This window comes from Microbulbifer sp. (assembly GCF_051659245.1).
Taxonomy (GTDB): domain Bacteria; phylum Pseudomonadota; class Gammaproteobacteria; order Pseudomonadales; family Cellvibrionaceae; genus Microbulbifer.
The window spans coordinates 57,672-115,342 of sequence record NZ_JBOFOC010000113.1; the positions used below are offsets into that span (position 1 = coordinate 57,672).

General features: G+C 60.8%; 47 protein-coding genes and 1 riboswitch (2 of these 48 cut by a window edge). Of the genes, 24 read left to right on the forward strand and 23 right to left on the reverse strand.

The window, feature by feature from the left end:
• The 6 genes from ACRC0P_RS11910 to ACRC0P_RS11935 form a co-directional block, all read right to left on the reverse strand.
• Positions 1-840, reverse strand: the 5' portion of a protein-coding gene (locus ACRC0P_RS11910) for a tryptophan halogenase family protein (RefSeq protein WP_438631143.1). It extends 663 nt beyond the left edge of the window; only the first 840 of its 1,503 coding nucleotides appear in the window; its start codon is at positions 838-840; the stop codon falls past the left edge of the window.
• 188 nt (positions 841-1,028) lie between these two features.
• The gene (locus ACRC0P_RS11915) at positions 1,029-3,944 is read right to left on the reverse strand and encodes a TIM-barrel domain-containing protein (protein WP_438631145.1); all 2,916 of its coding nucleotides are present in this window, start codon (positions 3,942-3,944) and stop codon (positions 1,029-1,031) included.
• A gap of 120 nt (positions 3,945-4,064) precedes the next feature.
• Positions 4,065-5,744, reverse strand: a complete 1,680-nt coding sequence (locus ACRC0P_RS11920; protein ID WP_438631147.1) for a DUF5597 domain-containing protein — start codon at positions 5,742-5,744, stop codon at positions 4,065-4,067.
• Between the two features lie 2 nt (positions 5,745-5,746).
• Complete coding sequence (locus tag ACRC0P_RS11925; RefSeq protein ID WP_438631149.1) at positions 5,747-7,276, reverse strand: tryptophan halogenase family protein; 1,530 nt, start codon at positions 7,274-7,276, stop codon at positions 5,747-5,749.
• A gap of 70 nt (positions 7,277-7,346) precedes the next feature.
• A complete protein-coding gene (locus ACRC0P_RS11930; protein WP_438631151.1) occupies positions 7,347-10,295 on the reverse strand; it encodes a TonB-dependent receptor in 2,949 nt (982 codons plus the stop codon).
• Positions 10,296-10,360: 65 nt separating this feature from the next.
• Positions 10,361-12,811 carry a glycoside hydrolase family 95 protein gene (locus tag ACRC0P_RS11935; protein ID WP_438631153.1) on the reverse strand — a complete coding sequence of 817 codons (2,451 nt, stop codon included), beginning with the start codon at positions 12,809-12,811 and terminating at the stop codon, positions 10,361-10,363.
• Between the two features lie 862 nt (positions 12,812-13,673).
• On the opposite strand from ACRC0P_RS11935, the gene ACRC0P_RS11940 reads away from it, so the two are divergent.
• Entirely contained in the window at positions 13,674-15,086 is a 1,413-nt protein-coding gene (locus ACRC0P_RS11940) for an alanine/glycine:cation symporter family protein (RefSeq protein WP_438631155.1), read from the forward strand.
• 234 nt (positions 15,087-15,320) lie between these two features.
• Here ACRC0P_RS11940 and ACRC0P_RS11945 read toward each other — a convergent pair whose 3' ends face one another.
• Positions 15,321-15,953 (reverse strand): L,D-transpeptidase family protein, encoded by a 633-nt coding sequence (locus tag ACRC0P_RS11945; RefSeq protein ID WP_438631157.1) that lies wholly within the window; start codon positions 15,951-15,953, stop codon positions 15,321-15,323.
• Between the two features lie 304 nt (positions 15,954-16,257).
• Here ACRC0P_RS11945 and ACRC0P_RS11950 point away from each other — a divergent pair, with 304 nt between their 5' ends.
• The 3 genes from ACRC0P_RS11950 (at position 16,258) to ACRC0P_RS11960 (ending at position 18,420) form a co-directional block, all read left to right on the forward strand.
• Positions 16,258-16,989: a helix-turn-helix domain-containing protein gene (locus ACRC0P_RS11950; protein ID WP_438631159.1), complete on the forward strand. Its 732-nt coding sequence runs from the start codon at positions 16,258-16,260 to the stop codon at positions 16,987-16,989.
• 85 nt (positions 16,990-17,074) lie between these two features.
• The gene (gene yddG, locus ACRC0P_RS11955) at positions 17,075-18,007 is read left to right on the forward strand and encodes an aromatic amino acid exporter YddG (RefSeq protein ID WP_438631161.1); all 933 of its coding nucleotides are present in this window, start codon (positions 17,075-17,077) and stop codon (positions 18,005-18,007) included.
• Positions 18,008-18,078: 71 nt separating this feature from the next.
• Complete coding sequence (locus ACRC0P_RS11960) at positions 18,079-18,420, forward strand: zinc ribbon domain-containing protein YjdM (RefSeq protein ID WP_438631163.1); 342 nt, start codon at positions 18,079-18,081, stop codon at positions 18,418-18,420.
• On the opposite strand, the gene ACRC0P_RS11965 is transcribed toward ACRC0P_RS11960, so the two are convergent.
• The gene (locus tag ACRC0P_RS11965; RefSeq protein WP_438631250.1) at positions 18,348-18,863 is read right to left on the reverse strand and encodes a DUF885 family protein; all 516 of its coding nucleotides are present in this window, start codon (positions 18,861-18,863) and stop codon (positions 18,348-18,350) included. The two genes, ACRC0P_RS11960 and ACRC0P_RS11965, sit on opposite strands and share 73 nt — an antisense overlap.
• A gap of 85 nt (positions 18,864-18,948) precedes the next feature.
• Here ACRC0P_RS11965 and ACRC0P_RS11970 point away from each other — a divergent pair, with 85 nt between their 5' ends.
• Positions 18,949-19,365: a VOC family protein gene (locus ACRC0P_RS11970; RefSeq protein ID WP_438631165.1), complete on the forward strand. Its 417-nt coding sequence runs from the start codon at positions 18,949-18,951 to the stop codon at positions 19,363-19,365.
• Positions 19,366-19,572: 207 nt separating this feature from the next.
• Here the strand turns inward: ACRC0P_RS11970 and ACRC0P_RS11975 are convergent, their stop codons facing one another.
• The gene (locus ACRC0P_RS11975) at positions 19,573-19,914 is read right to left on the reverse strand and encodes a hypothetical protein (protein WP_438631167.1); all 342 of its coding nucleotides are present in this window, start codon (positions 19,912-19,914) and stop codon (positions 19,573-19,575) included.
• Positions 19,915-20,524: 610 nt separating this feature from the next.
• Between ACRC0P_RS11975 and ACRC0P_RS11980 the strand changes: the two genes are divergently transcribed.
• Together ACRC0P_RS11980 and ACRC0P_RS11985 are read left to right on the forward strand one after the other, a co-directional pair.
• Positions 20,525-20,977, forward strand: coding sequence for a DUF6194 family protein (locus ACRC0P_RS11980; protein WP_438631169.1), 453 nt, complete (start codon positions 20,525-20,527; stop codon positions 20,975-20,977).
• 548 nt (positions 20,978-21,525) lie between these two features.
• Complete coding sequence (locus ACRC0P_RS11985; RefSeq protein ID WP_438631171.1) at positions 21,526-21,846, forward strand: rhodanese-like domain-containing protein; 321 nt, start codon at positions 21,526-21,528, stop codon at positions 21,844-21,846.
• A 186-nt stretch (positions 21,847-22,032) separates the two neighbouring features.
• On the opposite strand, the gene ACRC0P_RS11990 is transcribed toward ACRC0P_RS11985, so the two are convergent.
• From ACRC0P_RS11990 to ACRC0P_RS12020, 7 genes are all read right to left on the reverse strand, one after another.
• A complete protein-coding gene (locus tag ACRC0P_RS11990) occupies positions 22,033-23,046 on the reverse strand; it encodes a zinc-binding alcohol dehydrogenase family protein (protein ID WP_438631173.1) in 1,014 nt (337 codons plus the stop codon).
• A gap of 224 nt (positions 23,047-23,270) precedes the next feature.
• Positions 23,271-24,560 carry a beta-ketoacyl-ACP synthase II gene (gene fabF / locus ACRC0P_RS11995; RefSeq protein ID WP_438631175.1) on the reverse strand — a complete coding sequence of 430 codons (1,290 nt, stop codon included), beginning with the start codon at positions 24,558-24,560 and terminating at the stop codon, positions 23,271-23,273.
• Between the two features lie 65 nt (positions 24,561-24,625).
• Entirely contained in the window at positions 24,626-25,165 is a 540-nt protein-coding gene (locus ACRC0P_RS12000) for a PaaI family thioesterase (protein WP_438631177.1), read from the reverse strand.
• 64 nt (positions 25,166-25,229) lie between these two features.
• Positions 25,230-26,036, reverse strand: coding sequence for an oxidoreductase (locus ACRC0P_RS12005; protein WP_438631179.1), 807 nt, complete (start codon positions 26,034-26,036; stop codon positions 25,230-25,232).
• Positions 26,037-26,052: 16 nt separating this feature from the next.
• Positions 26,053-29,205 (reverse strand): efflux RND transporter permease subunit, encoded by a 3,153-nt coding sequence (locus ACRC0P_RS12010; RefSeq protein WP_438631181.1) that lies wholly within the window; start codon positions 29,203-29,205, stop codon positions 26,053-26,055.
• Entirely contained in the window at positions 29,202-30,314 is a 1,113-nt protein-coding gene (locus tag ACRC0P_RS12015; protein ID WP_438631183.1) for an efflux RND transporter periplasmic adaptor subunit, read from the reverse strand. The genes ACRC0P_RS12010 and ACRC0P_RS12015 overlap by 4 nt, the downstream gene beginning before the upstream one ends.
• 94 nt (positions 30,315-30,408) lie before the next feature.
• Positions 30,409-31,026 carry a TetR/AcrR family transcriptional regulator gene (locus ACRC0P_RS12020; protein ID WP_438631185.1) on the reverse strand — a complete coding sequence of 206 codons (618 nt, stop codon included), beginning with the start codon at positions 31,024-31,026 and terminating at the stop codon, positions 30,409-30,411.
• Positions 31,027-31,132: 106 nt separating this feature from the next.
• Here ACRC0P_RS12020 and ACRC0P_RS12025 point away from each other — a divergent pair, with 106 nt between their 5' ends.
• On the forward strand, positions 31,133-32,605 hold the full coding sequence (locus tag ACRC0P_RS12025; RefSeq protein WP_438631187.1) for an efflux transporter outer membrane subunit: 1,473 nt from the start codon (positions 31,133-31,135) through the stop codon (positions 32,603-32,605).
• A gap of 61 nt (positions 32,606-32,666) precedes the next feature.
• Positions 32,667-34,073 (forward strand): MATE family efflux transporter, encoded by a 1,407-nt coding sequence (locus ACRC0P_RS12030; RefSeq protein ID WP_438631189.1) that lies wholly within the window; start codon positions 32,667-32,669, stop codon positions 34,071-34,073.
• Positions 34,074-34,337: 264 nt separating this feature from the next.
• Here the strand turns inward: ACRC0P_RS12030 and ACRC0P_RS12035 are convergent, their stop codons facing one another.
• The gene (locus ACRC0P_RS12035; protein ID WP_438631191.1) at positions 34,338-34,943 is read right to left on the reverse strand and encodes a TetR/AcrR family transcriptional regulator; all 606 of its coding nucleotides are present in this window, start codon (positions 34,941-34,943) and stop codon (positions 34,338-34,340) included.
• Between the two features lie 128 nt (positions 34,944-35,071).
• Here ACRC0P_RS12035 and ACRC0P_RS12040 point away from each other — a divergent pair, with 128 nt between their 5' ends.
• From ACRC0P_RS12040 to ACRC0P_RS12065, 6 genes are all read left to right on the forward strand, one after another.
• Positions 35,072-36,004 (forward strand): alkene reductase, encoded by a 933-nt coding sequence (locus ACRC0P_RS12040; RefSeq protein WP_438631193.1) that lies wholly within the window; start codon positions 35,072-35,074, stop codon positions 36,002-36,004.
• A gap of 55 nt (positions 36,005-36,059) precedes the next feature.
• Complete coding sequence (locus tag ACRC0P_RS12045) at positions 36,060-36,848, forward strand: SDR family NAD(P)-dependent oxidoreductase (protein ID WP_438631195.1); 789 nt, start codon at positions 36,060-36,062, stop codon at positions 36,846-36,848.
• 22 nt (positions 36,849-36,870) lie between these two features.
• A complete protein-coding gene (locus ACRC0P_RS12050; protein WP_438631197.1) occupies positions 36,871-37,698 on the forward strand; it encodes an oxidoreductase in 828 nt (275 codons plus the stop codon).
• Entirely contained in the window at positions 37,698-38,105 is a 408-nt protein-coding gene (locus ACRC0P_RS12055) for a hypothetical protein (protein WP_438631199.1), read from the forward strand. Before ACRC0P_RS12050 ends, ACRC0P_RS12055 begins: the two co-directional genes overlap by 1 nt.
• On the forward strand, positions 38,102-38,269 hold the full coding sequence (locus ACRC0P_RS12060; protein WP_438631201.1) for a hypothetical protein: 168 nt from the start codon (positions 38,102-38,104) through the stop codon (positions 38,267-38,269). The genes ACRC0P_RS12055 and ACRC0P_RS12060 overlap by 4 nt, the downstream gene beginning before the upstream one ends.
• A gap of 76 nt (positions 38,270-38,345) precedes the next feature.
• Entirely contained in the window at positions 38,346-39,350 is a 1,005-nt protein-coding gene (locus tag ACRC0P_RS12065; protein ID WP_438631203.1) for an NADP-dependent oxidoreductase, read from the forward strand.
• Positions 39,351-39,715: 365 nt separating this feature from the next.
• On the opposite strand, the gene ACRC0P_RS12070 is transcribed toward ACRC0P_RS12065, so the two are convergent.
• Positions 39,716-40,615: an MBL fold metallo-hydrolase gene (locus tag ACRC0P_RS12070; RefSeq protein ID WP_438631205.1), complete on the reverse strand. Its 900-nt coding sequence runs from the start codon at positions 40,613-40,615 to the stop codon at positions 39,716-39,718.
• Between the two features lie 72 nt (positions 40,616-40,687).
• Entirely contained in the window at positions 40,688-41,326 is a 639-nt protein-coding gene (locus ACRC0P_RS12075; RefSeq protein ID WP_438631207.1) for a DsbA family protein, read from the reverse strand.
• A 78-nt stretch (positions 41,327-41,404) separates the two neighbouring features.
• Between ACRC0P_RS12075 and ACRC0P_RS12080 the strand changes: the two genes are divergently transcribed.
• Positions 41,405-42,361, forward strand: a complete 957-nt coding sequence (locus tag ACRC0P_RS12080) for a LysR family transcriptional regulator (RefSeq protein ID WP_438631209.1) — start codon at positions 41,405-41,407, stop codon at positions 42,359-42,361.
• Here the strand turns inward: ACRC0P_RS12080 and ACRC0P_RS12085 are convergent.
• Together ACRC0P_RS12085 and ACRC0P_RS12090 are read right to left on the reverse strand one after the other, a co-directional pair.
• Entirely contained in the window at positions 42,250-42,510 is a 261-nt protein-coding gene (locus ACRC0P_RS12085; RefSeq protein ID WP_438631211.1) for a carboxymuconolactone decarboxylase family protein, read from the reverse strand. The two genes, ACRC0P_RS12080 and ACRC0P_RS12085, sit on opposite strands and share 112 nt — an antisense overlap.
• A gap of 101 nt (positions 42,511-42,611) precedes the next feature.
• Entirely contained in the window at positions 42,612-44,279 is a 1,668-nt protein-coding gene (locus tag ACRC0P_RS12090) for an alpha-amylase family glycosyl hydrolase (RefSeq protein ID WP_438631213.1), read from the reverse strand.
• 494 nt (positions 44,280-44,773) lie between these two features.
• Positions 44,774-44,904, forward strand: a riboswitch (guanidine-I (ykkC/yxkD leader).
• A gap of 65 nt (positions 44,905-44,969) precedes the next feature.
• Between ACRC0P_RS12090 and ACRC0P_RS12095 the strand changes: the two genes are divergently transcribed.
• The 7 genes from ACRC0P_RS12095 to atzF all read left to right on the forward strand — a co-directional run bounded on the left by ACRC0P_RS12095 (position 44,970) and on the right by atzF (position 54,826).
• A complete protein-coding gene (locus tag ACRC0P_RS12095; RefSeq protein ID WP_183461938.1) occupies positions 44,970-46,025 on the forward strand; it encodes a putative urea ABC transporter substrate-binding protein in 1,056 nt (351 codons plus the stop codon).
• Positions 46,026-46,070: 45 nt separating this feature from the next.
• Positions 46,071-46,886: an ABC transporter permease gene (locus ACRC0P_RS12100; protein WP_438631216.1), complete on the forward strand. Its 816-nt coding sequence runs from the start codon at positions 46,071-46,073 to the stop codon at positions 46,884-46,886.
• Between the two features lie 65 nt (positions 46,887-46,951).
• On the forward strand, positions 46,952-47,734 hold the full coding sequence (locus ACRC0P_RS12105) for an ABC transporter ATP-binding protein (protein ID WP_438631218.1): 783 nt from the start codon (positions 46,952-46,954) through the stop codon (positions 47,732-47,734).
• Positions 47,735-47,807: 73 nt separating this feature from the next.
• Entirely contained in the window at positions 47,808-48,593 is a 786-nt protein-coding gene (locus ACRC0P_RS12110; protein ID WP_438631220.1) for an urea amidolyase associated protein UAAP1, read from the forward strand.
• A gap of 39 nt (positions 48,594-48,632) precedes the next feature.
• Positions 48,633-49,274, forward strand: a complete 642-nt coding sequence (locus tag ACRC0P_RS12115; protein ID WP_438631222.1) for an urea amidolyase associated protein UAAP2 — start codon at positions 48,633-48,635, stop codon at positions 49,272-49,274.
• Positions 49,275-49,349: 75 nt separating this feature from the next.
• Positions 49,350-52,997: an urea carboxylase gene (gene uca, locus ACRC0P_RS12120; RefSeq protein WP_438631224.1), complete on the forward strand. Its 3,648-nt coding sequence runs from the start codon at positions 49,350-49,352 to the stop codon at positions 52,995-52,997.
• 14 nt (positions 52,998-53,011) lie between these two features.
• Entirely contained in the window at positions 53,012-54,826 is a 1,815-nt protein-coding gene (gene atzF, locus ACRC0P_RS12125) for an allophanate hydrolase (protein ID WP_438631226.1), read from the forward strand.
• 58 nt (positions 54,827-54,884) lie between these two features.
• On the opposite strand, the gene ACRC0P_RS12130 is transcribed toward atzF, so the two are convergent.
• Positions 54,885-55,097 carry a hypothetical protein gene (locus ACRC0P_RS12130; RefSeq protein ID WP_438631228.1) on the reverse strand — a complete coding sequence of 71 codons (213 nt, stop codon included), beginning with the start codon at positions 55,095-55,097 and terminating at the stop codon, positions 54,885-54,887.
• Positions 55,098-55,255: 158 nt separating this feature from the next.
• Here ACRC0P_RS12130 and ACRC0P_RS12135 point away from each other — a divergent pair, with 158 nt between their 5' ends.
• Positions 55,256-56,149 carry a hypothetical protein gene (locus tag ACRC0P_RS12135; RefSeq protein ID WP_438631230.1) on the forward strand — a complete coding sequence of 298 codons (894 nt, stop codon included), beginning with the start codon at positions 55,256-55,258 and terminating at the stop codon, positions 56,147-56,149.
• Positions 56,150-56,352: 203 nt separating this feature from the next.
• Here ACRC0P_RS12135 and tnpC read toward each other — a convergent pair whose 3' ends face one another.
• Positions 56,353-57,671 carry the 3' portion of an IS66 family transposase gene (tnpC, locus tag ACRC0P_RS12140; RefSeq protein WP_438631232.1) on the reverse strand. Its footprint extends 127 nt past the window's final position, so 1,319 of the gene's 1,446 nt are visible here — the last part of the coding sequence; the start codon falls outside the window, past its right edge; it ends in the stop codon at positions 56,353-56,355.

Sequence of the window (57,671 nt, forward strand, 5' to 3'; positions counted from 1 at the left end):
GGTGCGGTGTTGCAGCGGAATCCGCCAGCGCCAGCCGGCGGCCAGCGCGGTGGCACGGGTGTAGGGCGGGGGGGCGCCGCGGCGCTCACTCTGTACCGCCACGGCGCTGTCTACCGGCAGCCAGTGGCTCCAGTCCTCGTAGCCGGTGCCCAGCGCCTGCTCGATCAGCAGGCCGCGAAAACCGGAGCAGTCAATAAAGAGGTCGCCCCCCAGTTGTCGATCTCCTTCCAGCTGCAATTTATCGATATCGCCGTTGTCGGGATTCAGTCGCACCTCTACGACTTTGCCTTCTATTCGCTCCACGCCGCGCTCCTCGGCGTAATTCCGTAAAAAGCGCGCATAGCGCGTGGCATCGAAATGGTAGGCGTAGCTATAGAGGGCCAGCGGGTTGGTGGCTTTGTCATCGGTCTGGGCGAAGCGCCCGGCCTTGGCCATGGCGGCGGACAGGCAGTAGTCTTCCAGCGGGGCGGCGCGGCCCAGCTTGTGCAATTTCAGCCAGCAGGGGAAGAAGGGCAGCTTGCCGACGGGCGCGCCGAAGTCGGCAAAGGGGTGGAAGAAGCTCTCCCCTGGTTTGTACCAGTCGGCAAACTCAATACCCAGTTTGAAAGTGGCACCGGTGGCGGCGATGAATTCGCTCTCCTTGATGCCCAGATATTGGTTCAAGCGGATTATGCCGGGCACCGTCGCTTCGCCCACACCCACGGTGCCGATCTGCTCGGATTCCACCAGCTGTATGCGCAACTGGTGTTCGCGGTAGTGGTGTGCGAGTACGGCGGCAGCCATCCAACCGGCGGTGCCGCCGCCGACGATAGTGATTTGTCTGATAGGTGTCGCTGCCATTATTTTGCTCGCATTTCGCAGCCGGCTTTTTTCTGTAGGAGCGGCCCACGGCCGCGATCCTGGGAGCGCCGAGCTCCAGCTCGGCAACGCCGGCACAGCCGGCGCCTTCGCAGTTTCCGCGGGCCTTTGGCCCGCTTTGCGGAGCTGGAGCCTTCAGCGCTCCTGAATAGCTCCGCGTTTCCAGGGAATTACGCTGGTTTTTTCAGGACCAGTTTTTCTCCGTTGTACTCCACTGCCTCCGCCGGCTCGGCGTCGAAGTCCGCCGCGCTCTGGCCTTCCGTGATCCAGCGGACTTTGATCTGCCGCTTTTCGGCCATGCCCTCGAAGCTGCCGATGCGTTCGCCGATGGTCAGGGTGCCAATGGCGTCGTCGTAGCTGAGAGGGATGCGGGACCACTGGCCATTTTCATAGCCGTAGCTGAGGCCGTCGTCCTCGTAAATCTCGAAGCTGCCGTCCGCACCGGTATATACGTTGATGGTGAGCGGCGCATTCAGGCTTTCGCCGGTGTGCTGGATCGCAGGGCCGGTGGGAATGATGGAGCCCGCTTTCACGAACAGCGGCATACGCGCATAGGGAGCCTCGGCGTCGATGCTCTGACCACCGCGGTATTTTTTGCCGCTATAGAAGTCGTACCAGTCGCTGCTCGCGGGCAGGTAGACATCGCGGCTGCGCGCGCCGTATTCATAGATGGGGTTCACCAGCAGTGAGGGCCCGAACATATACTGGGTGTTGATATCGCGCACCTTGGGGTCGCCGCCGAAATCCATCGGCAGGCCGCGCATCATGGTGCCGTCCTTGTGGTGGGCGTCGCCGGCCAGGGTGTAGATGTAGGGCATCAGGCGGTAGCGCAGCTGGGTGTACCAGACCATGCTCTCGTAGGTCTCGCTGCCCTCGTCGGCGATATTGTAGATTTCCCGGTAGGGGTTCTGGCCGTGGGCACGGAACAGCGGGGTGAAGGCGCCGAACTGGAACCAGCGCAGGTTGAGTTCCTGCCACTCCTGTTGCTGCGCCGGGTCCATCTGCGAGTAGTGGCCCACGGTCACGTCGCCGTTGTAGCGGTAGCGGTCCTCCGGCGTGAAGCCGCCGATATCGAAGGTCCAATAGGGCATGCCCGCCATGCCCACGCCGACGCCCGCGGCGATTTGTTCCTTCAGGTTGGACCAGCGGGATACCACGTCGCCGCTCCAGATCGCCGAGCCGGTGCGCTGGATACCGCCGAAGCCGGAACGGGTGAGAATAAAGCTGCGTTTGTGGCCGTCGGTTTCACGCTCGCCCTGGTATACGGTCTCCGCGTGGGGCAGTGCGTAGGCGTTGAAGACCTCGGCACCGGTACCCAGGGCGTTGGGCGTGATCAGGTCCTTGCGGTGTTCGAAACTGAGGTTGGAGTGGATATCCGGCTCCACCGCATCCAGCCACCAGGCATCGAAACCGAAGGTGTTGAGCTTGTCCCTGATCTGGGCCCAGTAGATTTCCCGGCACTCGGGATTGTAGGCATCGTAGAAGCTGTTCAGGTAACCGGAGCCGATCCAGTCGAGATTTTCTTCCTCGATGTTCTTGTTGAACATGCAGCCCTTGGCATTGAGCGCCTTGTAGTGCTCGGTGGTGGGGTAGAACTTGGGCCACACGGAAATCATGATATTGGCATTCAGCTCGTGTACCCGGTCCACCATGGCCTTGGGTTCGGGGAAGTGTTCGCTGTCGAAATCGTGGCTGCCCCAGGCGTCCTCCGGCCAGTAGGACCAGTCGAGTACAATATTGTCGATGGGGATCTCCCGCTCGCGATACTCTTCAAGCGCGTCTACCAGTTCATCCTGGGACTTGTAGCGCTCGCGGCTCTGCCAGAAACCGAAGGCCCACTTGGGCAGCATAGTGGCCTCGCCGGTCAGTTCACGATAGCCGGAGATTACGTCGTCCTTGCTTTCGCCAGCGACAAAGTAGTAATCCACCGCCTTGCCGGTATCGGAGGCGAATGAAAGCCGCTGCTTTTCCGCCGCCGGTTGGGGGGCGTGCTGCAGCAGGCGGAAGTAGCCGCCCTGGGGGGTCCAGTCCAGGCTCAACGGATATTTTTTGTTTGCCTGCAAGTCCACTTCGGCATTGTGGTACCAGGGATTCCAGTTCATCCGCCAGCGGTCCAGCAGCAGTTCGCCGTTCAGGGACAGTTTGGCGTAGCCGCTGGAGTACATTTTGAGTTCGTGCTCGCCGCTGGTTTTCGGTGAAATGCTGCCCTCCCACTCTATGCGCAGGTTTTTTGCATCCTGCACTTCTTCCGGGAGGGGGATTTCGCGCACGCTGGCGTGGGACAGGAACTGGTAGTCGAGGTCCGCTACCGCCCGCTCCACTTTCAGCTCATCGCCGTCGTAGTAGCGCGCAGTGAGCCCGCCCTTGTTGCCCTCTGCATCGTAGAGTTCAAAGGCGGCGGACAGCGGCTGCGGCGGTTTCGGGTCGCCCAGGCGGGTAATACCGTTGTTGTTCCACAGCAGGCCGTAATTGCGGCTGGAAACCAGGTAGGGAATGGTGATCTCCATGTTGTAGGTGGTCAGCTCGATGTTTTTACCGGCGTAGTTCACGCGGCCGTCCTGCTGCTGTCCCAGGCCGTAGAAAGCTTCATCGGGCAGCGGCTGGAACTGCTGGCGAATCCCATAGGAGTCCGCATCCACCGGGCCGGGATCGCCCTGCACCGGCGCCAGGCTGCGTTCCGCCTCGGCGAGCAGCACTTCGCCCTGTGCGTCTTTGAACTGTACCGCGCCATTCGCCAGGGAGATCTCCGCGGAAATTTCTTCCGTTTTGATCACCAGGTGGTCGTCGCGTTGCGCCACGGAGAATTCGGTTTTCTGCGGCTCGGCGATCACCATCAGGTTATCGGGCAGATTGGCGAAACTCGTTTGCGGTGTAGCGGTCACGCGGATGATATCGTCTTCGATCACCTGCAGGCGCACCCGCTTGAATTCGCCGTCCGCCAGCTCGACCACCGCGCCATCGGCGGTCTGCTGCCAATTCTTTGCCGCTGTACTTTCTGTTTCCTTCGGCGTGCCGTCACAGGCGTAGAGCCAGGGGAACAGAGCCAGGGCCAGCAGCGGCCGTGTGCTGATTTTGCGTTTTTGCATGGTTCTCTCCGTATCTAATTTTAAGTTGTTATCGAATTTGTTCCGACATGTAATTTTGTAGGATGGGCACGTCGCTACGCTCCTTTGCCCATCCTACAATTGGGGGCCCCGATCCCCACATCAATTCGTTTTATAAGTCGCCAGCTTGACCTTCAACACGTGAGGTTTGCTGGTGAAATTGAGTCCCCAGTCGGTCTGGTCACCGTTCCAGACCCGCTCGAAAACCCATTTGCCGTTTTCGAAATGGCCTTCCTCCACCCGTGCCATCGTAAACTGTTCGCCGTCGAGTTTCCGCGAGGGGGAGAAACTCACCCGCGCGCGGAAGGCGGTTACCAGGTATTCATTCTCGTCCAGCTCCGCGATCACGGCGCCGCCGGACGAGGGGGTATTGCCTTTGGGCGGGTCTATCCAGAACATGGGGCGGCCGTAGGTGACCTCGGCGGTCCAGTCTCCCAGATCCAGGCGCTGGGTGTAAGCCTCGCCGTCTTTATCTCCGTCTTCACCTTCGGTGGTCTGGGCATTCCACAGCTTTTTGTCCTTGTAGGTGTCCACCGGCTCCGACACCCCCCAGGTTTCGTGTTCGAAACTGATCTTCGCCCATTCACGCGCCATAGGGCCAAAGAGCCCGTACAGCTCGGCGAAATGGCTGATGGTTTCGTCGTCCATTTTTTCCGCGCCAAGGGGAAAATTGGTGTAGTCGGTATAATCCATGCCGAAGGGCGCGAATCCGAGCGAGCCGTGCCCCAGGGCGGTGAAAAAGTACCGGGCGTAGGGCTGGTCGTTGCCGATCTCGGCGATATACAGCGGGTTGTCCGCGCGGCTGTACAGGTCCATCACCCGGGCCACGGTCTTGTGGTCGCGGAAATAGATATCCGGGGAGATCATGTCGATATTGGGCGCCGCGGACTTCCAGATATGCAGCACATTATCGGTGGCGCCGCCACTGGAGTAGCTCCCCGGCTTGCCCGGTTTGAACGGATTGCGCAGGGCCACGTTCACGTACATGGGCAGGGGATAGGCCGCCTTGCCGGCCTCGGTGATTTCGTCCACATAGCGGGCGATATGCCAGGCGTGGAAGAATTCGTCCGCATCCCGGCCGAACACAGACCGCCAGCCACCGGCTTCCCTGTTCACGTCGGCGAGCAGTTTTTCCGGTACCTGCTTTTGAAATTCTGCCTCCGCGGTTGGGGAATAGTCCCGTGCGGAGCCGTAGGTGCCCACTTCATTTTCCACCTGCACCATGATCACCGTACGCTGCCGGTCGATTTCCTTCAGGTGCTGCATCAGGGCAACGAAGGCTTTCTTGTCCGCCTCCAGGGTTTCCCGGAAATGCGGCGACAGGGAATTCAGGACTTTGCCGTCTTCGGTAATCACCCGGGGGAAGCGCTCGTTGTTCAGCTTGACCCATTCGGGGGCATAGTGCGGGGCATTGTTCTTCCAGGTGGCGAACCAGAGCAGCACCAGCCGCACTTCCCTTTCCCGGGCCTGATTTACCAGCGTGTCCACGAAGGAGAAGTCGAATTCGCCCTCTTCGGGCTCCACCTGTTCCCAGGCCACGGGAATGACCAGGGTATTGGCCTTCATTTTTTCCACTACCGGCCAGACGTCGGGCAGTGCCGCGGCGTAGTTGGCGGAGTTGTTGGTCTGGGCGCCTAGGATCAGGTAGGGGGCGTCGTCGACCATCAGGGCGTAGCGGCCGTTGTTTTCGACCAGTTGGGGAATGGGCTGCTCGCTCCTGGCCGCTGCGGCCAGGAATATTTGAGAGAGCAGTGCAAGAATTAATAGCGGGCTTCTAAACATCGTTACTTTTCCGTTGCAATTTTCTGGTGGGTTGCAAGTAAGTGGCGATTGATAAAGTCTTGGTGGCTTGGCAGTGTCTCCGCAATGCGGTAATTGTTTTCCACCCGCTTCGCCATCTTCTTGCGCAGTGCCTCTTGCGGGATTTTGTCCACCATCGGATCGTAGCGCTGTGGATAAATGCCGAGCCCCAGGAACATGGCCCGCCAGCTTGGCTCCCGGTATGACTCCTCCGCCCCCAGGGCCACGCGGCCGCTGCTTTTGAAAACATCGATCTTGTGCTGCAGGGAATCCGGCAACGGCATATTGCGGCAGTAGTGCCACAGTTCGCCGTCGTCGCGTTGGCCGGCGCAGTAGTGCAGTATCAGGAAGTCGCGGATACGCTCGAATTCGAGGCGGCCGACGCGGTTGTACTCGGCGGTGATGATCGGGTCGAAGTTGCGGTCCGGAAACATCTCGATCAGGCGCGCCAGGCCCGTTTGAATCAGCTGGATACTGGTGGATTCCAGCGGTTCCATAAATCCGGCGGAAAGTCCGATGGCGATGCAGTTGTTCTTCCAGAAAACTTCGCGGTGGCCGGTGGAAAAGCGCAGCAGGTTCGGTTCTGCCAGAAGCTCGCCGTCGAGGTTGTCTCGCAGGGCCTGTTCCGCATCCTCATCGGAAATGAATCGGCTGCAATAGACATGGCCGTTGCCGGTGCGGTGCTGCAGGGGGATGCGCCACTGCCAGCCCGCCTCCAGGGCGGTGGCGGTGGTGTAGGGGGAGAACTCCTCCGCTTTCGCGCAGGGGGCGGTTACCGCCCTGTCGCAGGGGAGCCAGTGGCTCCAGTCGATAAAATCGGTCTTCATTGACCGGCCCAGCAGCAGGCTGCGGAATCCAGAGCAGTCGATAAACAGGTCCGCTTCCAAACGGGTTCCATCTTCCAGTTTGAGGGCGCGGATAAAGCCATCCTCGCCGCGCTGCTCAATGTCTGCAACTTTGCCCTCGCTGCGTTTCACGCCCCGCTGTTCGGCGTACTCGCGCAGAAACTGCGCGTAGAGGGCGGCATCGAAATGGTAGGCGTAGCTGTAGGATGGCAACCCCGGCTGCATTTCCCGTGGCGGCGGGGCGAAGCGTCCTTTCTTTGCCGCAACCTGGGAAAAACAGTAATCGTCGATCGGTGTGGTGTTGCCGAGTTTTCTCAGTTTCATCCAGTGGTGATGGGGTGATATGCCCTCGATATATTCGCCGAAATCGCCGAATGGGTGGAAAAAGCGATTGCCCTTATGCCCCCAGTCGCGAAATGCTATGCCCAGCTTGAAACTGCCTTGCGTCCTGCGGATGAATTCCCTTTCGTCGATCCCCAGTACACCGTTGAATTCCCGTATGATCGGCACAGTGCCCTCGCCGACGCCGACGGTGCCTATCTGCTCGGACTCCACCAGGCGGATATCGATATCCAGTTTACCGAGGAAACGCGCTAGCACGGCAGCGGACATCCAGCCGGCGGTGCCGCCGCCCAGAATCACTACACTACGGATCTGGTTGCTTTGCATGACGTTCTTTCCGCTGTTATCGACGCAAAAAAAAGCCCGGCCCCGAAGGGCCGGGAAACTTCTGTAAGGACTAGAAGCTGTATCGCGTTACAAAGGCGATTCTGCGGTCGGTGTCGGTCCAACTGTACTGTGCGTCTTGCCCACCGTCGGCAAGTACATCCAGTTCCGTTCTCGAGTTGAGAATATTGGTGACCTGCAGGCCGAACTTCAGGTTGTCGGTGGCGTTGTAGAATACCGAACCGTCCAGCTGGCCGAAGTCGCCGAAGAACACCGGACGTTCGATATTGGCCGCGGAACTGGTCAGCAGGTAGCGCTCGCGCCAGTTGTAGGCCAGGCGCGCGGAGACGTCGTACTTCTCGTACATCAGCGCCAGGTTGTAACTGGTCTTGGACATGCCCTCGATGGGCAGCGTCTCGTTCGTAGCGCCCTGCTGGTCGGCAGGCGCGAACGGGTTGAGCGCTGTGTTTACACCACCCTCGTTGTCGATATAGGTAAAGTTCGCCTGCAGTCCGAGGCCGTCGAAGGGGCTCGGCAGCATGTCGTAGAACTGCTGGTAGGCGACTTCGAAGCCCTTCAGCTTGCCGCTCGCCGCGTTGGTCTGACGGGTGGTCTCAAACGCGTAGGTCTGGCCACCGTAGGTGAACTCCTCCGTGCTGGTCACCAGGGCGACATAATCCTGGATATCCTTGTAGAAGGCGGCAAAGGTCAGGCTGCCGGCGTCGTTGAAATACCACTCGATACTGGAATCGAACTGGTCGGCGACCGTGGGTTTCAGGGCCGGTGCGCCGCCGGTGGCGCTGCCTTGCACACCATCCGCAATGGCTTCAGGGTTGAACTCTTCTCCCTGGAAGTCGAACGAGATGCTGGTGTAGGGGCGGGTCTGGCTGAAGCTGGGGCGCACCATGCCGCGGGACAGGCCGAAACGCAGCTGCAGGTCGTCCTGCAGCATAAAGCGCAGGTTCAGGCTCGGCAGCACATTGGTGTAGCTGTCGGTGAAGCCCTTGTAGTCGCCCAGCTCAGCCAGATAGGCGTCGACGAACGCCTGGGCGCCGGCGCAGTCCGAACTGTCACAGTTTTCGGTAATACCGCCGGCCACTGAACGTCCGTAGGCAGTGGTTTCGGTCTCCACCACGCGCACACCGAAGTTGCCGTCGAAGGGCAGGCCCAGCATTTCGCCGCTGTCGTCGCCGAAACGCAGACTGGCGTAGATGGCCTGGGTCTTCTCGTTCTGCTCATTGATACCGGCGCTGACGTTGTCGCTCCGGGGGTTGAGGTCGTAGGCTTCCGGCGGAATCAGCGGCGCCCACTTCGACCAGTCTACCCCGTTGTTGGCCGCAATACTTTCGAAATGCTCGTAGGCGCCGGTATTGCTGCTCACCAAGCTCTCGGTGGGGAACCAGCCGACGGTGGGAACGCCCACATCTCCGCGCATAAAGTCGTCGTAGGTGAACAGTTCGCTCTGGCCGACGGCGGACTCGTGCAGGAAGGCAGTGTTTTCCGCGCTGTTGTTCAGCCAGTACTGGTTGGACAGCAGCGCCCAGTTGTAGCCGGTCTGGCGGGTGGTGGTGTCTTTGTCGGTGGCGCGGGCACCGAAGCGGAATGATCTAAGGAAGCTGTCGTCCTCGAAGTTGTACTCGGCGTCTATGCGTCCGGCGAGGGAATCCGCTTGGTTCTCCTCCAGGTGGTCCATGGCCGCCGCCCACCAGTACTGGTCTGCCTGAGACAGTCGCGCCTGATCGGAGACGGACAGGGAGGGATCGCTGCCGCTGAAGTCAAAAGTGGTTTCGGGATAGCTGCCGTTTTCATCGGCAAGAATGCCGGTAAAGGCGGTCATGCTCAGCACATCGGCCTTGGACTCTACATATTGCAGGTCGCCGCTGAAGGCCCAGCGCTCGCTCGGCGTGTACTCGAATTTCAGCGAGTAGTCGCCGACACTGCTCTCCCGCTTGCCGTAGCGGGTGTTGTAGGCGAGGGTGGAGTCGTTCAGGGTGCCGCTTTCCAGCACACCGTCTTCGTTGTACTGAAAATCCCCCATCCACGGAGCCAGGTTGCCAGCACCCGGGCCATTAATGCCCACGGCATTCTCTATATCCTCCGGGTTGGCCTCGGAGTAGAAGGCCTGGGCGGTAAAGGTCAGTTCGTCGTTGGGCGCCCATTGGAAGACGCCGTTATAGGCGTTGCGCTCCTGCTCCCAGTCCACGCGGCGGAAGCCCAGGCCCGTGGGCAGGTAGACGGTGCTGCCGTCTTCCAGCTGTTGGGGTTCGTAGCGGCCGGACTGGATGGCATCGGTGCGGTTGCCGATCTCGGCGAGACTGGCCGAGAACAGAACGCCGATCTCACCTTCGCCGACGTCCCAGCGGTCGCTGTAGAGACCGCTGCCGGAGGTGAAACCCTCGCCGTAGAGGTCCGCGTAATTGTAGTCGGCGGAGAAGGACAACAGCCTTCCGTTTTGCTCCAGCGGGAGGCGGGTGCGCAGGTTGACTGTGCCGCCGAGGCCACCCTCGACCTGGTCCGCGGTGGGGCTTTTGTAAACGTCGATTCCCGCCAGCAGGTCCGCGGAGACGTCCTCGAAGCTGAGGCTGCGGCCGCCGCTGGCGGAGAAGATATCGCGGCCGTTCAGTTCGGTCCTGACCCAGCTAAGGCCGCGCACGAAGACACCGCCGCCCTCGGCGGCGAGTCGCGCGGGATCGCGGGCCTCATTGGTGCGCTGCAATTGGACACCGGGGACCCGCTGAAGAGCCTCGGAAATGGAGCGGTCCGGCAGTGCACCGATATCCACGGCGTTGATGGCATCGACCACCTGTTCCGCATCTTGCTTGATGGCCTGGGCAGAGAGGATACTCGCGCGCTGCCCGGTGACCACTACCTCTTCCAAGGTCCCATCGTCCGCTTCGCTGTCCTGCGCGAAGGCCGGCATGGCCGCACCCATCGCCAGCAGGGAAGCCCCTGATGCGAGACGGATGTAGTGCGGCAGTTTCTTTCTGGTAAATGTGCTGGTGCGTTTATTGTTATCGGTCATTTTCTTCTCTCCTGTCATAACGGTCAATTTATAACCTAAGACACTTTCCACTGCTTCTACTAAATCTATCTCCCCGCGGCCTTGGAGCCCGCCGGTTGTTGCGGGACCTTGCCGTTTTCCAGGAGATAGGTTTCCCCCGCCTGCGCGGTAAAGGTTTTGAGTTCCCCTTCACTTCGCGGGCTGAGAATTTTGTTGTCCGCCTCTCGGCGCAAAATAAATTTGTCATCTGTCGGCAGGCGCAGGCGGGTTTCGCCGGAGCGACCGCTGTGGATGCGCGCGCGCAGTAACTTTCCGTCGCGCCACTGCATGTCCACGGTGGCGTCGCCGCGGGCGCGCAGGCCGGTCACCGAGCCGTTGCGCCAGGCCTGGGGCAGTGCCGGCAGCAGATGGATTTCCCCCGCGTGGGATTGCAGCAGCATTTCCGCGACGCCGGCGGTCGCGCCGAAGTTGCCGTCGATCTGGAACGGCGGGTGGGTGCTCCACAGGTTGGGCAGGGTGCTTTCGCTGAGCTGTGCGGCGAGAATCCTGTGCGCGCGATCGCCGTCGGCGAGCCGCGCCCAGAGGGCGACTTTCCACGCCCGGCTCCAGCCGGTGCCGGCGTCGCCGCGGGCCTCCAGAGAGGTGCGAGCGGCTTTGACCAGTTCCGGGGTCGGGGCTATCTGGTCGCCGGGATAGAGGGCGAAGAGGTGCGAGACGTGGCGATGGTGGCTTTCCGCATCGTCCAGGTCCGCTTTCCACTCCTGCAACTGGCCCCAGGAACCGATGCGCAGGCCCGGGTCGAGCTTTTCCAGGGTGTCGTCCAGTTGCCGGGCGAATGCGGCATCGCCGAGCCGTTTCGCGGCGTCGCGGGTATTGCTCAGCAGGTCAAAGACGATCTGCTGGGACATGGCGGCGCCGGCGGTGAAGTCACCGTGTTCCGGCGAGTAGCTGGGGCTGACCACCAGCAGGCCGTCGCGCGGGTCGGGTACCAGTGTGTCCAGCCACACCTGCGCGGCGCCCTTCATGGCCGGGTAGGCGCGCTCGCGCAGGAAGTCGAGATCGCCGGAAAACAGGTAGTGTTCGTAATAGTGTTGCGCCAGCCAGGCGCCGGCCTCCGGCTGCCAGAAGGCGGTGGGCCAGGCGATGACTCCGGAAAAACCCCAGATATTGGTGTTGAGGAACAGGGTCCAGCCGCGCGCACCGAGCAGTTTTTCCGCGGCCAATTCGCCCGGTTCCCGGAGGCTGTCGATAAAGTCGAACAGGGGGCCGGTGGTCTCCGCCAGGTTGGTGACCTCGGCGGGCCAGTAGTTCATCTGCAGGTTGATATTGACGTGGTAATCGGCGTTCCACGGCGGCGTGGCGGAATTGTTCCATACCCCCTGCAGGTTGGCCGGCAGGGAGCCGTCGCGGGAGGAACTGATCAGCAGGTAGCGGCCGTATTGGAAATACAGCGCTTCCAGGGCGCGGTCGGCGGCGGTGTCGCCGCCACCGTAGTTTTTCAGCCACTGGTCGATGGGCTTATTTGTAGGAGCGGGGGGGCGGCTATCCGCCCATGCCCGCGATTGGAGTTTATCCTGGCCTTGATCGCGGGCATGGCCCGCTCCTACAGGGGGTATGTTCAGGTCGAGCGCGACGCGGTCGAAGAGCGCGCGGTAGTCGACGATATGGTCGGCCAGCAGCGCCGGGTAGCCTTTGCGGGTCGCCCGGTCGATAGCGGCCTCCACCAACTTGTGAGGATTGGGGCCCCGGTAGTGGGGGTATTCCGCCGTGTAGTCGGTGCCCGCGGCCAGCAGCAGGGTGGCGCTGTCGGCGCCGGTGACGCTGATGCCGTTGCCGTTGCGGGAGACTTTGCCGCCCTTGGCGATCACCCGCAGCTGGGTTTCGTAGTGCAGGCCGTTGTCGTGCAGTTGGCCGCTGGCGGTGATTCGTCCATCCGCGGTGGTCAGCTCGGCGCTGCGGTTGTCGGGCAGGCGCAGGCTGGCCTTGAAGCTGATTTTGCCCTTGCGGTCGGCGCGCAGGTGGACGGCGATAACCCGATCCGGGTAGCTGGCGAAATACTCGCGGGTATAGTTGGTGTCGCCCGAGTGGTAGCGGACCCGGGCAATCGCGTTGGCGATATCCAGTTCGCGGCGGTAGCCGGAGGCTTCTTCTTCCTTCTGTGGGAATTGCAGCAGTAGCTCGCCGAAGCTCTGGTAGTGGCCGTAGGCGGTCACTTCGCGGCCGAGTTCCGCGGCCGCCGCCTCCGGGGAGATTGCGCCCTCGCGGGCGAGGGTTTCACGAACCTGTTCCAGGGCTTTGGTTTGCGGCTCCCGGGGCAGGCCGAAGTCGTAGCCTTCGCTTCCCGGGCCGCCGGTCCACAGGGTCTTTTCGTTGAACTGCAGGTGGTCGACGGCGATGCCGCCCTGGACCGCCGCGCCCATGGCGCCGTTGCCGATGGGAAGGCTCTCGCGCTCCCAGTCCTGGGCCGGTCTGTCGAACCAGAGGGTGGGGAGAGAGCTGCTCTCCGGCGCCGGTTGCGACGCTTGCGCCGGTACCATGCCTCCCAGAAAAATACAGACCGCGACGGCGGCGCAGAGGCGCTGTCGCTGGGCGGTGTGCCGGTCGGATCTTTCACCCGAGGGCCTATGTTTGGGTCTGGTTGTGGGCATCATCGCTGTAAGTACGCAAGCGTTTATTATTTTGAAACGGCTTTTTGAAACTGCTTTCTACGCCCGCCCGGGTTTTCGGGCGCTTTTCGGCTGATTGCCTTAACTTATTGATTTCTAAATTGTTTTTTCTCCTTTTCGTACGACTCCCGGAGGCCCTTCCGATCCCGTATGTAAAAACGTTAACATCCAATGTAAACGTTTACAATATTTATAGCAATAATATGCTAAATAGGCGCTGGCCTTGGCGTTGGTCGCTAAAGAGATTTTGGACTGGCTATTATTTACACAAATCTGACGCAGGTTGCCAGCTATTTAGCGAAAAATTGTACAAAAAGTGGCCGGAGCCGGTTATTTGCAGTGGAGCTGTCCTCTCTTGTCCTGGTGTCCTGTAACGCCTTTAATGACGCATTCAGCAAGCCGAGAAGCGGCCAGATGCTAGGCGCGCGAGCGCAGGACTAGCGGGCTAATTCAAGCGAGCGCAACGACGCAGATGGCCGCTTATCGGCTTGCCCGAAGGGAGCCCCGCCCAGGCGCCAATGCGGCGTTGCAGTCCTTGGAAAGGGCACGCCATTCCCTGCGGACTGCGCCTTGCCTTGGCACCTGGGCGGGGCTCTGAATGCGTCATTAAAGGCGTTACAGGACACTAGTCTGACAGGGTGTTGGTCCCACCGGAGTTGGGGCCTTGTACCCGGTCCCGCTTGTCCGGAGAATGTCCATTCCGACCCCTTCTTCCTGTGTGATCACTGATTTGATGCCTTTACTCGCCACCATTGACTCCGCCCTCGCCGATTTCGCTTCCTTTGTTTGGGGAACCCCGCTACTGGTACTCCTGGTGGGCGGGGGCCTGGCCCTGCTTGTCGTTTCCCGCGGCAGGCCCTACCGCCATCTCGGCCACAGCGTGGCCCTGCTGCGGGGCCGCTACGACAGCAGCGACGATCCCGGCCAGGTGCCACACTCCCAGGCGCTGTCCACGGCGCTTTCCGGCACCCTGGGCCTGGGCAATATCGCCGGGGTGGCGCTGGCCATCAGCACCGGGGGGCCCGGGGCCATCTTCTGGATGTGGGTGACCGCGGTGGTGGGGGTGGCCACCAAGTTCTACACCGCCTCCCTGGCGGTGATGTATCGCGGCCGCGACGCCGCCGGCGAACTGCAGGGCGGGCCCATGTATGTGATCCGCGAGGGGCTGGGCCGGCGCTGGATGCCGTTGGCGCTGCTGTTCGCCCTGGCGGGGCTCTGTGGCGCGTTGCCGGTGTTTCAGGCCAACCAGGCGGTGCAATTGCTGCGGGATTCCTTTGCCCTGCCTCTCGGGTGGATCGGCGCGGAAGACGCGCTGGTGTTCAACTTTTCCATTGGTGTGGCGCTGGCGGCGCTGACCGCTGTGGTGATCGTGGGGCGCATCCAGCGTATCGGCGCGCTGGCGGTGCGCCTGGTGCCGGCCATGGTGCTGTTCTACCTGGCGATGACTTTCATTGTGATCGGAGCTTTCTGGCAGCAGGTGCCCGCCGCTTTTGCGCTGATCTTTTCCGATGCGTTCAGCGGCCAGGCGGTAGCCGGGGGCGCGTTGGGCACGGTGATAAAAATCGGTATCAGCCGCGGGGCCTTTTCCAACGAGGCGGGGATCGGCACCGAGTCCATGGCCCACGGTGCGGCCAAGACCAACGAGCCGATCCGCGAGGGGGTGGTGGCCATGGTGGGGCCGATTGTGGATACCCTGGTGATCTGCACCTGTACCGCACTGGTGATCCTGCTCACCGGTGCCTGGGAGCTGAGCGAGGGTATCGAGGGGGTCACCCTTACCGCCGGCGCCTTCTCCCAGGTGTTCGGGCACTGGGGGCCGCTGTTGTTGTTGATGATGGTGGTGCCGCTGGCGTTCACCACTATCGTGGCCAACTGGTATTACGGGGTGAAGTGCCTGAACTTCCTGTTCAACGGGGTTTACCAGCGCTACTACACACCGGTCTACCTGCTGCTGGTGGTGATCGGTGCGGTGGCGTCGCTCAGCGCGGTGAACAATATCATTATCGGTATGTACGCGATCATGGCGGTGCCCACCATGACTTCCACGTTGCTGCTCGCGGGCCGTGTGAACCGCGCGGCGAAACAATATTTCGAGGAGTTGGCGCAGGCGGGGAAAATGCAAGAGAAAGCCGGAACCGCATTGTAAGTATCAGTTCAGGGGGGCAGGGCTGAACGGTACTAAATTAAGTGGAATCCCCCTGTAGGAGCCTGCTTGCAGGCGAATTGAGGTCGCGGCAGGGTACCGGGAATGTTCGCCTGCAAGCAGGCTCCTACAGCGTAATCCTCAGGGGACGGGAGCAGCTCGGGGCTTAACTTAGTGCCATTGCGAGGGCGAACGCAAGGCCCGCCCCCGCAACAATCCTGTGAGTTCCACTCCCCGCTAATGTACAACGCTGACCCGGGTGCCCACACTCGCGTGGCGGAAGAAGATTTGCGCCATATGCCAGGGCAGGCGTACGCAGCCGTGGGAGGCGGGATAACCGGGCACGTGCCCCGCGTGAATGGTGTAGGCGCCGTTAAAGCGCATCATGTAGTCCATGGAGGCGCCGCGGAAAATCGCTCCCGCGGGCCGGCGGTGACGGCGCACGTTAACATTGCTCCTCAGCACATAGCCGCGCGGGCTCACGTAGTGCCCGTACAAAGTGGAGCGGTGGTTCAATTTTTTCTGACTGATGCGGAAGTTGCCGGTGGGCGTGCGGTGGCCGGGCTTGCCGGAAGAAACCGGAGATACCCCGGCCAGGCGGCCTCCCTTGTAGAAATAGGCCTTCTGCTCACTGAGCACTATTTTGATATGTGGCGTGCCGCCCAGTACGTCGGACCGCCAAAAGGCGGAGCCATTGCGTGTTGCCTGCTGGCGCGCGTAGGGGTTGTACGACTGCTGGCGTGAAGTATAGGGATTGGGGCCGTAGCCGTAGTCGACGGCCTGTGCTATGGAGCTCAGCAGCAGTGAGCCGCCGAGCAGCAGGACACCCGCGAATGAACATTTCTTCAGAAGCGATGAGCGTTTTTGCATGGCGTACCTCTCTTACAACAGCCTTGCAAGCAAGCTTGCAGAAACAGCGATTTGCGAGTGCTGACCGCCGCGCGCACTTTTGCGGCGCGCTCCGGCGACGTGACAACAGGCAGCGATTTTCCCCAAAGCGGCTTGCCGGTGTGCCCCGGCCTGTACCGCGGAATGGGCCCGCCCCAGCCGCAGCGGGAGCAAGTGGGAACGATGGTAGGGTGGAGGGGGAGGCGCGATTACATCAAAACGGAATGACGGCAGTTTCGGTTAGAGCGGATACCTGGTCAGCTCAGGCGGGTGCTATGATCCGCCCATGTCCAACTCACTAATCGACCTGCGCAGCTACGACCGGGAGACCCGGCGGCATCACCACGACTACCACCAACTGGTACTGCCGCTGGCCGGCTCACTACTGACCAGCATCGGCGGGCGCGAGGGCTGTGTCGGCGAGGCCCGGGGCGCATTCATTTCCGCTGGCGAGGATCACGCTTTCGCCGCGACCAGCGATGACAATCGCTTTATCGTTGCCGATATTCCCCCCGCGCTGGCGCCGGAACTGGAGCGGCTGCCCGCCTGTCTCCCGCTGGACAGCGTCCTCGGCCACTACACTGTCTTCCTGGGATCCGAACTGGAACACTCCCGCCCCGGTTCCCGCGCCCGGCACCAGATGATGCTGTTGCTGGTGCAGCTGCTGATCGAGCGCCATGGGGGAAAGCTGCAGATTGACCGGCGGGTACAGGCCGCACGGGTCTGGATAGACGAGCACCTGGACCAGCCGCTGCCGCTCGCACAGCTGGCCGCGATCGCCCACCTGAGCCCGCGCCGGCTGTCCGAGCTGTTCAAGAATGGTTTCGGTATGACGCCCCTGCAGTACCAAACGGAGCGCCGTATGCAGCTGGCCCGGGTTCTGCTGGAGAGCGGCAATTTGAGTGTGCAGCGCATAGCCGAACGGGTCGGGTACAGCAGTCCCGCCGCCTTCAGCGACCGCTTCCGCCGCCACTTCGGCAGGTCGCCGCGCTATTTCCGCCCCCATTCTGCCAGCTGAGCAAAATCTTCTGCCGTTTCACCAAAGTACTTCCCATTCAGCTCCCCTAATCTGACCTATTCGGGAAATTTATGGAGGCGACAGAGTGACTCGGGGAAAGGCTACGGCCATCGGCGGTATTTCTATTCTGCTCTGGGGCACGCTCGCGCTGCTGACCCAGCTGACCGATAACCGCATACCACCGTTTCAAATGCTGGCGATGACCTTCGGCATCGCCTGGCTGCTGATGCTGATGAAGGGCTTGCTGCTCGGCCCCTCGCCAATGCAAATGCTGCGCCAGCCGCCGCGCGCTTGGCTGCTGGGTGTGGGCGGGCTCTTCGGCTATCACGCCTGCTATTTCGCCGCCATGTCGCTGGCGCCGGCGGTGGAAGTGAGCCTGCTGGCCTATTTGTGGCCGCTATTAATTGTGATTTTTTCCGCGCTGCTGCCGGGGCAACAATTGCTCGCGATGCATGTCGTCGGCGCACTGATGGCGTTGGCCGGCTGCTGGCTGTTGCTGGGCCGTGGCGAGGGTGGCTTCGAATGGCGCTATTGGCCGGGCTACGCGCTGGCCATCGGCTGCGCGCTGATCTGGTCCACCTATTCGGTGGCCTGTCGGCTGATGGCCCGGGTACCGACGGATGCGGTTGGCGGCTTCTGCGCCGCCACTGCCGCACTCGGCCTCGCCTGTCACCTGTTGTGGGAGCCCTGGGTCTGGCCCGGGGGGAGCATGCAGTGGCTGGGGATTGTCGGCCTGGGGCTGGGCCCGGTGGGCGTCGCATTCTTTACTTGGGATTACGGCGTCAAGCGCGGCGACCTGCGCCTGCTCGGCGTGCTCGCTTACGGCGCGCCGCTGGTATCGACGCTGCTGCTGGTACTGGCGGGTTACGCCGAATCCAACTGGGTCCTGGCCATTTCCAGCCTGCTGATCGTCGGCGGCGCCCTGCTGGCCGCCGTCGGGCCGGGATTGCGGCGGCCAAACCGGTTTATGGACGCCACTTCCGGTCCTCGCCGCTCTGCGGGAGGCCCGCGCCTTTGAGCGGCCCGGGGCCTTCTGCCTGTTGTTAGTGTAAAATCCCTGCTCTTTGTAGTGATTTATCAGGATTTCCCATGAGCGATCTGCCCAACTGTCCCAGCTGCGGTTCCGAATACACCTACGACGACGGCGTAAACTACGTCTGTCCCGAGTGCGCCCACGAGTGGTCCAAGGACGCCGCGCCGGAGGAAGCCGAAGGCGGCAAGGTGTTTAAGGATGCGCACGGCAATCCACTGCAGGATGGCGACACCGTCACCGTGATCAAGGATCTGAAAGTCAAGGGTTCGTCATCGGTGGTCAAGGTGGGCACCAAAGTCAAGAACATCCGCCTGGTGGAGGGAGATCACGATATCGACTGCAAGATCGACGGTATCGGCTCCATGAAACTGAAATCGGAGTTTGTGAAAAAGGCCTGAGCGTGAACCCGGCTGGATAGAGCGCCGCACAGTCCGTGCGCTACCACTTCGATAGCTTCTGCCTGGACCGGGCCCAGCAGACTAAACTTGGTCCCCGGGCACGGCGGAAGCCGCGGCGGTGAGCAGGTTTTCGAAGGGGGGGTGAGCATCCGGTCGAGCAGCGCCTGCGACGTCACCCAGGGTGTCCGGCGGGGCCGTTCCAAGGCCTCGCCTGTTCGTCGTCGGCATGGAGCACGGAGTTCCGCTCTTGTTCGCCTGCAAGCAGGCTCCCACAGGCCGACATCCATCATTTGGATCGCGCGCTCCTTGCTCCAGCCCATGGAGTGCATGCCGGTGTCCACCACCAGTCGCGCGGCGCGCCACATTTCGTAGGTGAGGCGGCTGAAGCGGCTGTTTGGGGGCGGGCGGAGGGCGGGGAGCCGCCGGACTCGGGCGTAAAAAATTTTTCTGTTATGTCGATTGCGGGCCGGGCCGTCCGACCAGGAAGTACAAACTCAAGCAAATAGCGACCTTAACGGAGAAATAGCGATGTCCAAAAAGATTTTTGTAAACCTGCCCGTCGCCGACCTGGGAAAATCCATCGAGTTCTTTTCCCGCCTCGGGTTCGACTTCGATGCCCGGTTTACCGACGAAACCGCAACCTGCATGGTTATCAGCGACAGTATTTTCGTCATGTTGCTTACCCGTGAGAAGTTCAGCAGCTTTACGCCGGATATGGAGATCTGTGACACGAGCAGGAGCACTGAGGTGCTGATCTGCCTGTCCGCCGACAGCCGGGAAGAGGTCGATGCATTGATCAGTAAGGCCACCGCAGCGGGAGGCAGCTCCTTCAGAGAGCCGGAAGATCACGGCTTTATGTACGGCCGCGCCTTCCGGGACCTGGACGGCCATATCTGGGAGGTTGTGTGGATGGACCCGGCTGCGCTGCAACAAGAGCAGGGCTGACAACCCGCTTATGGAAAATGCCCGCCTGGGAATAAGAAGGGTTCTGGTGGCCCCAGCGCGTTACCGGGTCGGGCCCGAACTGCTCCTGCCCCTGAGGATTGCGCTGTCTACAGGGGATTCCGCTTAACTTAGTGGTAAGCGGCTGTCCTGATTAGCCCGCAATTGCTCCTGCGTTTGCTGCAGGCCACCACGGCTAGTCTACCGGGATCAGCTTCTGCGGACCCAGCCCAGGCTGAGTACATACCTGGTACCCGATCGCACTTTGCTGACGGAATGCTCGGATACGTCCGGACGGAAATACTTTATTCTTGAGCTTTCATAGATCGGCGAGTCACACAGAAACTCTCCGCCTGCCCTCGCTTTCTTAACCACGATATTGAGCCGGTAGTGCCTTCCGGACTTCACCCGATCCGTATGCGGTGGGATACATACCCCTTCCCTGAATCGCAGCAGGTAGAGGTCGAAGGGGAGCGGCCAGCGTAAGCCCAGAAGAAGTAATTTCTCATAGCCGGTATTCTGCCTGCCTTTCTCCCAGCGCCAGAATTTCACTTTGCTCTCCCAAACGATCCCGCCGGCGTCCTCTCCGGGCTGGGCGCGGCGGCGCTCAGGAAGCTGAGACGGGGGAATTCGATAAACAGGTGTAGGTCGTTGAGACTGGACATCTTCGAATTTCAGTTGAAGGGGAGTTTCAATGCCGATTGATTATTGACGATCGCGGATGTTACTACAAATCCGCATCCAGAACCCTGGGTTGAGATATCTGGCTGAAAGATGGTGCCCGTTATTGACGCCGGCTATCCCGGATTAGAGAGAGGGAAAACCCCGTCCTATTACTGACAGAGCCTGTCAGTAGGGATCGATAGGATAGGAGGAGACGTGTTTCCAAAGTTGCGAAACCTGGGCAGGCATGCTTGAGGCCGCGGGCGTTAAATATGTTGGCCAACTGCGTAAAATGGGGCGGTATCTGCATACGTAGCCGTTGAAGAGGTTATGACTATTCCCCAGAGCATCGAGTTATTCGACCTCATTGATAAGAGCCAAATGCGATTTATGCATTTCAGAAGGGCCTCCTGAAGTTTCATAGATCGTTATCGCGGATCGGAATAAGCGGTATTTAATCCGGTCCGCTGAATCCAAAAACTGTAATTATAGGTACGCCATGGAGAAAGAAAAGATTTCGAATTTTGTTCTCGAACGATATACGGGAATAGTGCTCACCAATGCATGGGGTGAGCAGTCATTTTTCTACAATCCCGGCCGCAAGCTTCCGCGTGGAGTTTACTTCGCAACACTCAAAGACAAGGATGGAGAGAATGACAGAGGTTCCAGTCTTGATCGTGAAGGCGTTTACCGCTTCAACTTCGGGGCGAGTAAGGAGTCATACCGCCGCCTTTTCGGTGAGCAGCCGGGTAGACCCCCAGCAGGAGGTGTTGTAGAGACGGGCCATGACTTTACTCAGCTGAATAGGATTTTGCCTCACCCCGTATACGGCTGGATGTCTTGGGTTTGTGTATTGAATCCGGATAGTGAAGTTTTCGAGTCATTGCTTCCCCTGTTGGACGAGGCATACGCGTTGGTAGTCAGGAAGTTTGAGAAGCGAGCGAGGTCGTAACAATGTCATCGCCTGATGCCAAAACTTCGCTGGGCGTGAAAATACTCATTGGCATCGACGACGTCGACTGGTCAGTCGGCGCTGGCGCTTTATTTTTTGTAGCTACTCTCCCCTCTCCCGCTTGCGGGGGAGGGGCCGGGGGAGGGGGCGTTGACCGTCTTCCCCTCTCCCCAACCCTGTCCCCCAAAGGGGTGAGAGGGAGCTGTCGGGGTGAGTAGTTACTTGAATGGTACTAAGTTAAGTGAAATCCCCCTGTAGGAGCCTGCTTGCAGGCGAATTGAGGTCGCGGCAGGGCACCGGGAATGTTCGCCTGCAAGCAGGCTCCTACAGCGCAATCCTCAGGGGGCGGGAGCAGCTCGGGGCTTAACTTAGTGCCATTCAGTAGTTACCTGTTGATTTAAGAAAGACGTTGGAAACCATGCGGGGAAGAGAGCCTGTGCCACAATGGTTCTACCAAACACCCTACTGCCTCTTTTCACGGCGGAGCGATGTTGGATCAGGTGTCGGCTTTATTGCCGGCGGAACCACAACAGTCCATGGAGCAACTTATGAAGGCCATCACCCGTGAGGATCTGGAACGCATGAATGAAACCCAAAAGGAGGACTTTGTGCTTATCAATGTCCTTCCCCGGGAGGAATTTAAAAAGGAACATATCCGCACTTCCATCAATGTTCCCGAGGATAGCGACGACTTCGTCGAAACAGTGGAAAAAGTCGCCGGTGGCAAGGACCGTGAAGTGGTCGTGTATTGCGCGAACTTCGACTGCCCTGCCTCGCCGGAAGCCGCCAAAAAACTGGAAAAGGCCGGATTCCGCCATGTCCTCGACTATGAGGGTGGTACGGAAGATTGGATGAAACACCACCACTAAATAATTTCACTGTCCGGATAAGCAGGTTGCCTGACCGGATCGGCCCAGCGGCAGTCTTGCTCAATCACCATTGAGGAGGCGCGTCTCGGATACCTGCCCTTTCTATTCGGTGACGGGGCCGGCCTTATTCAGACCGGCCCCCGAAAATTCAGAGGGAAAATTTCTGCCGCGAGCCGCTCTGGTAGCTCAGAAGCCTGCCAGCACATTCTTGCCGATACTGCGCCGGCTCTCCTGCTTCTCGTGCGCCCTACGCAAGTTGGCGGCATTGATGGTGCCGAGCTCTTCCTTCATCGTGGTCTTCAGCACACCGGCGTCCACCAGCGCGGCGACCTCGCTGAGTAGGCGATGTTGCTCGATCATATCCGCTGTCTGGTAAACCGGCCGGGCAAACATATATTCCCAGTGCACCGACAGGCCTTTGCTCTTGAAGGGCTTGATATCCAGCGTCGCCGGATCGTCGATCACCGCCATCGCGCCCAGGGGTTCGAGTAGTTCGATGATGGCCGGCAGGTGCTGCTCGGTGCCGGTGAGGGAGGCGACGTAGCGCACCTTGGGAATGCCGATCTCTTCCAATTCGCGATCCAGCGGGTTGCGGTGGTTGATTACGTGGTGCGAGCCCATGGATTGGCACCAAGTGGCGGTTTCCGGGCGCGAGGCGGTGGAGATTACCGTCAGGCCGGTCAGGCGTGTCGCGATTTGGGTCAGTATGGAACCGACCCCGCCGGCGCCGTTGATAATCAGCAGGGCACCGTTTTGGTTTTTTACGCCGTAGGGGACGCGGAGCCGGTCGAATAGCAGTTCCCAAGCGGTGATGGAAGTCAGCGGCAGGGCGGCGGCCTCGGCGAAGGACAGGGATTCCGGTTTGCGCGCGGCGATGCGCTCATCCACCAGTTGGTATTCGCTGTTGCTGCCGGGCCGGTCGATGGCGCCGGCGTAGAAGACCTCGTCTCCTTTTTTGAACAATGTCACTTCGGCACCGACTTCCTCGATCGTGCCGGCGGCGTCGAAGCCGAGGACGCGCGCGCTGCCCTCCGGCGGCGCAGCATTGGCGCGCACCTTGGTGTCCACCGGGTTGACGGACACCGCCTCAACCTTGACCAGAATATCCCGCGGCCCCGGGGAGGGCAGGGGCAGTTCCAGGTCGACCAGAGACTGTTCGTCATCGGCGGGCAGGGGTTTGTAGTAGCCGATCGCTTGCATTGGGTTGCTCCTCTTTCTGCGGCAATGGTCCGATTGCGGAAAGCTTAGGGGCATGCTGGAAAGAAGAGAAACGAATAATTTTAATTGGATCGATTCCCCGGGCGACCGAGATCCGCGAGCGAATACGCCAGAATATTGTTGAAGGCCTTGATGACGGGATGGTCGAGTTGCCTGGACACCCACACGTTTTCAGGCATGGCTGGAGTCTTCCCCTGGCAGCAGGCTCATCGGTGAGACTCCCAACGGCGAAACACTACGCTGGCATTGACTCCGCCAAATCCGAACCCGTTCGACAGGGCGTACTGGATCGGCATTTTCCGCGCGGTCGGGCCGACCAGATTGAGGCCGTCGGCCGCCTCGTCGGGGTTGATGAGGTTCAGCGTGGGCGGGACGATCTGATCGCGTAGCGCCAGGATGGTGAAGATGGCTTCGATTCCGCCCGCGGCCCCCAGCAGATGGCCGGTACTGGATTTGGTCGATGTAATTGCCGCCCCCGATCCGGCCCCGAATATGGACCGGATGGCGGCCAGCTCCCCCCGATCTCCGACTTGAGTGGACGTTGCATGGGCGTTGATGTGCTGAACGTCGCCGGGAGCAATGCCGGCCTGCTGCAGCGCTTGCTTCATGGCGCGCTGGGCGCCATTACCATCTTCCGGGCCGGCGGTCAGGTGGTAGGCATCGGCGCTGGTGCCGTAGCCGACCAGCTCCGCCAACGGGCGGGCGCCGCGCGCCAGCGCATGTTCCAGCGATTCGATCACCAGTAGGCCAGCGCCCTCGGCCATGACGAAGCCGTCCCGGTCGCGGTCGAAGGGGCGCGACGCCTCCCGGGGACGGTCGTTGAATCCGGTGGACAGGGCGCGCGCCGCGGCAAAAGCTCCGAGGGTGACGCGATGGATGGCCGCCTCGGTACCGCCGCACACGGCGATGTCCGCTTCGCCGCTGCGGATCAACCGGGCCGCGTCGCCGATGGCCTGCACCCCGGCCGCGCAGGCGGTCACCGGCGCCCCGAGCGGTCCGGTGAAACCGTGCTGGATGGAGATGTGCCCGGCCGCCATATTGGCGAGAAACGAAGGCGCGGTGAATGGTGAGAGCCGGCGCGGTCCGCGGTTATCCGTGGTGCGCACGGCCTCGGCGATGGCGCCGAACCCACCGACGCCGGAGGCAATGATGGTAGCGGTTTGCTGACGCTGCTCCTCGCTTGTGGGCTGCCAAGCCGCCTGCGCCAAGGCTTCCTGCGCCGCAACGAGCGCAAACTCGATGAAGCGATCCATCTTCTTGCGCTCCTTGGCGGCGATGCTGCGCTCAGGGTCGTAGCCGGCCTGGCTGTCCTCCACCAGTGTTGGCACCTGTCCGCCGATGGCGGAGCCGATGCCATCGACCAGATCGGCAGGCAGGGCACGAATACCTGATTGCCCCGCCAACAGGCGGGACCAGACACTCTCTGTACCGCACCCCAGTGGCCCGACGATACCTGTTCCCGTCACCACGATTCGAACTGCATTGCGGACACTCATCGTCTCACCTCGCTTTCCAGACATGCGGCGACTCGCGTCGAGCACCGCTTCGGTTGTTTCTGTCCTCAGGCCGTCGGCACGTCGAACACAAAGCAGGTTGTGGTCGCATGGGCATAAAGCTTGCCCTTTTCGTCTTGGATACGGGCTTCAGCCGTGGCGACCCGGCGGCCGCTGTGGATCACCCTGCCGACCGCGCGCAAGGGGCCCGTCTTGTGTGAGGCCGGCCGCACGATGTTCACACTGAGTTCTGTCGTAGTGTAGGAGCGCCCGGCCGGCAGCGTGGTCTGCACGGCACAGCCCAGGGTCGAGTCCAGCAGCGTGGCAAACCAGCCGCCGTGCACAGTGCCCAGCGGGTTGTAGTGTTGCGGCAGCGGGATGCCCTGAAACACCGCACGGCCGTCGTCCACCTCCAGCAGCGTCATGTTCATGGTCTCGTTCATGGGCGGGTAGGGCAGCTCGCCGCACATCATGGCTTCGAGAATCTCGCGCCCAGTCTTGCCGGCGAGCTGTTCCATGCGGGCGAGGCCGGGTTTGCCGCCGCCTGCAATCGAACGTTGCCGTGAGGCTTCCTGCTGTGCAGTCCAGTCGATGGTGGTTGGGGTCATGGGTCCTCCTGATTCGCTGCATGCGTAATATTCTCAAACGCGACCTGACGTCCGCGCGAGGATTTCAGGCGAGTCCAAACGTTTTCCTCAGACCTTTCTCGACCGGGCCAGCCGGCATGAAGCGGCGCAATTTGCGCAGCAGAGAGGCCTCGCCTTTGGGCGTACGCCGCATTTTCCAGGCACCCAAAGCGGCATCGACAATCGTGCTGGCGACCCCATCGGGCTGCGGTGCTTTATGCACATTTTTTTGAATGGCCTGGGAAACGACACTGCGCTCAGTGTCGTAGGCCGGGATTTTGGCGGCCGCCTGGGGCGCATTGATATCCAGGTTGGTTTTGGTGAAGGAAGGCTCGACAAGCGCCACGCGGATTCCGAATTTGCGCACCTCGTGATCCAGGGTTTCAGACAGCCCCTCAACCGCGTGCTTGGATGCCGAATAGAGCCCCATGTAGGGCGCCGGCAGAAAGCCCAGCACCGAGCTGACGTTGACGATGCGACCAGATCCCTGCTCGCGCATGTGCGGCAGTACCGCCCGTGTCGTGCGCAGGATGCCAAGAACGTTGGTGTCGAACAGCGACTGGGCTTCGGCAATCGACGTTTCCTCCGTCGCGCCGAGCAGGGTCACGCCTGCACTGTTGACAAGCACATCGATGTGCCCGGCCTGAGCGATGATGGTCTGGATTCCCCGTTGAACTGACGCTTCGTCGCGGATATCCATCTCGACCAGCTCAACACCCGGTATTGGCTGTGCTTTTGCCGTGTTGCGCACGGTGCCGAACAGCCGGCAACCCCGCCCGGCAAATTTCTCCGCGGCGGCGCGCCCGATGCCCGATGACACGCCGGTAACGACGACAACTGTTGAGTTAGACATAGCAGTTTCTCTCCGATCAGGTAAATTCAGGATGTGGTATCTGTCTCACGGGAGGCACCCTGCCCTCCAGTCCCGCGAAAGGCGCCCTATCCTCGCGGGCCGGGCTGCCGCCGTTGCCGGGCTGGATCTTGAACCAGATGGAATACATGGCCGGCAGGAACACCAACGTAAGAACCGTTCCGGCAAAGGTGCCGCCGATCAGCGTGTAGGCGAGCGTGCCCCAGAACACCGATTGGGTGAGCGGAGTAAAGGCCAGGATCGCCGCCAGCGCGGTCAGGATCACCGGCCGGGCGCGTTGCACGGTTGCCTCGACCACCGCACGGTAGGGGTCCAATCCCGCCTGTTTGTTGTGCTTGATCTGCCCGATCAGGATCAGCGTGTTGCGCATCAGGATTCCCGACAGTGCAATCAGGCCGACCAGCGCATTGATGCCGAACGGCTGCTGGAACAGGAGCAGGGTTGGCACCACGCCGATCAGCCCCAGCGGGGCGGTCATGAACACCATGACCATCGCGGAGAAGGAGCGCACCTGGAACATAATGATGAGCAGGGTGGCCGCCAGCATAATGGGGAATATCGGCAACATGGCTTTCATCGCCTTGCCCGACTCCTCGATGGAGCCGGCCTCCTCGACGCGGTAGCCGCCCGGCAGTTTTTCCACAATGGGCTGCAGCTGCCGAGTGATGGCCGTGGACACATCCGGCGGCTGCAAGCCCTCGGCGATGTCGCCGCGCACGGTGATGGTCGGCATGCGGTCGCGCCGGCGCATAACCGGGTCCTCCATGCGCACCTCCACCTCGCCCACCTGCGACAGCGGGATGCGTTGCCCGTTGGCGCTGGCCAGCGTGAAGTCGCCGATCCTGGCCGGATCGAGCCGGACGTCGCCGGCCGAACGGGCGACGACCTGCACCGTGCGAATGTCCTCGCGCAGGGTGGTGATGGGCACGCCGCTGAGCAGGAATTGCAGTTGCTGTGCCACATCGCTGGAGGTCAGCCCCAGGGCCTGCAGGCGATCCTGCTGCAAGTTGAAATGCAGCGTGGGCGTGCGCGTGCCCCAGTCGGCGTTGACCGTGCGCATCATCGGGCTGGCATCCATGACCTGTTGCACTTCAGCGGCGATTTCGTGCAGTTTCTCCGGGTCCGGGCCGGCGACCCGGTAGGCGACCGGGAAGGGCGAATAGGGGCCGAATACCAGCTGGGTGACGCGCACGCGCGCCTCGGGGGCCAGGCCATCGGCAATTGCCTGGCGCAGCCGGTGTTTCAGTGCCTCGCGCTCGTCCTGGTTGTCGGTGCGGATCACTATCTTGGCAAACGACGGATCGGGCAGCTCCGGTCCCATCGCGAAGAAGAAGCGCGGCGCGCCCTGGCCGATATAGGCGGTGACGATCCTGGCCTCTTCCTGCCCGGCCAGCCAGGCTTCCACCTCCGCCGTGGCGGCGCTGGTCTGTGTAATCGAAGAGCCATAGGGCATCTGCACCTCGACCAACACTTCGGGCCGGTCGGAGATCGGGAAGAATTGCTTCATGACGATTCCCATGCCGAGTATGGCCAGTGCGAAGAGACCGGCAACCGAACCGGCGACCAGCCACTTGCGCGCGATGACGCGCTCCAGCACCCCACGCAAGTGGTTGTAGCGCGGCGTGTCGTAGATAGCGGCGTGGCCGCCGTCGACTTTTTTAAAGTTGGGTAGCAGCTTGAAGCCCAGGTAGGGCGTGAAAACCACGGCGACCACCCAGGACGCGATCAGCGCGATGCCGACGATCCAGAACATATTGCTGGTGTATTCGCCCGCGGAGGAGCGGGCGAAGCCGTTGGGCATAAAGCCGACCGCCGTGACCAGCGTGCCCGAGAGCATCGGCGCCGCGGTGAGGCTCCAGGCATAGGCGGCGGCGGCAACGCGGCTGAAGCCCTCTTCCATCTTCACCACCATCATTTCAATGGCGATGATGGCGTCGTCCACCAGCAGGCCCAGCGCCAGGATCAGCGACCCCAGGGTGATGCGGTCGAAGTTCTTGCCGGTGGCGAGCATCACAAGGAAGACCACCGCCAGTGTCAGCGGCACGGCCGCGGCGACCACCAGGCCCGCGCGCCAGCCCATGCTCAAAAAACTTACCAGCATGACCACCAGCAGTGCGGCGAAGAACTTGACCATGAACTCATCGACCGCGGCGCTGATGTTGACGGCCTGGTCCGTAACCTTGGTCAGGCCCATGCCCAGGGGCATCTCGGCGTTGATCGCAGCCACCTCGTCGTCCAGCGCCTTGCCCAGGTCGAGCCCGTTCCAGCCTTCGCGCATGACGATGCCCAGCAGAAGGACCGGATCGCCGCCGCTGCGTACCAGGAAAGTCGCCGGGTCTTCATAGCCGCGCTTGACGGTGGCGGCGTCCGACAGCTTCAGGGTGCGGCCCTGCGCCACCACCGGCGTGTCGCGGATCTTCTGCAATTCGTCGAAAGCGCCCTCCAGGCGAATGAACACCTCCGGCCCCTGGGTTTCCACCGAGCCGGCCGGGGTCAGCGCATTCTGGCCATTGAGCGCGGCGAATACCTGTTGCGGGCTAACCCCCAGCGTTGCCAGGCGCTCGTGGGAAAACTCGACATAGATGCGCTCGGACTGCTCGCCGATGATGTTGACCTTCTTCACCCCCGGCACGTGCAGCAGCCGCTGGCGCAGCGTCTCCGCGTCGCGCACCAGCTGGCGCAGCGGCTCGCCGTTGGCCTTGAGTGCGAACAGCGCAAAGGTGACGTCCGCGTATTCGTCGTTGACCATCGGCCCGATGACGCCGGGGGGAAGGTTGATGGCCTCGTCGCCGACTTTCTTGCGGGCCTGGTAGAACTGCTCCTGCACTTCCGAAGGCGGTGTGCTGTCGAGCAGGGTCAGGGTCGTGAAGGCCAGACCGGGTCTGGTATAGGTTTCGGTGCGGTCGTACCAGCGCAGCTCTTGCATGCGCTTCTCGATCTTCTCGGCCACCTGGTCCTGCATTTCCTGGGCGGTGGCCCCGGGCCAGGCGGTAATGATGGTCATCACCTTGATCGTGAAGGCGGGGTCTTCCGCCCGCCCCAACTGGAAGAAGGAAACGAGCCCGGCCAGCGAGATCAGAAAGATCAGGAACAGGGTGATGGCGCGCTCGCGTACGGCGAGCGCCGACAGGTTGAATCGACCTTCTTTCACTGGCGTTCCTCCCCTCCCGCGGCGTCGGCCTGACCGGCCACCCGCACCCGCTCGCCTTCGCGCAGCAGGTGCGCGCCCAGCGCGACTATCCGGTCGCCTTGCCCGAACTGACCGGCGACGAGCGCGCCATCGTCATCCAGGCTCAGGACCGCGGCCGGCCGCCAGTGAACCACTGTCGGCTCACCGCTGATGACCCACACGCCCGGCCCCTGGCCCGCGTCGTACAGCGCGCCGATCGGCACCCGAAAGCCATCCTGCGCAGACGAATTCCCGTCAGCAATCCGGATGGTGACGGTGGTGCCCAACGGCGCCTCGGCCAGTTCTCCCTCCAGCACATAGCGCGCCTCGAAAGTGCGGGTCTGGCGGTCCGCGGCATCCGAGAGCTGCCGGAGCCTGGTCGGAACGGTCACATCTTCCCTGCCGAAGAGCCTGGCCTGCCCGGCGGAACCGATCGCCGGGCGCAGGGTTTCCGGCAACTGGACCACGGCTTCGCGCGGTCCGGCGTGGGCCAGGCGCACCACCACCTGGCCGGCGTTGACCACCTGGCCGGGTTCGACCAGCGTTTCCATGACCACGCCGTCGGCATCGGCCAGCAGCTCCGCGTAGCGGGTCGCATTGCGGGCCACTTCGGCCTGGGCCTCGGCCGCCCTGAGCTGGGCCTCGGCGGCATCCGCCGTCGCCTTGGCCTGGTCGTAGGCCGAAACCGATACCGCGCCGGTTGTCTGCAGGCGGCGGTAGCGGGCCTCGTCATCCGCCGTCTGCTTCGCCCGGGCGCGCGCAGCGGCGACCGCTTCCTGTTGCGCGTGCGCCGCGAGCTTCAGGTCGACGGGGTCGATGCGCATAAGCGGCTGGCCGCGCCGGACGCTTTGCCCCGTATCCACGAGCCGCTCCAGCACCTTGCCGGAGACGCGAAAGCCCAGGTCGCTCTGGACCCGGGCGGCTACGGTGCCGGTGAAGGCGCGCGATGCGGAGCTAGCCCCCTGGACGGTGGCGGCACGCACCAGCGGCGCTTCGGTGCGCGGATCGGGTTGCGTTTTTTCGCCGCAGGCGGCCAGCGCAAGCGCCAATGCACAGAGGGCTGTGAGTGAAATGAAGCGATGGCGGAGCATGAGAGTCCCCTTGGTGAATCAGTCAGGGCTCTCACTATGAGTATGGTGACCAAATTAGTCAATAGTCACTAAATTTTATATGGTGTCCCATGCGTCATGGCGACAGGCTGCGGAGCACCAGGCCGGACAGCTGAGCCGGCGCTTCGTCGGTGTAATCGAAGCTGTGTTGCAGGAGCAGCGGGTTGAGGTAAGGCCGCATCACCAGGTAGATCGCCGCTGCGGTTTCATCAAGGGGCGTCTTGCGCTCGAAATCCCCGGTCTGCCGGCCCTCCTGCAGTATGTCCTGGAGCAGCTGCTGTATGCGTTCCTCATAGGCGCACACCGCCTGCCAGCGCTCGGTAGCCGCCGAGGCCGCGATCTCGTAGAGCTTGCGATCCTCGGAAAACAAGTGAAGGCTCGCCTCGACGATCGCTTTGAACATCCGCCGCAGCTTTTCCGGCGGCCGATCGGCCTCGTCGACGGCCGCGCGAACCTCGGTTTCGATCTCGCGCAGGCAGTTCGCGCAGATCATCTCGCCGATGGCCTGCTTGGAGGTGAAGAACTTGTAGATGTAGGCCTTGGAGAAGCCGATGGCTTTGGCGAGATCGGAGACGGTGGTCTTCTGGTAGCCGTAGCGGCTGAAGTATTCGGTGGCCGCAGCGACGATCTGGTCGCGCACATCGTGATCGGCCGGGCCCCGGGACGAAACTGGATAGGTATTTGCTTTGCTCATGGGGTGCAGCTTACCGCTGGGCTCAAAGATTGACAACAAGTGACCAGTTTGTATTATGGTCACAATGTTGGGGTCTAGTTCTCTTTCTCTTGCTCCGGAAAAAACCATGCTGCCCAAACGCAACCTTCCCATTCTCATCGCCATACCCATCGTTGCCAGTCTTTCGGCGGGCTGCGCCGTCGGTCCCGATTACGTCCAGCCCAATATGCCCATGCCGGAACGGTACCTGGGCCAGGCGGCAGTAGATCAACGGCCTACTGATGCCAGCGCCGACATCCTCGCATGGTGGACGGGTTTCGGCGATCCGCAACTTACTCAATTCGTCACGCTTGCGCTGGAGCAGAACCTCGATCTCGCGCAGGCATCCGCTCGCGTCGCCCAGGCCCGCGCGGGACTCGGGGCGGCGAATGCCGCGTTGCTGCCCTCCGGCAACATCAGCGGCCAGGCAGCCAGGGCCTACCAGTCGGTTGAAACGTCGCTGGGACAAGTCTTGAACACGGCGCCCGATTTCGACCGCTACGGCAACGTTTACGACGCCGATCTCGGCGCGAGCTGGGAACTGGACCTGTTCGGTGGCCTGCGCCGCGAGCGGGAAGCAGCCCTTGCCGGGTACCAGGCTTCGGAGGCTGGCGCGGCGGCGACACGGCTGGCGGTGGCGGCGCAGACCGCCGACATCTACATCGGCATCCGCGGACTGCAAACCCGCCTCGACGTTGCCCACCAGCAGGTGCAGACGCAACGGGAACTACTCTCGATGATCAATCTCCTCTATGGCCAGGGGTTGGCAGCCGAACTTCAAGTGCGGCAGGCCGAAGGTGCGCTTGCCCAGGTCCGGGCATCCGTACCGGTCCTCGAGGCAGGATTGGATGCGGCCATGAACGCCTTGGATGTGATACTGGGCGCGCCGCCAGGTACCCATCGGGCGGAACTGGCCGAAATCCAGACCATTCCGGTTGCACCGAAGATCGCAGCGATGGGAACGCCGGGGGATCTGCTCAGGCGCCGGCCCGACCTGATCGTGGCCGAGCGGCGCCTGGCCGCAGCGAACGCGCGTATCGGTGGCGCCATCGCCGAGTATTACCCCAAGTTCTCCCTCAGTGGACTCATCGGCGGCGCGACGTCGGTGTCCGATGCCAACCTGTTCACCAGCGGCGCCAGCCAGACCGCCGGCGTGCTGGGCCTGCGCTGGCGTCTGTTCGATTTCGGTCGTATCAACGCGCAGATCGACCTGGCCAGGGGCCGGGAGGCCGAGATGCTTTCGACCTATCGACTGGCCGTACTGCGTGCCACCGAGGATGTGGAAAACGCCTTCTCGGCTCTGGTCAAGCGCGAGGAACAGGCTGCCGTGCTTGCGCAGGGCGTGGATTCCCTCGGCCGTGCACGGGACGCCTCCTTTGCTGCCTACCTGGAAGGCGCTGTGAGCCTGATCGAAGTCCTGCAGGCCGACGAAAATTTGCTGCGCGCCACCGATGTGCAAGCGCAGGCGCAAACCGAATCCGCACGCGCTGCGGTCGCTGCCTTTAAGGCGCTCGGTGGTGGTTGGCAACCCGGCGAATCTGAAACGATCGCTGTCAGGTAAAGAAAAGAGATCATGACATGCAATACCCTGTAAACCGAAACCTGAATGTTGGGCTTGCGTGATGACTGAATTATCGCCGAGCGTAGATCGAAGCCAAGTGCCGCCGGCAAGACAGTCGACCGCTGAAATGCTGGCTGGGCCGATCGTGCCGGTAATGCTTCGCTTGGCCCTGCCGACCGTTGCAGTTCTGGTGGTTCAGACCTTTGTTGGGGTAATGGAGACCTACTTCGTGAGTTCGCTCGGGGCAGATGTTCTGGCTGGGGTAGCCGTCGTTTTTCCAGTGCTTATGCTGATGCAAATGATGGCGAATGGGGGCATTGGCGGCGGCCTGGCCTCGGCGGTAGCGCGGGCATCCGGCGCCGGCCGATGGGAAGATGCGCAGGCCCTGGTTTGGCATGGTGTTGTTATAGCCGGTGTCATGGGGGTCGCCATTGCCGCGATCATGATAATGGGCGGCTACGCCCTGTATCACCTGATGGGCGTTGACGGGGCGGCGCTTTCTGCGGCCCTTACCTATTCGAACATCGTCTTTGCTGGATCGCCGTTGATATGGATCGTTGCGTTGTTGTCGGCAGCGCTGCGCGGGGCGGGTGATACCCGGACACCAGCACGTATCACCTTGGTGGGAGCCGCAATCCTTCTGCCGTTGTCGCCGGCCCTGATCTTTGGGTGGGGGCCAATTCCTGAATTCGGCGTCGCCGGAGCGGGAATAGCGATCCTGGTCTATTACAGTCTCGCAACCTTATTCCTGGTAAGGAACATGCGATCCGCTCAAAGCGTTGTCAAACTATCGACAGCTTCGCTGAGCACTCGGCTGTTCAAGGACATCCTTGGCGTTGGCCTGCTGTCAGCTATCGGTACAGTTCAGATCAATTTGACCGTTGCGATCGTTACCGCCGCCGTAGGTAAGTTTGGGCCTGATGCCATTGCCGGTTATGGCATCGCCTCAAGGCTGGATTATATACAAGTCCCCCTTTTGTTTGGTCTTGGCACTGCCATCATGACCATGGTCGGAGTCAACCTTGGTGCGGGGCAGGTGCAACGCGCACAGCGCATCACATGGATTGGCGCGGCAGTTGCGTTTGCTTTTACGGAATTAATCGGGCTTGGCGTCGCGGTATTTCCAAATATCTGGCTCACCATTTTTAGTGACGAACCACAAGTACTTTCGGCGGGGGCAAGCTATCTGCGGAACGTCGCGCCCTTCTACGGAGCCATCGGAGTCGGCATGGCTCTCTATTTCGCTGGCCAAGGGGCAAAGCGTGTGCTCTGGCCAGTGCTTGCCGGAACAGCACGTATGATCATCGTGGCTTTTGTTGGGTGGTTGGCTGTCATGCATTTTGATGCAGGGTTGCCGTCGCTTTTCCAGGTCGTCGCTCTGAGTGCTCTTGTTTATGGCGCCATAACTGTAGCGGCAACCCTTGCAGTCGGACGAGCAAATCGTTTAGCTATGGCTACTGGCACTTGAATTGGAGTGGTCAACCTGGGACAGAACAACACCTTTTTCCTATAGAAGCCCAGCTAAACAGAGGTTGCTAAATCAGGCTCTATCTTCTGCTGCGGAAGAAGCCCACGCTGGAGCGGTACCGTATGCGTCCAGCCATCTCATCTTGATCCGCGCCCCCACCGACAGGATCACGGATCAGACGATGGTCGCCTTACCGGCGAAGCCGGTTGCGGTATGTGGTGGGTGCCAGATTGGCTGAGATGCCGACTGCACCGGGCTCTGAATTTATTCCGGCAGGCTGATCCCGTCCGGCCCTCTACCTTCTCGGTCACACTGACCGAGAATCCGAGCCCGGCAAACCTCCAGAATCTCATCCGCCAGCGGGGAATCGTCAGGGCAGGCCCGCGACAACACGATCGCGCCCACGACATGCGCAAGCGTGTCGATCCTCTTGGCTCGGGCTTCGCGCTTCGCACTTTCGCCGACGGCGCCATCTTCGCGCTCCAGGGTTGCCAGCTGACGTTCAATTCCGGCCGCAAATGTCTCCTTGATCGACTCCGGCTGACGCGCGGCGTCTGTGCAAAGCGCAGCCATGGTGCAGCCGGCGCCAGGCGTATCACGGTGCTCCCGAGACAGGTATTGCTTCACGAACGCGACTATGTCGACGCCCGCGGTGTTTGCTGCCGACTGCGAAAAGCCGCAGGCCACCGCTTCTGCCATCAGGTCGGCCTTGGACCGAAAGTGCTTGTAGAAGCCGCCGTGGGTAAAACCGGCAGCCGCCATTAACTCCGCCACGCCCACGCCATCGTAGCCGCGTTCGCGGAACAGGGCAGAAGCCGTCTCAATGATGCGCGCCCGGTTCTGCTGGGCCTGTGCCTTGGTGACCTTCATACCTCTTGAGTCTCCTTCCAACGTCAAGACCTTAGCATACATTGATGATGATCATAATCAAAGTGCTTGACACTTTAGATTATGATCATCATCATTAGAGGCGGTAACCATCAACTGGAAAGAAGAAGATGACAGACAAGGCTTTGTTTCAGCCCTACACCCTCGGCTCCCTGACGCTCGCCAACCGCATCGTCATGGCGCCGCTGACGCGCAACCGCGCCGGGACGGGCTTGGTGCCCAGCGAGCTGGCCACAACTTACTACGCTCAACGCGCTTCCGCCGGCCTGTTGATTACCGAGGCCACGCAGGTCTCGGCGCAGGCCCAGGGCTACCAGGATACGCCCGGCCTCTACACACAGGCGCAAATCGACGGCTGGCGCAAGGTGACTGACGCCGTACACGCCAACGGTGGACGGATCTTCGTGCAGCTGTGGCACGTCGGCCGCATCTCCCATGTCGACCTTCAACCCGGTGGCGCCGCGCCGGTCGCGCCTTCAGACATCCGCGCCGACACCAAAACCTTCGTCAACAACGGTTTCTTCGACGTCTCCGAGCCGCGCGCGCTGGAGATTGAGGAGATCCAGGGCATTGTCGACGATTTCCGCCAGGCCGCGGCGAAGGAGATTGGCGCCGAGCGCACCGGCATCCGTATCTCACCGGTCTCCCCGGTCAATGGCATTTCAAGCAGCGACCCGCAAGGACAGTACGACTACATCGTCGACCAACTCGACACCCTGGGCATCGTCTATCTCCATGTCGTCGAAGGCGCGACGGGCGGTTCGCGCGATGTAGCACCGTTCGACTACGACTCCCTGCGTCGTCGATTCAAGAACACCTACCTCGGCAACAACGGCTATGACCTGGAACTGGCCACTGCACAGCTCAATGAGGGCAAAGCCCACCTGTTCGCCTTCGGTCGTCCCTTCATCGCCAACCCGGATCTGGTGGAGCGGCTGAAGACCGGCGCACCCCTGGCAGCGCTCGACCCGGCAACCCTCTATGGCGGTGGTGCCCGGGGATATACCGACTACCCGGCCCTCGCCGAGGCCAGTGCGCAATAAAGCTGATACACACCGCGCATCGCGGTTTCTGTTCAATGACCAAGAGAGTAAACCTATGACCACCACTTCCTCCGTCCTCATTACAGGCGCTTCCACTGGCATCGGTGCCATCTACGCCGAGCGCTTCGCGCGCCGCGGCCACGACCTTGTACTGGTCGCCCGCGACAAGGCGCGACTGGATACGCTTGCGACCCGTTTGCAACAGGAACACGGCGTTGCCGTCGATGTCCTGCCGGCCGACCTTACCCAATCCAGTGGCCTGGTCGCCGTCGAAGCACGTTTGCGCGATGACACGCGCATCGGAACCCTTATCAACAATGCCGGGATCGCCCAGTCCGGCAGCTTTATCGAGCAGACGCCCGATGCGATCGAGCGGCTCATCGCGCTCAACACAACCGCGCTGACACGGCTCGCCAACGCGGTTGCTCCGCGGTTCGCGCAGGCCGGCGAAGGCTCGATCGTCAACATCAGCTCAGTGGTTGGCCTGGCGCCCGAATTCAGCATGTCGGTCTATGGCGCAACCAAGGCCTTCGTGCTCTTCCTGTCCCAAGGGATGAGTCTGGAGCTGTCGCCCAAAGGCGTCTATGTCCAAACCGTGCTCCCTGCCGGAACCTACACCGAGATCTGGGAGCGTGCGGGCATCGACATCAGTACCTCCTCCGAGATGATGGAAGTGGGTGAACTGGTCGATGCAGCGCTGGTCGGCTTTGATCGCCGTGAACTCGTGACGATCCCGCCACTGCACAACGCCGCCCGCTGGGATGCCCTCGATGCCGCGCGGCAGGCCCTGCTTTCGGACATCAAGCAAGCCGAAGTCGCAGAGCGGTACAAAACCGTCTTGTAAGTTAGTTACTGAAGGATTTTTCATGATGACAAATAAACGCGTAGCACTTGTTACCGGCGCCTCGTCCGGCATCGGCGAGGCTTCGGCCAACAAACTGGTAGCGGCGGGCTACACCGTCTATGGCACGAGCCGACGGGGAGACCAGGCTGGCCAGCGCCCATTCCCGCTGCTGGCGCTTGACGTTACCGACGACGCCTCCGTCGAAACAGCCGTCGATGAACTGCTGCGGTTGGAGGGGCGTATTGATCTTCTGATCAACAATGCCGGCTTCGGTGTTGCGCCGGGGGCAGCGGAGGAAAGCTCAATCGAGCAGGCCAAGGCCATCTTCGATACCAACTTCCTGGGCATTGTGCGGATGATCCGGGCGGTGGTGCCGCACATGCGCCGTCAACGCAGCGGCCGAATCATCAACATCGGCTCGATCCTCGGCGTGGTCCCTGTGCCTTACGTGGCGCTTTACGTTGCCAGCAAGCACGCGGTTGGAGGTTACTCGGAGGCGCTGGACCACGAACTACGGTCGCGTGGCATCAGAGTCTCGGTCATCGAGCCCGCGTATACCAAGACGCAGTTCGAGGCGAACAACATTGAACCCGATGCAAAGCTTGGCGAGTATGAAATTGTTCGTGCTAAGGTGTCGAAAGTTGTCAGTCAAGCTATGGCCGGTGCCGATGCACCAGAAGTCGTGGTCGAGGTGGTGATGAAAGCGGTTCAGGCTCTGCACCCCAAGTTACGCTATACCGCAGGCAAAACAGCAGGCCAGATACAATTTTTACGCAGGTTCGCTCCAGCCGCCATGATGGATAAAGCGATCCGCAAGAGCCTGCAGCTCGATATGCAAGGGGACAACTGATGAGATTTCGACTATTGGCAATACTGACCTCCTTTTTGTTTTTTGCCTTAACTGTCGCATTGATGTTTTTTCCTGAACAGATGTTGGCGCAATGGGGCGTGGAATATACCAGTGCTGCCGGATTTGTCAGCCGCCGTACAGCGGTGCTCTATGCTGGGCTCGCAGTCATGTTTTTCATGGCTAGGAAGGCGGAACACTCTGTCACCCGTACAGCACTGATTCAGGGAATTATCACGGTCTGCACAGTGCTGGCATTACTTGGTATTTATGAACTTTCTGTAGGTCATGCCAACCGAGGCATCCTAACAGCCGTATTAATCGAAGCTGTTTTTGGACTAGCGTTTCTTTTCGTCTGGCGTACATCCAGCAAGGCAAGCAACCTAAACAGTAAATTGGAGAAGATATGATTAAAACATTGGTATTAAAACGTGACGCTAAAAAGACATCAACCGTGGAAGCCATGACAATGTTTCTTCCGAAATTAGTGACTACGGTTGGCCTGATTTTATCTATCGCACTTATAGCTATCCCTATGATGGGTCGCTCACAAACTTGGGAGCGGCAAGAATAATGCCGATCAAAGTATTAACCAGGACATCAGGCACATTCAAAAAGTGTCTTATGCTCAGCAACAATTCGAGGATAAAATGATGAAAGCACTTATCTTAAAACGTTATGGAAAATCCGCTCAGCTCGCGTTTGCCGACATTCCCAAACCGACAATCAAGCCAAACGAAATACTTGTGCAGATCCACGCTGCCGGCCTGAACCCCGTCGACAACATGATCCCAACCGGGATGTATAAAGCAGTACTGCATTTTCAACTACCCGCCACGATGGGCAGCGACTTGGCTGGTGTGGTCACTGAGGTAGGTAGCAGTGTGACACGCTTCAAGCCGGGCGATGCCGTCTTCGCCAGCATCTTCGACCTCGGTACCGGATCATTCGCCGAATTCGCGGTAGTACCGGAAGATTTGGCGGCGATGAAACCTGTTAATCTGGACTTTGTGCAGGCCGCTTCAATCCCGATGGTTGGCCTCACTTCATGGCAAGCACTGAAGGAACGTGCCAATATTCAGCCTAGTCAGAAAGTGTTTATTCCCGCAGGATCCGGTGGTATCGGCACCTTTGCGATCCAATTGGCCAAACACTTTGGCGCTAAGGTGGGCACCACTACCAGTACCAGCAACCTTGCCTTAGTACGTAGCCTTGGTGCAGACGAAGTGGTTGACTATAAAAAGCAAGAATTTGAAAAAGTGCTGCATAATTACGATATGGTACTTGGCACCATTAAGGGAGATACAATCGAAAAATCTATCGACATTCTCAAGCCCGGAAGCAGGATTGTCTCTTTAGTCGGCCCATTGGACGCAGCCTTCGCCCGGGTCAAACGGCTGAACTTCGTGTTTAAGTTGGTATTCGGCTTGATGAGCCGTAAAATCAAGCGTCTTGCTAAAAAACGGCAAGTTAGCTATTCATTTCTGTTTGTACGTCCTGATGGGGCTCAACTCAGCGAAATCGGCAAACTGCTCGAAGCTGACCAGATTAAACCCGTGATCGACAAGGTGTTTCCGTTCGAGCAAGCAAAAGAGGCGCTTGCATACCTCGCCCAAGGGCGTGCTAAGGGAAAGGTCGTCGTCAAGATATGTTGACTATAACCCTGTCTGGTAGCGAATCGAGCAGGGCAGGGTGGTTAACTTTAAGATTAAAAGCATTAACTTAACTAAAATATCGCTGTTGTAAGGGACCCTTATCAACAATGCCGGGATCGCCCAGTCTGGCAGCTTCATCGAGCAGATGCCCGATGCGACCGAACCGCTTATCATGCTCAACACAATCGCGTGCCGGTGCGGCGAGCTCCCAAATCGCGCCAGCGGGAGCCACCTGATTGCGACTCTCGCTGGCGTTCCATTTGGTTAGTCGGCAAGTGCCTGTCGAAGCATGGCACTGTCGACGTACTGCTCTATGCTAACGATTTTTCCATCCTTGAGCCGATAGAGATGTGCAAAGGTGGCAGTCAGCCCCACTTCATTTCGCCCTTGGCGACCTTGGCGCCGATTTGCAGGGCGATGCCCATGCCGGCTTCCGGATAGCGCTTGGTCATTGCTGCAATGAGTTCAGCGCTGTCAGCCGCCTTGGCCAACTCCTCTTCGAAGGCCAGGAGGTAGTCCCGGGTATAGGTAATTGCAGAGACGTCGGTTGCCGCTCCGGGAGCCAGATGCCCGGGAATTACGGTGGCTGGTTTGCGCGCCGCCATGGCATCCAGGTTCTTCACCCAGTCTGCGCGAACCTCCGCGCTCGCCGTGTCTGCCGTCCATACGTGTACGCCAGAGAAAACCATGACGCCACCGAAGATGGCATTGAGCGAGGGGACCCAGAGATAACGGCGGTTGGCCAGGCCATCGGCATCGACGATCTCGATGGTCTCGCCCTCCAGGCTCAGCGTCCGGCCATCGAAAGCTTCCGGCATTACGATCTCAGCCATGGTTTGGGGGCCGTTTTCCTTGAGCTTTGGTCCCCAGGTGGTTAGTTTCTTGTCGACATTGCCCTTGATCGCGGCAATTGTCGCGGGAGCGGCTATCACGCGTGCATCAGGGAATGCCGCCTTGATCGGAGCGAGGCTGAAGTAATAGTCGGGGTCACTCTGGCTGATGTAGATGGTGGTCAGCTTCTTCCCGGTAGCCAGAATCGCTTCAGCCAGCGCTTTGCCGTCGGGAAAAGTAAAACCACCGTCAATAAGAATGGCTTCGCGGGTTCCGGTGATCAATACCGGGGCACGAAAGAAGCCGTTCTCCCCGGCCGGGAAATGCTTCCAGTTCAGGCCGGTTTCTGCGGCCAGGGCACTCCCGCTGCCGATAAAGGTCGCTGCAACGCCGGCTGCGGCAATCGTCTTGAGAACATCGCGTCTTGTCTTCATGGTTTTCTTCCTCTCTATGCAATGAAGTGAAACTTCGGGCGGTTTTCGGGCTTGCTGGCAAAGTGATGCTGTTCAAGCAGCCCTTAACTGATCAATCAACGCTCGGGGGTTGGAGTAGATTGCGCTTGACTGCAACATTCGGCGCTCTTTCCCGGTGTCGGCGACAAAAACCGGCACACCGCGCGTACCGAGTTCCCACATTAGTGCTCCTGCCCGGTTAACGCGGGTTCGATTGGCTTCGAGAAGATCCGTATCGGGATGCTCCACCATCGCGGCGGCCTCATCCAGGCCGAGTGAAGTCAATAGGGAGGCCAGCAATTTCAAGTCAGTTATGTCTTTGCCGTCGACGAAGCGCGCGCGCTGTATCGCCTTGAGGGCTACCAGTTCCCGTGCCGGGGCCGTCAGTGACACCGCGGTCAGCGCTACGGTGGTGGGGCCACTGTCGAAAAATTGCCGGCGATCTCCGAGTACCTGTTCGCGATAGCGCTCTGTGAAGCTCTGCCCCGTCAGGCGGGCGATACGCTGGTCGTTGCTCCAGGCGTAAGCCGCGAAATCGTCGTCCATGGGTCTTGCCCCCTCGCTTGAAAACAGGCCGGTGGGGAGCAATTCGATGGTTGCGCCCGGAACTTCCAGCAGAGCAGACAGGGCCGGTGTGGCGCCGTAGCACCAGCCACACAGGGGATCAAACAAATAGCGAAGGGTCGTGTTCATGGCGAATTCCTCTGTTGACGCCGCCCATCATAGGGAAGAGATATTGATCTTTAAATGCACACGTGATAAACATTCTGTATGGTAAAAGCATACAATCAAAGTGAAGCCGGCTTGGGAGAGTTGGGAAACCTGAGACGCCTTGTGTACTTCGTTGCGGTCGTGGAAACGGGCTCCTTCACCGCCGCAGCGGAGCGTCTTGGTATCACCAAGGCCGTGGTCAGTCAGCAGGTTGCCCGTCTGGAAAAGGAGTTCCGAACTTCGCTCCTGGTTCGCACTACACGCAAAGTGCAGCCTACCGAGGCAGGACAGGCTTTTTACCAGCGCTGCGCCTCCATACTGCGTGAAGCGGAAGATGCTTTCGGTGAATTGGCCGAAGCGGAGGAGGAGCCTGCCGGTACCCTGCGGCTGACAGCGCCCTTCGACTATGGGATCAGCGTGGTGGTGCCGGCTATCGCCGCGTTTGCCAGGCGTTACCCAAATTGCAAAGTGGATGCAGTCTTGAGTGATCGCACACTCGACCTGATGTCCGGCAATATCGAACTCTCGATTCGTGTTGGCTGGCTCGATGAATCCAATTTGCAAGCCCGGCAAATCGGAACTTTCCGCCAGCTGCTGGTCGCCCCACCGGGAATGCGATCCGAGATTGAACGGCTCAACGGCCCGGCGGATATTGCCGAATTGCCTTTTGTCGCCAATACAGCCCTGCGCGACCCCTTGCGCTGGAGTTTTTCCCTAAACGAGATCGAGCGCCGGAATATCAATGTGCAGGCGTCCATATTTTTGGATACCACCCTCGCGGTGCGCGAAGCTGTGCGCCAGGGGGCAGGTCTTTCGGTGCTACCGGACTATGCGGTTGCCGGCGATCTCGAAGCCGGACGCCTGCTGCAGGTGCTGCCGCAGTGGTCACTTCCCGCCGGCGGCATTCATGCGGTTTTTCCATCAGCTCGCTTTCGTCCGGCCAAGGTTCGTGCTTTTGTCGAGGTACTGAGCGGCGAAGAGAAGCGGCGATACTCAACAAAAGCCCCACGGCCCTGACCCGGCTGCGCCGAATTCCATGCCTCGATAAGCCCGCGCTTCGCGAAGATTTCCCGGGCCGCAAAGGCCCCGTTCAATGCGACCGGGAAGCCCGCATAGACCGCCATTTGAATAATGACTTCTATGATTTCCTGAGGAGTACAGCCCAAGCGCTATTCGCCTGCAAGCAGTTGAGTAGGATGGGCAAAGCGCAGCGTGCCCATCGGATTCAGGGTGATGGGCACGCTGCGCTTTGCCCATCCTACTTAACTCAGTTCTTTTTAAGGTGCAGCACCCGCGCACCGGCCAGCGGCAGCACCAATTTTCCATCCCGGCGCCCGCCGGCAAAAAGCGCTGGGGTGATATCCTCGGCATCGGACAGCCCTTCAGGCAGGTCAAAAGTCTCTTCGTCTTTGCCCAGGTTCAGCGCCACCAGAAATTCCCCGCCGTTTGCCCCGCGGCGGTAGAACACCAGCAGGTCGTTTTCCGTATCCACCACTTCCTGATCAGCGGTGGCCAGTTCCGGCGGCAGTTGTCTGTGCCAGTCGATCAGCGCGCGGAACTGGTTCAGGGTGGAGTGGGGGTCGCCCTCCTGAACACTCACAGCCTTGTGGTGGTGTCCCTCCGGCACCGGCAGCCAGGGTTTTACCTTGGAGAAGCCGGCGTTCACCTCACCGCTGTCGAACCAGGGCATCGGCGTGCGGCAGCCGTCGCGGCCCTTGAATTCCGGCCATAAATTGATGCCGTAGGGGTCCTGCAGGTCCTCGAAGGTGATCTCCGCCTCCTCCAGTCCCAATTCCTCGCCCTGGTAGAGGCACAGGCTGCCGCGCAGGGTGAGCTGCATCAGCAGGAACAGCGGTGCGCGGGCCAGTGCCTGATCGCTGTCGAAGCCCTTGTTCCAGCGGGTGAGGGAACGGGGCACGTCGTGGTTGGCGATGGACCAGCAGGGCCAGCCTTTTTCGATCACCGCGCGGTTACTTCTCAGAGTCCGGCGCAGGAATTCCGCGCTGCTCTCCTCGGTGAGCAGGTCGAAGGAGTAGGCCATGTCCAGGCGCCGGTCGGTGGTGTACTCGGCCATGATCCTGTAGGTGTTGTCGCCCCCCACTTCGCCCATGGTGACGGTGCCGGGATGCTCGTCCATCAACCGCCGCACCCGCTGCAGGAACTGCAGGTTTTCCGGCTGGGATTTGTCGTGCAGGTGCCATTGATAGTCGTACGGGTTGACCGGCGGCAGGCCGTTCTTGTCCAGGCGCAGCGGGCGCGCGGGGTTGTCGCGCAGGCTGCGGTCGTGGAAATAGAAATTCACCGCGTCCAGGCGGAAGCCGTCCACCCCGCGGTCGAGCCAGAATTCCATATCGGTCAACAGCTGTTCCTGCACCTGCGGATTGCGCAGGTTGAGGTCCGGCTGTTCCTTGAGGAAATTGTGCAGGTAGTACTGGCGCCGGCGGGTGCACCAGCTCCAGGCGGGGCCGCCGAATACGGACACCCAGTTGTTGGGCGGGGAGCCGTCCGCTTTTGGATCGGCCCAGACGTACCAGTCGGACTTGGGATTGTCGCGGCCGCAGCGGCTCTCCTCGAACCAGGGATGCCGGTCGGAGGTGTGGCTGAGAATCTGGTCGATGATTACCTTGAGGTTGCGGCTGTGCGCGGCCTCGATCAGGCGGTCGAAATCCGCCAGGGAGCCGAACTGCAGGTCCACGTCGCGGTAGTCGGAAACGTCGTAGCCGAAATCCACCATCGGCGATTTGAAGAAGGGCGATATCCAGATGGCGTCCACACCCAGGGACTGCACATAGTCGAGCTTGCGGGTGATGCCCGGCAGGTCGCCGATGCCGTCGCCGTTGGCGTCGCAGAAGCTGCGGGGGTAGATCTGGTAGATAACGCTGTTGCGCCACCATTCCGTTTTGTCGCCGTTGATGGTGTTGCCACTCACACTCATGGGTTACTGCCTATTGCATTATTCGCTGCGTCCGCAGGGCGACTGCGGGACGATTTTCCAAGGATAGGGTGAGTATGGCGGCGCGGGACGGCGGGCGCCTCCTCCCCGGTTGGGAGGAAGGGGGAGGGCGGAATCCCAGTGCCTCTCCGGCAGCTTGCGGGAGGTGTGGTGGGGGCGCTGGCGCGGGTTGTCTTTCCGTTCTCGGAGCCTGCACGGTGATCCGGGTGACCCATTGGGCTGAGCTGTCCACGGAACAGTGAGAGCTCCATATTGGGGCGTCCGGCGACTGTGAGGCACCAAGAGAGTGCAATTCGAAGGTTGCTGCCGGAAGGCGCACTGGCTGATATCCCCCAGCGGCGGGCCAGGGAGAAGTCTGGCATGGCTTTTGCTGCAATCAGGGTGCAGAGCATTCTTGGTGGTCTCAAAAAGAATGCGGTAATGGGGCCGGATAGTCGCAGACCTAGGTCAGCGTCAGAAGCGCCTCTTCACAATGTGCAATGGACAGCTAGGGTTCCGATCAGTTGACTGATGACTGGACCGAGAGCTGTCGACCTTTCGTGGGTATCGGGATGAGCGCGGCGCTCATCTCAGGAAGGTTACACGGCGGGATAAAAGCCCGGGAGGATACTTCGGCAATAGTGCCGGGAATGCCTCTGCGTGTATAACCATAACCACATGAAAGGTTCCGCTATGAAATCATTTTTTTCTCAGCTGTTTATACGCTCTTTCCTGGTCGCTGCACTATCCACCCTTTGTATTATCCCCGCGCAGGCTAAAGAAAGTTTCAAACTCTGTTGGTCTATTTATGTCGGCTGGATGCCCTGGGAGTATGGCGACAGTTCCGGGATCATCGACAAGTGGGCGAAAAAATACGATATCGATATCGAAGTTGTACAGATCAACGACTACATAGAGTCCATCAATCAGTATAGCGCGGGCGCCTTCGACGCCTGCGCCATGACCAACATGGACGCTCTTACCATTCCATCCGCCGGCGGTGTCGATTCCACGGCGCTGATCGTCGGCGACTTTTCCAATGGCAACGACGCTGTCATCCTCAAGGAAAAAACCTCTATCGAGGATATCAAGGGGCAGAGAGTCAATCTGGTAGAGCTGAGTGTTTCCCATTATCTGCTCGCGCGGGCGCTCGATTCGGTGGGGCTGTCCGAGCGCGACGTGCAGGTGGTCAATACTTCCGACGCCGATATGGTCGCCGCCTACGGCACAGATCAGGTAACAGCCGTTTCCACCTGGAACCCTCTGGTCAATGAAATCCTGAACATGCCGAAGAGCAACCAGGTCTTCGACAGTTCGCAGATTCCCGGCGAAATCATCGACCTGCTTGTTGTGCATACCGAAACCCTCGATAAATATCCCGCTTTCGGCAAGGCCCTGGTAGGTGCCTGGTATGAGATCATGGAAAAGATGCAGGGCGATGAATCCGTGCGTGAACATATGGGCATTGCCTCAGGCGCCGATCTCGCGCGTTATGAATCACAACTGGCGTCTACGAAGATGTTCTACCAGCCCGGCGACGCGGTGGAGTTTGTCCACAGTCCGGAGCTGAAGAAGACCATGGCGGATATCGCCGAGTTTTCCTTTGACCACGGACTGCTCGGTGAGGGGGCGCCGGATGCGCAATTCATCGGCATTGAAACTCCCGCCGGCATCTACGGCAATGCTGCCAATGTCATGTTGCGCTTCAACCCCGAATATATGCAGCTGGCCGCCGATGACAAGTTGTAACGAAAAAATTGCTTGAGAGTCGTTATTAAACAATAAGAGTTCGCCATGAAGCGTCTGATCAACCGACAACCGTCATCCGTCACGCGGGCCTTTCTCGGGATACTGCCACTTGTCCTGGCCCTGCTGGTGTACCAGTGGGGTTCCACGGTGCGCAAGGCAGAAAACCCGCAGGACAAGCTGTTGCCCGGATTCGTCGAAATACACGATGCGATGGAGCGGATGGCCTTAACCCCGAGCAAGCGCACTGGCGAACTGCTGATGTGGGAAGATACAAAAAGCAGCCTGAAAAGACTGGTGAGCGGTGTGGCGATTGCGGCCGCCATCGGTCTGACCGTGGGTCTGCTGACAGGTGCCATTCCGTTGTTCGGGGCCAGCCTGACACCGGTGATCACAGTGATTTCACTGATTCCACCGATGGCTCTGCTGCCGATACTTTTTATTGTTTTCGGTATTGGCGAGGTTTCCAAAGTGGTGCTTATCGTGATCGGCGTTGCCCCTTTCCTGATTCGCGACCTCTATCAGCGTACCTGTGAGCTGCCGCGCGAGCAGTTGGTCAAATCCATGACGCTCGGCGCCAACTCGGGCCAGATCATCTTCCGGGTGCTGTTGCCGCAAATACTGCCGCGGCTCTTCGCCTCAGTTCGCCTGAGCCTGGGCGCGGCCTGGTTATTCCTGATTGCCTCTGAGGCGGTGGCTTCTACCGACGGCTTGGGTTATCGCATATTCCTGGTGCGTCGCTACATGTCGATGGATGTGATTCTGCCCTATGTGGCCTGGATTACGTTGCTGGCGTTTCTTATCGACTGCCTCCTGCAGCAGAGCAGTAAGCGGCTGTTCCCCTGGTATCACGCGGCGAAATAGGAGCCGAAGAATGGGCGGCCCGGATTTTTGTTGTCGACTTCGCCTGTGCAAAGAGAGTGAAACCCATGATTGAATTCAGGAATTTGTGGAAAAACTATGGCGACAATGTCGTCCTCGAAAATCTGAGTGCGCAGGTAGGCAGTGGAGAATTCATTACGCTGGTAGGAACTTCGGGGTGCGGCAAAAGCACCTTCCTGAAACTGTTGCTCGGTACGGAGGTGGCGAGCAGGGGAAGCATACTGCTCGATGGCCGGCCCATCGCCGATGAGCCGGGCCCGGACCGGGGTATTGTTTTTCAGAAATACTCGGTCTTTCCGCACCTGACAGTCAGGGAAAACGTGGCTCTTGGGCGCGAGTTCGAATGCGGGCCGGTTTTCGGCAGGGTATTCGGCAGCGCCAGAAAGGCCATCCTGGCTGAAGCGGATCACTGGCTGGAGTCGGTGGGCTTGACGCCCGCCAGGTTCAGATACCCCCACGAGTTATCCGGGGGCATGCAGCAACGCCTGGCCATCGCCCAGGCCCTGATCAAGCAGCCGCGGCTGCTGCTCCTGGACGAACCTTTCGGCGCGCTCGACCCGGGCATCCGCAAGGACATGCATCAGTTGGTATTGAGCCTGTGGGGGGAGCATAAGCTGACCGTATTCATGGTCACCCACGACTTGAGCGAGGGCTTCTATTTGGGAACCCGGCTCTGGGTGTTTGACAAATGTCGCATGGATCCGCAGGCACCAGAACGCTTTGGCAGCACCATTACATTTGATCTGCCCGTGGGGAAAACCGACCGGCAGAGCCTCGACAAGATTAGGGAATCACTCGCGCGATCAGCGCAAATTCCCGTCGGGGTCTGACACCAAAGGGCGCGCGACAAGGTCAATGGACATAAAAACAGTGGAATTTGGCACTCCTGGAGTTTAAACAAGCATGAGCCTTAATATTCTCAATCCCGGTTCAAACGCAGTCCGTTATACAACAACCCTCTCTCCCGCGGCGCACTGGTCTCTGGTGGTGCGCCGCGGCATCAGCCTGACCATGACGGACCTGGAAGGCGGCGCCAATGTGGGCCTGCTGATGTACAACCCGAATCTGCTGGCCGAGAAATACAACGCACCGGATACCCTGAAATGTCAGCATACCTTCAAGCTTACCCGGGGAAACTGTCTCTACTCGGATATGGGGCGGATCTTCTGTTCGATTGTCGAGGACACTTTTGGCTGGCATGACACTGTCTGCGGCAACAGCGATGCCGATATTGTCCGCCAGCGGTGGGGCGGTCGCGATTACCAGGGCGACAGAAACCTCTGGCAGCAGAATGGCCGCGACAGCTTTCTGGTGGAGCTGGTCAAGTATGGATTGAGCCGCCGCGACATGCCGGCGAATGTCAATTTTTTCAGCCGGGTCGAAACGGACCAGCAGGGCAATCTGCAACTGGGTCGGCGGGCAGCCGCCGGCGACAGGGTCACCTTGCGATTTGAGATGGATGCTCTGGTAATTCTGCACAGTTGTCCCCATCCGCTCAGCAGGGAAAAGACCTATCCGCGCCGGCCGGTCAAGCTCGAACTGTCTGAATCCCGGGAGATACGGGCGGACGATCCCTGTTTGAATCACTGTGATGAAAACAGAAGGGGGTTTGAGAACAACGCGCTGTATCACCTTGGGCTCGGGGCCGCCGGCATTCGGGCGGAAGAACCGTCGGTCGCCGGTACCTGAGCCGGCCCCGCAATCAAGAAATCGACTATTGGGATATCCATGATTGTCCACAGCAATTTACATGTTGAAGATGCCGTTTTCCGCCGGGTGATCAAGGCGGGAGACTATGGTATTCACCGGGTCCGCGAGGGCCAGTTCCTGCGTATCCTCGATTTGGAGGGTAACCAAGCTGCCGACACCCTGTTTTACAGGGCTGACGATCCGGGGGAGCGCTACTGCGCGATGAACACGCTGCGGGAGCAGGGCAATGTGTACCTGACGGCAGGGTCCATCCTGAAAACCAACGAAAACAATGACATGCTGCGAATTGTCGCCGATACCTGCGGGCGTCACGACACGCTCGGTGGCGCCTGTGCCACTGAGTCCAATACGGTGCGTTATGGCTTGGAAAAGCGCTTTATGCACGCGTGCAGGGACAGCTGGATGCTCGCCATTCAGGAGCATGAAGAATTCGGCCTGAGTAAGGCGGATATTACCCACAACATCAACTTCTTCATGAATGTGCCCATCACCACAGACGGCGGCCTCACCTTCGCTGACGGTATTTCGGGCGCCGGCAAGTATGTGGAACTGAAGGCACTTATGGATGTGGTGGTGCTGATTTCCAATTGTCCGCAGCTGAACAATCCCTGTAACGGATACAACCCCACGTCTATCGAACTACTGGTCTGGGACAGCTAACGCTCCCCGGTATTGGGACGACCCAACACCGTATCGCCAATGCGGGACGGCCCGCTCCACGCTCAAGTGTTCGCCATGATTGAAAATGGATTATTCCGCAAGGTGCTTGTGGCCAACCGCGGCGCCATCGCGACGCGGATCATCCGCACTCTGAAACGTCTCGGCATCCATGCGGTCGCTGTATACAACGAAGCCGACGCGCAGTCACTGCATGTGCGGCAGGCCGATACTGCTATCAGTCTCGGCGCCGGCAGCGCTGCCGAGACCTACCTGAAAATCGATAGGATACTGCAGGCCGCTGAGGAGAGTGGCGCCGGCGCCATTCACCCCGGCTACGGTTTTCTGAGTGAGAATACGGATTTTGTCAAAGCCTGTGAGGCGCGCGACATTGTCTTTATCGGCCCCACTGCCGAGCAGATAAGCCTGTTTGGCCTGAAACACCGCGCCCGCGGGGCGGCCGAAGACGCCGGTGTGCCCCTGGTGCCCGGTTCGCCCCTGTTGACAAGACTGGCCGACGCCATCGATTGGGCGGAAACCGTGTCCTATCCGGTGATGCTGAAGAGTACCGCAGGCGGCGGTGGAATTGGCATGCGGGTTTGTCGCGACCGAAGCGAACTGGAAAGTGCGTGGCACAGCGTAAGACGGTTGAGTGAAACTTATTTCGCCAATGATGGCGTTTTCCTCGAAAAGTACATCGCCCGCGCGCGCCATATCGAAGTACAGATATTTGGCGACGGCCTCGGCAATGCCATTTCCCTGGGTGAGCGGGACTGTTCGGCGCAGCGGCGCAACCAGAAAGTCATTGAAGAGACCCCCGCGCCCAACCTGCCGGCAACTGTGCGGGAGCAGCTGCACCGGACAGCGGAGCGGCTGATGGCATCGGTCAACTATCGCAACGCGGGTACGGTGGAATTCATTTTCGATGTCGACAGCAAGCAGTTTTATTTTCTCGAGGTGAATACCCGCCTGCAGGTGGAGCACGGGGTCACGGAGGAAGTTTGGGGCCTGGATCTTGTGGAGCTGATGATTCGCCAGGCCGCCGGCAGTCCAATCGGTCTTTTCGATTTCAAAGCGCAGTTGACGCCGCGCGGTCATGCCATTCAGGTCAGGGTCTACGCCGAGGACCCGGATCAGGATTTCCTCCCGTCGGCGGGGCTGTTGTCGGAAGTGATCTGGCCGGAGGCGGATGGGCTGCGCATCGACCACTGGATAGAGGCGGGCATTGAAGTTTCCGGTCTGTTCGATCCGATGCTGGCAAAAGTCATTGTCAGTGCCGAAAGTCGCGAACTGGCGCTGGCGCAACTCTGCGCGCACCTGGACGCCAGTTCGATATATGGTATAGAAACCAATATCGACTACGTCGGCAGTGTTCTGCGCACACCGGAATGCGCAGCAGGGCAGCTGCTGACCCGCAGCCTCGCGCAGCATCGCTTTCAGCCGGCCAGCGTGCGGGTTCTGGCAGCCGGCACCCAGACCACCATCCAGGACTACCCCGGGCGCGAGGGGCTGTGGCATATCGGTGTGCCGCCGTCGGGTCCCATGGATTCGCTCTCGTTTCGCCTCGCCAACCAACTGGTGGGCAACGCGTCCGGGGCCGCGGCGCTGGAAATTACCGTTAACGGGCCGACGCTCCAGTTCAGTCGCAACGGTTGCATCGCCATTACCGGGGCAGCGATCGAAGCGGAACTGGATGGCGAAGTGATAGCACTTTACCAGACTCAAAAAGTAGTGGCCGGCCAGGTGCTGAAACTCGGCAGGGTACTGGGCAACGGGGCCCGCGCCTATCTGGCTGTTGCGGGCGGGGTCCGGTGCCCGGACTATCTCGGATCCAAATCCACTTTCTGTCTCGGGCAGTTCGGCGGCCACGCCGGCCGGGCCTTGCGGGCCGGGGACGTGTTGCACCTGGCAGAGCAGGCCGGGCCGGCAGTGGTGCCGGAACTGCGGCTGGGCGAATTGCAGCGGCCGGAAATACCCGGGACCTGGACACTGCGCGTGCTCTACGGCCCTCACGGCGCGCCGGACTTTTTTACCCCCGCGGATATAGAGACCTTTTTCAATAGTGAATGGGAGGTGCACTACAACTCGAGCCGCACCGGGGTGCGCCTGATCGGGCCCAAGCCGGAGTGGGCCCGTCAAAGCGGCGGCGAGGCGGGTCTGCACCCGTCCAATATTCACGACAATGCCTACGCGTTCGGCACCGTCGATTTCACTGGTGACATGCCGGTGATCCTCGGCCCGGACGGGCCGTCGCTGGGCGGTTTCGTCTGTCCGGCGACCGTTATTCAGGCAGACCTTTGGAAACTGGGGCAGCTGAAAGCGGGTGCCCGCATTCGCTTCCAGCCGGTCACCCACGAGCAGGCGGTGGCGCTGGAGCGCCGGCGGGAAGAACTGATCGTGCAGCTGGGCGAAATGGCGCCATTGAATACACTGGCGGATGTGGTACCTGTCGAACACGAACAGCTGCCGTCGCCGGTGTTGGCCCAGTTCAACGTGGCCGGTGAAGAGGTCGTCATCCGTATGGCCGGGGACCATTTCCTGCTGGTAGAGCTGGGGCCCCAGGAATTGGATATCGAGCGCCGTTTCAAGGTGCATGCCCTGATGCTGTGGCTGCAACAGCATCCGCTCGACGGCATTCTCGAGCTGACCCCGGGTATCCGTTCGCTGCAGGTTCACTACCGGCCGTTGCGCATCGACCTGCATCGATTGCTGCAGCATTTGCAAACGGCGTGTCAGGCACTGCAGCAGGTCGGCGACCTCTCCCTGACTTCGCGCATCGTGTATCTGCCGCTGAGCTGGGACGACACAGCCTGTCAGCAGGCCATCGAAAAATACATGCAGTCGGTGCGCACCGATGCGCCCTGGTGCCCGAGCAACCTCGAGTTCATCCGCCGTATCAACGGCCTGCCGGATTTGGAATCGATCAGGCGTATCGTGTTTGACGCTTCCTACCTGGTGATGGGGCTGGGAGACGTCTATCTCGGCGCTCCCGTTGCCGCGCCCCTCGACCCGCGCCACCGTCTGGTGACCACCAAGTACAACCCGGCTCGCACCTGGACGGCGGAAAACTCGGTGGGGATCGGCGGCGCCTACCTCTGCGTGTATGGCATGGAGGGGCCCGGCGGCTATCAGTTTGTCGGCCGCACCCTGCAGATGTGGAACCGCTACCGCAAGACGGAGGTGTTCGAGCAGCCCTGGCTGCTGCGCTTCTTCGATCAGATTCGCTTCTATCCGGTGAGTGCCGGGGAGCTGGAGCAGATCAGGCGGGATTTCCCGCTGGGGAATTATCCGCTGAGAATCGAGCAGACACAATTCAACCTGGCGGAATACAAGGCATTCCTGCAGTCGGAAGCCCCCGGCATTGCCGACTTCCAGCGCCGCCGCGAAGACGCTTTTGCCGCCGAGCTGGCGGACTGGGAGGCCCGGGGCCTGCTGACCTACCGGGAGCACGAAGAGGGGGCGGCCGTCGTCGATGAACTCAGCCTGCCCAGCGGCGTCGAGGGTGTGGACAGTCCGGTTTCCGGCAGCATCTGGCGGGTGCTGGTGGAGCCCGGCCAGGCGGTGGCGGCCGGCGAACCGCTGATGATTCTCGAGTCCATGAAAATGGAAATCGAAGTGCAGGCGTCGCGCGCCGGACGCGTGGAAAAACTCTTGAAAGAACAGGGGCAGGCCGTCACCGCAGGGCAGGGGCTGGTCTGGTTGTCAAGCGAGCCACTGGAAGCGTGAGCAGGGGGAAGACGATGGCAATACACAATCTCAGTTTGCGCGCCTTGCGCGAATCCTACCGCAACGGCGACCTGGAGGTCCGCGCCCTGGTCGCGGAACTCCGCGCTCAGGCCCTGGCGCAGAGCGATTACAATGCGTGGATCACCCTGCTGGATGAGGCGCAGTTGGAGCCCTATCTGGCCCGTCTCGACGGTGTCTCCCCAGACAGCCTGCCGCTTTATGGAGTGCCATTCGCGATCAAGGACAATATCGATCTGGCCGGGCTGCCTACCACGGCGGCCTGCCCGGACTTCGCCTATACCGCCGCCGAATCGGCTCCGGTCGTCGAGGCATTGGTCGCGGCGGGGGCTATTCCACTGGGCAAGACCAACCTGGATCAGTTTGCTACAGGGCTGGTCGGCGTTCGTTCGCCCTACGGAGAGGCCAGGAACAGTTTCAATCCGGATTACATTTCCGGCGGCAGTAGTGCGGGCTCAGCGATTGCGGCGGCACTGGGGCAGGTGAGTTTTGCCCTGGGCACCGACACCGCCGGCTCGGGGCGGGTGCCCGCAGCCCTCAATAACCTGATCGGCCACAAGCCCAGCAAGGGCTTGCTCAGCAGCCGCGGCCTGGTGCCGGCCTGCCGCAGTCTCGACTGTATCAGCCTGATGACCCTCAACTGTGAGGATGCGGCCCGCCTGTTCGACATTGTGGCTCGCTACGACAGTGAGGATTCCTTTGCGAGGGCCAATCCGCACTACAATCGCGCACGCTACTTTCACCACTCGGCCTCCGCTGGCATTGACCGCCGGTTTCGCTTTTGCATCCCCGCGCAGTTGGAATTCTGCGGCAATCCGGAGACCCGGGCGCTGTTCGAGCGCAGCGTCGAGCAGTTGTGCGCCCTGGGTGGGGAAGTGGAAGCGATTGATTTCGCTCCCTTTGAAGAGGCCGCGCGCCTGCTTTACGAGGGGCCCTGGGTCTGTGAGCGGGCGCTGGCGACTCAGGCCGTAAGCCGCTCCAGCATGTTGCCGGTTATCGCCGAAATTATCGCCCAGGGGGACGGCAGGACCGGCATGGAGACCTTCGCCGCGCAATATCGCCTGGCCGCCTTGAAGCGCCGCTGCGACCAGTTGATGGCCGGATTTGATTTCGTCCTCACGCCGACGACTCCGACGCTGTTCAGCCGCGCCGAACTGCGGGCGGAGCCCATTGCGCACAATGCCACCCTGGGCAGATACACGAATTTCATGAACCTGCTGGATTATGCAGCCACTGCGGTTCCGGTGGGTTTCACCGGTTGTGGCGTGCCCTGGGGAGTGACCCTGTTCGGGCCGGCGTTCAGCGATATCCGCTTGCTCGGATTCGCGGATCTTCTGCACCGGGATTGCCGGCTACCCGTCGGGGCCACGGATCTCGCGCCCGTCTATGCCGCAGTGCAGCGGGCTGCCGCGCCACCGGCGGAAACCGTTGATCTGGTGGTCTGCGGTGCGCATCTGGAAGGACAGCCGCTCAACTGGCAGCTGACCGAGCGGGGCGGGGAGTGTGTGGCGCGGACCCGTTCGGCGGCCGCATACCGGCTCTATGCACTGAGCGACGGCGTGCGCCCCGGCATGGCGCGCGATGAGGCTCAGGGCGCGGCCATCGAAGTGGAAGTCTGGCGACTGCCGAGCGAGGCATTCGGCAGCTTTGTCGCCGCGATACCGGCGCCCCTGGGGATCGGCAAGGTGGAAGTCGCCGACGGCCGCTGGCTGAGCGGTTTTATCTGCGAGGCATATGGGCTCGCCGGCGCCACGGATATTACCGAGTTCGGTGGCTGGCGCGCCTGGCTGCAGCGCGGGGCCAGTGACTAGTGTAGAGCCCCAAATGTTCACAGGAAGGCGCCGCTCGCAGGGGAATGGCTCGCCCTTTTCAAGAGCGGCAACGCGGCCGTGGGCATGCTCGAAGTGGTTGTTCCTGCCACGGGGCGATGGCCTCCTGGTCCCCCAGCGCGCGCCAGGCGCGCAGCCGGGCCGCGTCGGCGTCGGCCACCCAGTCGTGGTGGTAGCGCTCGCCGGCGGGCAGGCGGTCGAGGCGCGCCAGCCACTCCTGGGATTCGTCCTTCTCACAGGCGCAATTGTGCACTCCGAGTCTGCCTTGGTTACCGCTGTGTGACCTCCTCCCCCCGGTCCAGGCCGGCCTTTCTTTCCAAACAGCAGGTGAGGTGGTAGCTTCGCTCAATTCGGCGGCGCCGTTCCCACGTCCGGGGAGCGGCGTCGTGGCACAATAAGAAAGAGGCGAATATGGCCGATATTGTCATTCTGGCGGCGCCGGGCATGGGGGCGGTGGACGAGCGTTTCGCCGAGCCGCTGTTCGCGGCGCTGCGCGAGAAACTGGGCGGCGACTGGGCGCGCATTCACTGCGACACCATCCTGTGCCAGGGGCACCTGCAGGGGAATATCGATCGGGTGTTCGAGACGATGCAGAAGCGCGACATGGATTTCCTGCGCGCGCGCAAATTCATGCTCTACGGGCTGGCCGAAAGCGCCGCGCAACTGGGGGATATCCAGCAGCGCGGCGGCAACTACGACAAGACCCAGCAGGCGGTGTACGGCACCCTGGAAAGGGCCGCGGCGGCCGCCTCCGACAACGCGCCGGTGGTGCTGCTCAGCCACTCGGTGGGCTGCACTATCCTCTCCAACTATCTGTGGGACGCCCAGCGCCCCAGTGTGAGTTACGGCATCTGGCGCGACGGCGGCCCGCGGGGCGTGCACAAGGGCTCGGCGCGGGACCTGTTCCTGCGCTTGAAAACCCTCAGCCACTGGTACACCCTGGGCGCCCCCAATCCGCTGTGGTGCGCGGGGATGGGGCGGGACCAGATCCAGGCGGTCACCGCCGGCACCCGCGGCTACAACTTCCGCTGGAAGAATTTTTACCACCCGGACGATCTCTTCGGCTGGCCCCTGAAACCCCTAAGCCCCTCCTACAATCAGGCGGTGTACCGCGATTACGAGACCCGCCCGCTGGCGGACTGGAGCGCCGCCCACTGGGGCCCGCAACTGGTGGCCCACGACGGCTACTGGAGCAGCGAGCTGGTGCAGCAGCAACTGCTGGAGGACCTGCGCGAGCTGTTGCAGAAGACCCGCGCGCGGCGCGGGGCGGTTGGGAGGCCGCCCCGTTCGGCTGCGGTGGTGTAGCTGCTGCGGCAGCGGAAGGATAGCTCCCCTCTCCCGCTTGCGGGAGAGGGGTTGGGGGAGAGGGCCGGACCGCAGGTCCGCTGTTATCGGTACCGTGGTTGCAATTCCGATCGCGACCATGGGCGGATGGCCGCCCCGCCGCTCCTAAATATCCCTACCGGTTTTTTTGTAAATGGTGAATAGACCATGAAACTTTATGGTAACTATTCAGCTCCCTCTGAATGATATTCGAACTTTTCCTGCAGAAAGTCGGGCCAGTTTCCGTTGAACAGCTCGGTTAGAGCAGCGCTGGGCTCTACATTATTCTTCTGGCAGGTTATCAGGTAGGAGCGAACAAGGCAGAAGGCTCTGGCGCCATCTTCCGAACGGAAACAGCCAGATATCTTCTGCTTGACCTTCGTCATGCGGAGATCACGCTCTCCCTGATTGTTGGTAAAGGGCACTTCGGCGTTTTCCATGAAGCGCAGCACATCGTCTTCGTAGTCGCGAAGACGTTCCAGCAAATTGCGAGACTTGCTGCGCTTGACTCGGCCCCGGCGCGGCTTAGTGGTATTCGGCATTGGCTCTGGGCATTCAGTCTCGCCGCGGCCAATGATTTTTCGGTAGCGTGTCCGCCAGCGCTTGGCATCATCGGGCGGCAGTGCACCGCCAGCCTGCTCAACGGCGTCGCGCAGCTCCAGTAACAGCTTGTGCATATTTTTTGCCCAGCGCTGCCCCTCTTCTTCGTGGGCGTAGGTCAGTTCACGCAGGTGGTGGGCATTGCACGCCGCGTGGGTGCAGCCGTAGGTGTAATAAGGCTTCCAGTGATCGTGAATCAGCGTTCCCGTGAAGTTCGGCAGTACGCCCATCGCGTTCATCGCCTCGGTTCCGCGTTTTGGAGACAGGCCAAGCAGGGTACACTCAGTACCGGAGAGGACGTGCAGCCAATGGCGCTTGCCATCGATATTGAGACTGGTCTCATCGGCATGGAGCAGGGCTTCGGCCAGCAGCCATTCCCGGGCCAAGCCCTCGAAGGGCTCCAGGCGCTCACTAGCCTCGCGATTGAAATTGACTAAGCTGCCGGCGCTGAGCGGAATACCGTACTGGTCCGCAAACAGGGATTGCACACGCTCATAGGGAAGCAACTGGAACATGGACAGGTAGACGGCATGTGCCTTGACTGAATCGCCGTACTGCACCGGCCGTGTTACACCCGCTGGGAACTCGGCGACATAGCGCTCGCCTTGTTCATTCTCCAGAATCTGGACTCGATACTCAGTGACATGGCGCTGGATGCGAATATCAAACACCTGACGGCGCTCATAGCCGGCCTCGTGCCACTGCCCGCGAGGCAAGCTGCGCCGGTCCAGCTTGATGAGTTGGATCTCGTCCGGTTTCTCAATGGGTTTGAGAGTGGTACCGCTGCGACCGGGCTGGCCGCCGGCCTTACGCTTACCGGCGGACTTCTTCTCGCGTTTGCGATTCTGATCTTGGGAAGGTGGAATACTGCTGTTTCGGCTGTTTAAGCCGGCTTTGGTCATCA

What these genes read in the sequence shown, in the direction of transcription:
- ACRC0P_RS11915 (WP_438631145.1), bottom strand. Translation starts at nt 3,944, where the DNA reads ATGCAAAAACGCAAAATCAGCACACGGCCGCTGCTGGCCCTGGCTCTG.
- ACRC0P_RS11920 (WP_438631147.1), bottom strand. Translation starts at nt 5,744, where the DNA reads ATGTTTAGAAGCCCGCTATTAATTCTTGCACTGCTCTCTCAAATATTC.
- atzF (WP_438631226.1), top strand. Translation starts at nt 53,012, where the DNA reads ATGGCAATACACAATCTCAGTTTGCGCGCCTTGCGCGAATCCTACCGC.
- ACRC0P_RS11960 (WP_438631163.1), top strand. Translation starts at nt 18,079, where the DNA reads ATGAGCGATCTGCCCAACTGTCCCAGCTGCGGTTCCGAATACACCTAC.
- ACRC0P_RS12075 (WP_438631207.1), bottom strand. Translation starts at nt 41,326, where the DNA reads ATGAACACGACCCTTCGCTATTTGTTTGATCCCCTGTGTGGCTGGTGC.
- ACRC0P_RS11935 (WP_438631153.1), bottom strand. Translation starts at nt 12,811, where the DNA reads ATGGTACCGGCGCAAGCGTCGCAACCGGCGCCGGAGAGCAGCTCTCTC.
- ACRC0P_RS12060 (WP_438631201.1), top strand. Translation starts at nt 38,102, where the DNA reads ATGATTAAAACATTGGTATTAAAACGTGACGCTAAAAAGACATCAACC.
- fabF (WP_438631175.1), bottom strand. Translation starts at nt 24,560, where the DNA reads ATGAGTGTCCGCAATGCAGTTCGAATCGTGGTGACGGGAACAGGTATC.
- ACRC0P_RS11940 (WP_438631155.1), top strand. Translation starts at nt 13,674, where the DNA reads ATGCCTTTACTCGCCACCATTGACTCCGCCCTCGCCGATTTCGCTTCC.
- ACRC0P_RS12105 (WP_438631218.1), top strand. Translation starts at nt 46,952, where the DNA reads ATGATTGAATTCAGGAATTTGTGGAAAAACTATGGCGACAATGTCGTC.
- ACRC0P_RS11980 (WP_438631169.1), top strand. Translation starts at nt 20,525, where the DNA reads ATGGAGAAAGAAAAGATTTCGAATTTTGTTCTCGAACGATATACGGGA.
- ACRC0P_RS12095 (WP_183461938.1), top strand. Translation starts at nt 44,970, where the DNA reads ATGAAATCATTTTTTTCTCAGCTGTTTATACGCTCTTTCCTGGTCGCT.
- ACRC0P_RS11985 (WP_438631171.1), top strand. Translation starts at nt 21,526, where the DNA reads ATGAAGGCCATCACCCGTGAGGATCTGGAACGCATGAATGAAACCCAA.
- ACRC0P_RS12100 (WP_438631216.1), top strand. Translation starts at nt 46,071, where the DNA reads ATGAAGCGTCTGATCAACCGACAACCGTCATCCGTCACGCGGGCCTTT.
- ACRC0P_RS11925 (WP_438631149.1), bottom strand. Translation starts at nt 7,276, where the DNA reads ATGCAAAGCAACCAGATCCGTAGTGTAGTGATTCTGGGCGGCGGCACC.
- ACRC0P_RS12040 (WP_438631193.1), top strand. Translation starts at nt 35,072, where the DNA reads ATGACAGACAAGGCTTTGTTTCAGCCCTACACCCTCGGCTCCCTGACG.
- ACRC0P_RS12090 (WP_438631213.1), bottom strand. Translation starts at nt 44,279, where the DNA reads ATGAGTGTGAGTGGCAACACCATCAACGGCGACAAAACGGAATGGTGG.
- ACRC0P_RS12020 (WP_438631185.1), bottom strand. Translation starts at nt 31,026, where the DNA reads ATGAGCAAAGCAAATACCTATCCAGTTTCGTCCCGGGGCCCGGCCGAT.
- ACRC0P_RS12070 (WP_438631205.1), bottom strand. Translation starts at nt 40,615, where the DNA reads ATGAAGACAAGACGCGATGTTCTCAAGACGATTGCCGCAGCCGGCGTT.
- ACRC0P_RS12045 (WP_438631195.1), top strand. Translation starts at nt 36,060, where the DNA reads ATGACCACCACTTCCTCCGTCCTCATTACAGGCGCTTCCACTGGCATC.
- ACRC0P_RS12065 (WP_438631203.1), top strand. Translation starts at nt 38,346, where the DNA reads ATGATGAAAGCACTTATCTTAAAACGTTATGGAAAATCCGCTCAGCTC.
- ACRC0P_RS12030 (WP_438631189.1), top strand. Translation starts at nt 32,667, where the DNA reads ATGACTGAATTATCGCCGAGCGTAGATCGAAGCCAAGTGCCGCCGGCA.
- ACRC0P_RS11950 (WP_438631159.1), top strand. Translation starts at nt 16,258, where the DNA reads ATGTCCAACTCACTAATCGACCTGCGCAGCTACGACCGGGAGACCCGG.
- ACRC0P_RS12110 (WP_438631220.1), top strand. Translation starts at nt 47,808, where the DNA reads ATGAGCCTTAATATTCTCAATCCCGGTTCAAACGCAGTCCGTTATACA.
- ACRC0P_RS11990 (WP_438631173.1), bottom strand. Translation starts at nt 23,046, where the DNA reads ATGCAAGCGATCGGCTACTACAAACCCCTGCCCGCCGATGACGAACAG.
- ACRC0P_RS11945 (WP_438631157.1), bottom strand. Translation starts at nt 15,953, where the DNA reads ATGCAAAAACGCTCATCGCTTCTGAAGAAATGTTCATTCGCGGGTGTC.
- ACRC0P_RS12005 (WP_438631179.1), bottom strand. Translation starts at nt 26,036, where the DNA reads ATGTCTAACTCAACAGTTGTCGTCGTTACCGGCGTGTCATCGGGCATC.
- ACRC0P_RS12055 (WP_438631199.1), top strand. Translation starts at nt 37,698, where the DNA reads ATGAGATTTCGACTATTGGCAATACTGACCTCCTTTTTGTTTTTTGCC.
- ACRC0P_RS12115 (WP_438631222.1), top strand. Translation starts at nt 48,633, where the DNA reads ATGATTGTCCACAGCAATTTACATGTTGAAGATGCCGTTTTCCGCCGG.
- ACRC0P_RS12000 (WP_438631177.1), bottom strand. Translation starts at nt 25,165, where the DNA reads ATGACCCCAACCACCATCGACTGGACTGCACAGCAGGAAGCCTCACGG.
- ACRC0P_RS12015 (WP_438631183.1), bottom strand. Translation starts at nt 30,314, where the DNA reads ATGCTCCGCCATCGCTTCATTTCACTCACAGCCCTCTGTGCATTGGCG.
- ACRC0P_RS12080 (WP_438631209.1), top strand. Translation starts at nt 41,405, where the DNA reads ATGGTAAAAGCATACAATCAAAGTGAAGCCGGCTTGGGAGAGTTGGGA.
- ACRC0P_RS12050 (WP_438631197.1), top strand. Translation starts at nt 36,871, where the DNA reads ATGATGACAAATAAACGCGTAGCACTTGTTACCGGCGCCTCGTCCGGC.
- ACRC0P_RS12135 (WP_438631230.1), top strand. Translation starts at nt 55,256, where the DNA reads ATGGCCGATATTGTCATTCTGGCGGCGCCGGGCATGGGGGCGGTGGAC.
- ACRC0P_RS12025 (WP_438631187.1), top strand. Translation starts at nt 31,133, where the DNA reads ATGCTGCCCAAACGCAACCTTCCCATTCTCATCGCCATACCCATCGTT.
- ACRC0P_RS12035 (WP_438631191.1), bottom strand. Translation starts at nt 34,943, where the DNA reads ATGAAGGTCACCAAGGCACAGGCCCAGCAGAACCGGGCGCGCATCATT.
- uca (WP_438631224.1), top strand. Translation starts at nt 49,350, where the DNA reads ATGATTGAAAATGGATTATTCCGCAAGGTGCTTGTGGCCAACCGCGGC.
- ACRC0P_RS11930 (WP_438631151.1), bottom strand. Translation starts at nt 10,295, where the DNA reads ATGACCGATAACAATAAACGCACCAGCACATTTACCAGAAAGAAACTG.
- ACRC0P_RS11970 (WP_438631165.1), top strand. Translation starts at nt 18,949, where the DNA reads ATGTCCAAAAAGATTTTTGTAAACCTGCCCGTCGCCGACCTGGGAAAA.